Below are 57,671 nucleotides of genomic sequence, written 5' to 3' on the forward strand. Positions count from 1 at the left end.
AATCTATTATTATTTTCTAAAATTTTTATATAAAATTTATGTTTTTCAAGTAATTTATGCTATAAATTTTACGCTCTGCCTAATTAATCTTATAACTTATTTTAGTATCTATGTGATGTATTATGCTTTTTAACTCCAATTTAATCTTTAAAAAGGTTATAACTTTTTCAATTGTTGGTATATGTTCAAATCAGATTTTTGCTGCTTCTGAAACAGCTGAAAATACCCAAGACTTTGAACTCAGTGGTAATATTACTCTTACCAGCGATTACCGTTTCCGCGGGATTACCCAGACCCAAACTGATCCAGCTATTCAGGGAACCGCAACTCTGACACATAAAAGTGGATTATATTTTAGTGCTTTTGCCTCGAATGTAGATTATGGTACTGCAGACCCTCATATGGAACTTGATCCATCAATTGGCTATAGCACGCCTCTCAAATTATCAAGTTCAGTACCTGTAACTTTAGATATAGGTGCAAGTTACTATAATTATATTAGTGGTAATGAGGGTGATTATGCAGAGTTATATGCCAGACTTATTCTTGAACGTATATTAATAAATGATGACAGTCTATTAACAAGTCTGAGCTATACCAATGACTATGCAGGTCAAGACAAGAATAGCTGGAATGCTACGCTGGGGTATGCTGTACCGCTTGCCCAGACTAATTTCGGTGCGGTGGCCAGTATTGGCTATACTACTGTAGATGACTATGATTTTAATCAGCAAGGTGAAAATAGTTATTTCGACTATAAAGCTGGTCTGACTTATAATTTCGCTTCTTTCCCTGATGCAAGCGCAGAACTTGCTGTAGTGGGTACTAATCTGGATAAAGATGCGTTAGATCATGCTGGCAAGCGCGGTGTAGATACTGGCGCAGTATTTACCCTTACCAAAGCTTTTTAAAATGCGATAAGCTCAAAAGTATGACTGCGTACTTTTGAGCTTTATTTTTAGTAATCTGGCTATAAATATATTAATAAAAACAGTTTATATCAGTTAGATTATTCTCCAGGATATTCACTTTGATAAATATGAAATAGTTTTATGTCATTGTTTTTATTTTTTTAAAAAGTTTATATAGAAATTAGAATTTACGCAAAATTTACGCCCTTTAGTGCTTTGTCAATAGAAAATTTACGGTGCCCTTTTTCATACTTGATAGTGGAATTTTCCAATGATCAAGGTTCGAAAAATGTTTACCCAATTTGCAGATGATGCGTACATGAGAATAAGTCATCATGGGGACGCGTTATTAAATAAGAAAAAATACCAGATGCTCCTTCTGTCTTCTAATTTATTGAAATAGGGGAAAGAGGCATGTTGGAATTCTTTTTATTGATCGCGCTGGTAGTAATTTTTGCTTTTCCTTTGGGGAAATATCTATCAGACGTGATGCAATATCACAAAATGAGAAGTGACATCCTGTTTAGCTGGATAGAAAAACCTGTTTACGCCGTACTGGGCACTCAGCCTCAACAGGAAATGAGTGCCAGAACCTATATATTGAGCTTTGTCTTAAGTTGTTTTGTAGTAGGCATGCTGGTCTGGATACTCTTTATGGTACAGGCATGGCTACCACTTAATCCAAACCATGCACCTAATATGTCATGGGACCTGGCTTTACACACCATGATTTCTTTCCTGACTAATACTAACCAGCAGCATTATTCTGGTCAGGCACAGCTATCTTATTTGTCACAAATGGTCGGTATTGTGGGCTTGCAGATAATTACGCCTATGATGGGGCTGGCTATGGTAGTTGCTACCTTGCGTGCGTTGTTTAATCTGAAACAGCCAGGACCTATCGAATGTGATAACAGTTCAGCGCTGGCCAGACTAAATGTAGGAAATTACTGGGCAGATGTAATTCGGCCAACATTCCGTTTTTTAATTCCACTTTGTCTACTCTGGTCGCTGCTACTGAACAGTCAGGGTGTACCTTCGACTTTTGAGGGCGGGCCAGAGGTTCAGGTAGTTCAACCTAATGCTGAACTTTCCACTCAGAAAATTCCATTAGGGCCTGTGGCACCGATGGTGGCAATTAAACAGCTTGGTAGTAATGGCGGCGGCTGGTATGGGCCAAACAGTAGTGTGCCCTTAGAAAATCCGACACCACTTTCCAATTTTCTGGAAATGTTGGCAATCTTGCTTATTCCAGTTTCTATTATTGTCATGCTGGGTTTTTTGACCAGACGTCCAAAATTTGCAGGCTTTGTATTTGGTTCAATGCTGCTGATGTCAGTCATCTCGGCGACTGGCGCAATCTGGTCAGAAAGCTTATCTGATACAGCCACAAATATCTCATCAATGGAAGGTAAAGAAGTCCGCTTTGCTGAGAGTTCTTCAGCACTCTGGGCTGCTGTGACAACGCAGGTGAATAATGGTTCTGTCAATATGATGCATGATTCATCCGCACCATTGACTGGACTGGTTGCATTGTCAAACATGTTGATCAATGCCATCTGGGGTGGAATTGGTTGTGGCTTGCAGCAGTTTCTGGTCTATCTGTTCCTGGCGGTATTTATTGCCGGGCTGATGACAGGTCGTACACCAGAGCTATTCGGCCGAAAAGTGGAAGCGCCTGAAATCAGATTACTGGCTGTGGTTATTCTTATTCAGCCAGCAATTATTTTACTGTTCACTGCAATAAGCCTGTTCTTTCCTGAACTTACTGGTAACAGTAATCCCGGGAGTCATGCAATCAGCCAGGTATTTTATGAATATGTTTCGGCCTTTGCCAATAATGGTTCTGGGTTTGAAGGACTGGCTGATAATACTGTCTGGTGGAATATCAGCTGTAGTATTGCACTGCTGGCAGGCCGCTTTCCGGCACTGATTATTCCTTTACTGATTGCTGCGCGTCTGGCAGTTAAACGGCAGGCACCTGAAAGTGCAGGCAGTCTGAAAGTAGAAACGCCAACGTTTGCCTTAACACTGATTGCCATTGTGGTCATGCTAACTCTTTTACAATTCATGCCTGTCTTGGTCTTGGGACCCATTGCTGACTATTTACTACTGGTTCAGGGCTAAGGGGAAAATAATGAAATCTGTGAATCAAACACAAAAAGTTCCTGCTCTATACCAGAGCGCTGCCTGGAAAAATGCCTTTATTAAACTGCTCCCACAGCACATGATTAAAAATCCGGTAATGGCAGTGGTATGGCTGGGAACCTTGATTACATTGTTCAGTACAGTGTTCGGACAGACCCAGCTGTTTTTTGGGATGGCTGTTACTTTTATTCTTTTTATTACGGTCTTATTTGCCAATTATGCAGAAGCTGTAGCAGAGGCCAAAGGACGCGGGCAGGCAGCTTCCCTGCGGCAGGCTCGTCAGAACCTCACGGCCCGACGTTTAAAAACCTTGCAGGATAAGGAGGGCGAACAGGTCGCTGCTACAGTACTGGCTCTAAATGATTTAATAGAAATCCGGGTAGGGGAGCTGATTCCTGCAGACGGTGAAATTGTGCATGGTTTTGCCACGATTAATGAAGCTGCGGTTACTGGCGAATCTGCACCTGTACTGCGTGAAGCAGGGACGGACCGTTCTGGTGTGATCGGAGGAACCAAAGTTCTGACTGACCGCATTATTGTACAGGTCACTGCTGAAACTGGACATAGTTTCCTGGACCGGATGATTGCACTGGTTGAGGGCTCAAACCGCCAGAAAACTCCCAATGAGATTGCTCTGGGGATTTTATTGACAGTTATGACCCTAACCTTTGTGCTGGTGGTAGCAACCCTGCCAGTCATAGCCGGATCTCTGGGTATTACTCTTGATCCAATTGTACTGGTGGCCTTACTGGTCTGTCTGATTCCGACAACGATTGGTGGTTTGTTGCCTGCTATTGGTATTGCTGGCATGAACCGCGCATTAAAAGCCAATCTGATTGCCAAATCTGGCAAGGCGGTTGAAGTAGCGGGAGATGTCGATGTGCTATTACTGGATAAAACCGGAACCATTACTTATGGAGACCGTCAGGCAACTGCATTTTATCCACTAACTGGCGTAACACCATCTGAGCTACGTCAGGCAGCAGTATTAACATCATTTGCTGACCCTACACCAGAAGGTAAATCTGTGGTGTCTCTGGCAAAAGAACTGGGCGAGCATGTGCCCCAGCCAGAACAGGCCGAATTTATTGCTTTCAATGCCGCCAGCCGTATTTCTGGAATTAATCTGGAAACTGGCCAGCAAATCCGCAAAGGAGCCATAGATGCAATCTTGAAATTTACCTCTCAGTCTCTTGAAAATAATCCTGAACTGAAAACACGGGTAGAGCAGGTAGCCTCCAAAGGTGCAACGCCACTGGTAGTCAGTTTAAACCAGAATATTCTTGGAGTGATTGAACTATCTGATGTGGTCAAACCCAGCATTAAAGAAAAATTTGCACGCCTGAGAGAGATGGGAATCAGGACCGTTATGATTACCGGTGATAATCCTCTGACTGCGGCTGCAATTGCAGCTGAAGCTGGCGTAGATGACTATATCGCCGAGGCTAAACCAGAAGACAAACTGGCCTGTATTCGCCGCGAGCAGCAAAATGGTCATCTTGTGGCAATGGTAGGGGATGGTACTAATGATGCACCGGCATTAGCACAAGCCGACATTGGTCTGGCTATGAATTCTGGAACTCAGGCTGCTAAAGAGGCCGGTAATATGGTAGATCTGGACTCAGATCCGACCAAACTGCTGGCAGTGGTTGAGATTGGGAAACAGCAGCTAATTACCCGCGGTGCATTGACAACTTTCTCGCTGGCAAATGACATCTCTAAATACTTTGCAATATTACCGGCTTTATTTGTATTGGCTATTCCACAAATGCAGGTACTCAATGTCATGCAACTCGCCAGTCCGGAAAGTGCCATTCTTTCTGCACTGATCTTTAATGCCATTATTATTTCATTACTGATTCCACTAGCATTGCGCGGTGTCAAATTTACGCCTTCCACTTCAACTCAGCTATTACGCCGAAATATGCTGATTTATGGCGTGGGGGGAGTCATATTGCCTTTTGTTGCTATTAAGGGCATTGACCTGATTGTCAGCCTGATTATGGGTGTTTAAGGAGAATCATATGCAAATATTAACTCAGCCTGTTACACAGCCAGCCATTAGTACTTTAATCAGGCCAGCAATCGGTTTAAGCCTGTTCGCCTTAGTAGTATGCGGGTTTGGTTATAGTGCGATTGCAACAAAGATCGGACAAGCAATTTTTCCAGAGCAGGCTCATGGCAGCCTGATTAAATATGAAGGCAAGGTTGTTGGTTCCAAACTGGTGGCGCAGCCTTTTACTGCTCCTTCTTATTTCCATTCACGGCCATCAGTGGCCAATTATGACCCAATGGCGCTGGCGGGAAGTAATCTGGCCAGAACCAATCCTGAACTTCAGAAAGTGATCGCTGAACGTATTGTTCAGGTTGCCAGCCTTGAAGCAATTCAGCCAGATCAGATCCCTAAAGATCTGGTCACTGCCTCAGGAAGCGGGATTGACCCTGAAATTAGCGTACAGGCAGCTCTCATACAGGTAAAGCGTATTGCTGAACAGCGTAGTATGCCTGAACAGCAGGTAAGGGAACTTGTCCTTAAATACGCCCAGCAGCCAACATTTGGAGTATTAGGTTCAAACCGGGTAAATGTACTGGAGTTGAATCTTGCACTTGATCAGCTAAAACGAAAATAAGTTTTCAAGATTTCATTTATACTGAAATATGCACGTTCAGGATCATTAATACCTTGCTCAAGAGATTGATGATCCTCTGTTTTAAGAATGAAAAATGACAAATATACAAACAAATAAGGCCGATATACTGTTACAGCAGGTCAAGCGTCATCAGACGGGGCACATGACAATTTTTCTGGGTGCAGCACCAGGAGTGGGAAAAACTTTTGCCATGCTGTCACGTGCGCATGAGCTATATGGACAGGGCCAGAATGTAGCAATTGGTTATATTGAAACTCATGGGCGTCTGGAAACTGAGGAGCTGGTTGCCGGCCTGCCTGTGATTCCAAGAAAGATAGTTGAATACAAAAACCATAATCTTGAAGAGATGGATCTGGACAGTATTTTACAGATCCATCCAGACATTGTACTGGTAGATGAATTGGCGCACCAGAATATACCCGGGAGCCGCCATAAAAAACGCTGGCAGAATATTAATGAGCTTCTTGATGCCGGTATCGATGTTTTTACCACCATGAATATTCAGCATCTGGAAAGCTTGAACGATGTCATATTCCAGATTACGGGAATACGGGTAAAAGAAACCGTACCAGATCAGATTCTTGAACGTATCCGTGATATACGCCTCATCGACTTACCGGTAAATGAGCTGCTGGAGCGTTTAAATCAGGGTAAAGTTTATGTACCTGATCAGGCGGCGCATGCCTTAAAAAGCTTTTTTAATATTGCCAACCTGACAGCATTACGTGAACTGGCCATACAGACGGTGGCCCATCATATTGATATAGATGCACGGGAGCAGTTTGATGTAAAGGGTCTTTCGCTAACGCCCCTGAATAATCATGTGCTAATCATGATTCAGGGTAACCAGAACTCTGAAGCATTGGTACGGATAGGAAGCCGTATTGCCGAACGTCGTAATGCAAAATGGACTGTAGCTGCATTTTTAACTACAGCATCCGGTCATAACCCGATCTCATTTGAAACTCACAGTACAGGCAGGGAAATTGAGCGGGCGCTTCATCTGGCACGGCAGCTAGGGGGAATGACCGATATTTTATATGGAAAAAATTACGCAGGGACACTGTACAATTTTGCCTGTGAACGGGGAATTTCAATACTGGTACTAGAACAGGAAAGTCGGCCGCTATTTTACAGCTGGTTAAGGCCGCCCTTAGCCCATCAGCTGTTAAAATATCAACCCGCATTTGAACTGAGTATTGTTCCGGTTCAGCAAGGTAAGCCGCAAGCCTACCGTTTTAACAGGCAAAATTATGTCTTAAATTTAAAAGAACTGATTTTTGTACTGATCACAACGATAACTAGTATTCTGATTGCAAAACTAAGTGTGCAATACTTAAAAGTTGAAGAGCTATCACTGATTTTTATTACTGCGGTTATTTTTGTTGCAGCCAATACCCGAATGACTGCTGCCATGCTTGCAGCTATTCTTTTTTTCTTTGCCTATAACTTTTTCTTTATTCCACCGACATTAACTTTCCAGATTTCGGCTCATAAAAGTGTGATCACTGTAGTGGCGTTTCTGGCAGCAGCACTTATTGCGGGCCGTTTGGCATCACGCTTGCGTGAACAGGTGGTCGCCCTAAGATCGGCAAACAGCTATAACAGTATTATGCAGGATTTGGGGCAGAAACTCTCTGTTGCGGTTGACCTGCAGCAGGTCATTGAAATCGGACAGAACAGTCTGGAAAAAAGTTTAAATGTTCAGGTCTGGTTTAAGCTGAGTGATGAAACAGCACTAAGCTCAGATGAAAATATGCTGACTGAAAAAGAAAAAATTTCGGCAAACTGGACATTGAAGAATCACCAGCCTTCCGGGCGTTTTACCCAGACTTTGAGTGAAAGTGCTTGGTGGTTTCTGCCTTTATTGGCTTCGAAAGAATGTATAGGTGTTATCGGGCTCAATATTTCAGAAAATCAGAGGGAAATGAATATTGAACAAAGACGTCTGGCTGAAGCTATGGTGGAATATATTACCCAAGCTATTACCAGGACGCAGCTCAGCAAGGAACTGGAATATGCCAATATCAGCTCTGAAACTGAAAAACTTCGTTCAGCTTTACTTTCTTCGGTGTCTCACGACCTGCGCTCACCTTTGGCTGCCATGATAGGAGCAGCAGATACTATTGCTACTTACAAGTCTACTATGACCGAAGAAGACCAGCTTACTTTACTCGAGACCATAGGGCTGGAAGGAGAACGTCTAGACCGTTATATACAGAATTTGCTGGACATGACTCGACTGGGCTATCAGGGGTTGAAACTGACGCGTGACTGGATTGAGGTCCATGAACTGGTGGATACAGCAACCAGACGCTTAAAACGTTATAAACCTGTAGTTGAGTTTAATATTCAACGCCTGCCGCAAGAGCTAAAAATTTACGTACATCCTGCGCTGATTGAACAGGCATTATTTAATGTGCTGGAAAATGCTGCCAAATTTAATCCTGAAGATCAGCCAATTGATATTATTCTTTCACAACCTGATACTGCACATATCCAGTTTGATATTAGTGACCAAGGTAAAGGTATCGATATTGCTGACCGAGAAAAAATTTTTGATATGTTCTATACCATGCATGGCGACCGTAATCCTACTGGGACAGGCTTGGGACTGGCGATTGTTAAAGCCATTATCTCCGCACATATAGGAAGTATTAAGGCGCAGATTGGTCTCAAAAATAAAGGGACCAATATTCAGATTGTTTTACCTGTCCATATTTCACAAGATTAAAAGGCAATAACTGTGAATATACACCCAGCAGAAACCAGAATCGTAGTGATTGATGATGAACCGCAAATCCGGAAATTTTTAGGAATCGCATTAAGGTCCGAGGGCTACCAGACTCAGCTATTTGGCACGGCTATGCAGGGACTGGAATATCTCTCTTCCCAAAGTGCGCAACTGGTTATTCTGGATTTGGGCCTGCCTGATCTGGATGGTCAGGACGTATTGAAAGAACTCAGGTCCTGGAGTGAAATTCCAGTTATTGTGCTGTCGGTACGCTCAGATGAACAAGAAAAGGTGACCTTGCTGGATGCCGGAGCCAATGACTATGTAACCAAACCGTTTAGCGTTCAAGAGCTCATGGCCAGGATTCGTGTGGTCTTGAGGAGCAGGCTAAACCAGACTGAAACCCATGACTATGACGATGGTTATCTAAAGATCAATTTTGTACAGAGACAGACCTATATCAACAGCCAGGCGGTTGCTCTTACCCGAAAAGAATTTCATCTGCTCTCATTGCTGGCCAGAAATCGGGGGCAGTTACTGACTCAACCACAAATTTTAAAGGAGCTATGGGGACCTACCCATCAGGAAGATACACATTATCTTAGAATACTGGTGGCTAAGCTTAGAAATAAACTGGGCGAAGATGCAATTCATCCTCAATATATTATCACTGAACCTGGAGTTGGGCTGCGCTTTCTGGGCAAATAAAATTTCTCAGCACTTATTTTTTAATTAGCTGAATTTTATTTATATAAATAAAAAGCTAATAGGTATATTAGCTTTTTAAACTTGATATTTGGAGTATTAACTATAATTAAAATTAAATATCCCAGTTTTGTTCGGTTTCAGTAATCTGGTTATAAACATTATAATATTCAGCAGATTTTACTGTACACCATACCTCTATAAATTCTTTACCTAAATATTTTTTTAATACCGGATTGTTCTTAAGAAGATTTAATGCCTCGAGCTGATACTTGGGTAAATTAATATGCTCATGTTTTGATTTCGCAAGATGGACTGGCTGCGGAGTATCTAACTGGTGTTCTAAACCATGTAAGGTAGCAATCAGTATGACAGCAATAGCCAGATAAGGATTACAGTCTGCGCCAGCTACACGGTATTCTAGACGCTGATTTTCCTGATCGGAGCAAGGTATACGGATGGCAACATTGCGGTTATTAATTCCCCAGTTTGCTTCCAGTGAAACATGATGACCAAGTGTAAATCTGCGGTAGGAATTAATGTTGGGGGCTAATATAGCCATTGATGCAGGCATTAGCTGAATCATGCCACTAATCGTTTTTAACAACATTTTTGATGGTGTGGACAGATCATTTGAGCTAAACAGATTTTGCATGGAAGCATTGCACAAGCTCATATGAAAGTGCATACCGCTACCCGCTTTTAGCAGGGTGGGCTTGGCAAGAAAGCTGGCATGCAGCTGATGTTTTCTGGCCACCTGCTTGATAATACGTTTTAGCGCCATGATCTGATCGCATAACCGTAAAATATTCGAAGTATGCTGAATATTGATTTCATACTGACCAGAGGCCGCTTCTGCAACAATACCGATCATTTCAATAGATTGTAAACGTGCAATCTGCTCTACTTCTTCAAGTACATACTGATAGTCGTCAGGCGTATTCAGGTCAAAACACTGACTTGATAAAACCTCATCTTCCCCATCTGCATTTTGCTTGTAGAGATAGAACTCAAGCTCAGCCGACATCACCGGATAATAGTCCTGCTGATGAAGCTGAGCGATAATATGGCTTAAAAGATTGCGGGGTTCATATTTACAGGCCTCACCATTTTCATCTTGCATGGTCAGATAAAGCTGTGCATGCGTCTCAGGCTGAATAGCGCAAGGTTGTAATGTGCCAGAAATTGGTGTGCAGAGCATATCAGGCTCACCAATTGACTTTCCGAGACCTGTTTCCTCAACCACTTTGCCATCTAGATCCATAGCATAGACAGACAAGGGAAAATAGCAGCCTTTATAAATCTTCTTCAAACTTTGAACATCAATCTGTTTGCCACGGACATGTCCGTTCAGATCATGCAGGCAGATATCAATATGTCGGGTAAGGGGATATTGGCTTAAATATTCATTGACTTCGCTGGAAAATAAATCTTCTGGATGATCAATATTTAAATATTCTGGTCTCTTGTTGAGTAAATTCTCTTTAATTTTAATAAAAGGATTTAGATCTTTTTCTTGGGTTGGAACGCTAATACTACTCATGCTTAGAACCTTTTTTATAAGGATAAGAAAATAGTAGATGAGTACAAAAAATTATTACGTAAAGAGTTCGTAATTTTTTAGATTGTAAGCGTTTAAAAATAATAAATTCATTTTTTTATATAATTCTATTGATGTAATTAAATAATTTATTTATATAAGGAATTAAAGCGTAGATATCATTTTTACTATAAAAAAGTATATGTTTTAATTAAATCAAATATAAAAATAATTACCTTAAAATACATTTAAGATCTGAAAATCTCTATTGGGATAGCTAGAAGTTCTATCCTCACTACTGCTTAATAAAAAAACAGGATGGATTGTGATCCAGCTCATCTCGGTTGATAATAATATTTTAATGCCCGGATGACTGAAGATGAAGATCGTAGCAGATGAGAATCTTGCTTTTACAGACTACTTTTTTTCAGATTTTGCTGAAATTGACCATCGTGCTGGCCGTAGCCTCATGCATGAGGATGTGAAGGATGCGGATGCTTTACTAGTACGTTCTGTAACACGTGTCAATCAGCAGCTTATTGAAAATACAAAATTAAAATTTGTTGGTAGTGCTACAATCGGAACAGATCATCTGGATATTCCTGCTTTAGAAAAGCAGCAGATTAGCTGGTCAAATGCAGCGGGCTGTAATGCACAGGCCGTTGCTGAATATGTAATTACGGCATTGCTGTATTTAAAACCAGAGTTACTGGATGCTGGAAAACAGTTTACCTTGGGGATTATTGGTCTGGGTAATGTCGGTTCACGGCTGGCTTATATGGCAGAACTGCTAGACTGGCAAGTAATCGGTTATGATCCTCTGGTTAATCACTTGGCGGTTACACAGGTTCCATTGCACGAGTTGCTGGTTTCAGCGGACGCAGTTTCTCTCCATGTACCATTGACTAAAACAGGGCATTATCCTACTCATCATTTAATTAATGCCGAAACTTTGGCTCTTATGAAAACTCAGGCAATTCTGGTGAACTCGGCAAGAGGACCAGTTATTGAAGAGCAGTCTTTAATCCATGATATACAAACCACACATCGTCTGGTAGTACTGGATGTATTTGAACATGAACCCGTGATCTCTGAAGAGCTCCTAAAATGGGTAAGACTGGTTACACCACATATTGCTGGTTATAGTCTGGAAGGAAAGGCCAGAGGGACACAAATGATTTATGAAGCTTTCTGTGAAAAATTTGGTTTTATGGCCAGCAAGACTTTTATAAGCCAGTTACCCGTATGCGAACAATATTTTACTGAACAGACAGATACTAAAACTGTTCTCAAAACTTGTCTCGGCAAAATTTATGATATAGCCCGAGATGACCAGAATTTACGTGCTTGTCAAAAGGACGGCAGGATTGATCAGCAGGCTTTTGACCACTTGCGTAAGACTTACCCACTGCGCCGTGAATGGTCTGCGCATGGGGGGCCTCAGGCATGAAACATAGTTATCAGCCCACCTGTACATTAGAAGTAATGCGGGCACGTGCTACCATGTACACCCAGATTCGTCAGTTCTTCGCTGAACGGAATGTGCTGGAAGTTGAAACACCTGTACTTTCACAGGCTGGAGTCACTGATGTACATCTTGCGTCTGTATCAGCGCAGCGCCATGTAGAAGGGAAGTTGCAGATACATTATTTGCAGACATCGCCCGAGTTTGCCATGAAGCGGCTATTGGCGAGTGGCAGCGGTCCGATTTACCAGATCTGCAAGGTGTTTCGTGATGATGAGCATGGCCGCAAACATAATAGTGAATTTACCATGCTGGAATGGTACCTGCCAGGTTTTAGTCTTCTTGATTTGATGCATGAAACCACAGCGCTTTTAAATATATGTCTGGCGCAACGTTTTGGTGAAATGCGCCCGGTGGTAATAAGTTATAAACATGCATTTCAAGATCGTCTGGATATTAATCCATTACAAGCTTCTGTAAAACTCCTGAAAGATACTGCCAACCGTTTAGGCATAAACCTGGATCTGGGTGATGACCGGCTTGCCTATATTGATCTGCTATTCTCACATTTCGTCGAGCCAAGTTTAGGCTTTGATGCACCCGTATTTCTTACCGATTTTCCACCAGAGCTAGCTTCTCTAGCCAAAGTGAAAACTGATGAGGATGGGGAACAGGTAGCGGCCCGTTTTGAGCTTTATATTGAAGGACTGGAATTGGCTAATGCCTATGATGAGCTAATTGATAGCAAAGTGTTGCGGGAACGCTTTGAAGCTGACAATACAGAACGAGGTACACTTGGCCTACCTATCATGCCAATAGATGAAAATTTATTGACCGCTCTACAGTATATGCCGGAATGTTCAGGAATTGCCTTGGGAATTGATCGTTTATTAATGATAGCAACCCGACAGATGCGGCTGGAAAATGTCATTACATTTCCTGCACAGATTGCTTGAGTTTAAAATAAAAAAACCGCTCGAAAGAGCGGTTTTTTTATGAGCAAAGACAATTAGTCTTGCTGAATGCCTGCAACTACCCAGTCTTGCTGAGAACCAGCAGGTTTAACAAAATGCCAGGTTTCAGAGAAAGGTTGTGGCAGACTGTTTAAGTCTTCACTCACTGTACCTGTAAACCGTACACTGACCACATACTGACCATTCTCAGTTGCACTGTCAACTACCATAGCATTTAGGTTACTGAATTCGGCAACATCTTGGTCCTGATTGGCCATAATGTCACTACGCATTGCATTATAAAGTTCCGGAGTTAAATAACGACGGATCTCTTCAATATTACTCGCCGTATTCATTGACTGAATATGGTTGAAACGTTGACGCGCAATACGCAAGAATGCTGCCGGTTCAGTGCCATCTGGTAACTGTTGGCCACTATTCGTGTAGGCCGTACCAAATGGCGCATTATTTGCCGTGTTCGCTGCAGTTGAACTGCCGCCAACTGACTGACCGAAAATATTGGTATTGTCTTGAGTACGCGGTGCTGCATTATGCTGGCCAAATGGTGATGAATTTGGTCCAGCTGAGTTTGGTGCATACGGATTGTTAGTAGCTAGTTTTTTTTTTGCTCCGAATTTACGGAATACAAAAAATGCAACTGCGGCTGCAAGCAAAACCCAGAGCCAGCCAGGAATGCCACCTTTCTCTTGTTCAGCCTGTTGCTGTGCAGCCAGCTCCTGATCATTTGCCGCTGTCTGTGCATTTGGGTTGGTATTATTGTCATCTGCTAAAGCATTCGCTGCTACTGCACCTACTGCAGCACCTGCTACACCTGCAGCAACCATTGAACCTACACCCGGACCAGAACGCTGGGGCGCAGTTGCAGGCTGTTGAACCGGAGCTGCCTGACGAGGCTGTTGATAAGACTGGGTAGGTGCCGCAGAACGTGACATACCCATACTCTTACCACCGCCGGCACGTTTTGCTTCAGCCAAAGGTGACATAACCAAGGCCGCCATTAAAATACCGGCCATCAAGCCACGCTGGTGTACTTCCATCAAAATTTCCTATATCTAAACGATTTCGATATGTTATTTATGCCGGCTTTTATATAGAAATTCAATGCTAGATCGGTATTTTTTCAAATTAAATGATTACCATATATTAAGACAGTTCATCACTCAGCTGTAGCGCTTCGCTTAAAGCCTCATGTAACCGGGCCACCGCAATCACCTGAACACCAGGTACCGGTTTCTGTGGTGCATTGGCTCGAGGTAAAATTACGTACTTGAACCCATGTTTGGCCGCTTCTTTAAGACGTTCCTGCCCATTGGGAACTGGACGGATTTCCCCAGACAAGCCGACTTCGCCAAATACAGCCAGTTGTTGGGGGAGAGCTTTACCACGCAAACTCGATGCACATGCCAGAAGTACTGCCAGGTCAGAACCTGTTTCAGTAATTTTTAAACCGCCCACTACATTCACATAAACATCCTGTCCCGAGGTTTGTACACCGCCGTGCCTGTGCATTACTGCCAGCAGCATATTTAAACGGTTTTGCTCGAGACCCAGAGCACCCCGCCGTGGCTGCCCATGAGCGTCATCGACCAAAGCCTGTACCTCGACCAATAAAGGTCGGGTGCCCTCACGGCTAATCATAACAATTGATCCAGGAATAGCTTCATCGTAACGACTCAAGAAAATTGCAGAGGGGTTGGCTACTTCCCGCAGACCTTTATCTGTCATCCCGAATACGCCCAGCTCATTGACAGCACCGAAACGGTTTTTGACTGCACGAATCATGCGGTAACGTGAATCTGACTGACCTTCAAAATACAGTACGCAGTCGACCATATGTTCAAGTACACGAGGCCCGGCCAATGCGCCTTCTTTAGTCACATGACCAACCAAAAATAATGCTGTTCCACTATTTTTAGCAAAACGGGTCAATAAGGCAGCTGATTCACGGATTTGCGAGACACCGCCTGGGGCAGACTGCAAGGTCTCAGTGTATAAAGTTTGGATAGAATCAAGAATGGCAACCGCCGGGCGCTCATGGGCAAGAACTTCGCAAATTCTTTCAACACATGTTTCAGCCATAACCTTTAGCCGGTCAGTCGGCAGGTCTAGACGCTGAGCGCGTAACACAACCTGCGAAAGTGATTCTTCACCTGTAACATAGAGCGCAGCGCTGTTTGCACTTGCCATATGTGTCGCAGTCTGTAGCAAAATAGCGGATTTTCCAATACCCGGATCACCACCGATCAGGACGACAGAGCCTGTAACCAGACCCCCACCGAGGACTCGGTCGAACTCACCAATACCAGTCGGCAGGCGCGTTTCATGAGAGACCGAGACTTTGTTTAAAGTCGTGATATTGGCAGCTTGTCCGGCATAACCGCCTCCTAAATTCGGTTTGGCACGGTGACTCACGGCAGGTTCTACCACAACTTCTATCAGGCTGTTCCATTCGCCACATTCTGAGCATTGACCTGCCCATTTTGAATGGTCTGCTCCACACTGTTCGCAGCGATAAACCGTTTTTGCTTTAGCCATAATCGAAATATATAACCTTTGGAAAAGGGTTCTATTGTAGAGATAAAGCTGCTGAAACGGAAAGCTTCGTACATATAGAACGTTAGATCATGTCGTCAGAAAGCAATTTATATATTCTCCAGAACTATAAGGATTCTACCTAAGTGGAGCATAAAGAAGTTGTTTTATAGGATGTCTGGCAATAGGAATGTTTGATATACGAAATAGCAGTAAATTTTTCCCATTATTGTGTTAGGAAAAACACAATAATTAGTCGAAGTGATTTAAAGTTATTTTTTAATGAAAATATAAGGATAATTTATATATAACTATTTAATTAATATATTAAATTTAAAAAAATACTATTAAATATTATATGAAAATTAAACTATATGAAAAAATAAAATTAATTCTTTGGTTAATTAATGTTCAAAAGAATGTTACCGAGTGAAAAATAATTTTTGTTTTAGATGAGTTTTGAGCTAAGTTTGTTGCAAAATGTTTTAAGAAGAAATTAAAAATGTCTAACCAAATGCATAGCTCTATTCCAGAAGAGGATGGAGAGCTAAAACGGAGTTTATCGAACCGTCACCTGCAGCTGATCGCAATTGGCGGTGCTATTGGTACCGGTTTATTCATGGGATCAGGGAAAACGATCAGTTTGGCAGGACCATCCATTTTATTCATTTATATGATCATCGGGGTAATGGTCTTTTTAGTGATGCGTGCATTAGGAGAACTGCTACTTTCTAATCTGCACTATAAATCATTTATTGATTTTTCTGCTGATCTGATCGGTCCTTGGGCAGGTTATTTTGTTGGCTGGACTTACTGGCTATGCTGGATCACTATAGGGATTGCTGATTTATCCGCAATTATTTACTACCTGCAATTCTTTAATAATGGCTTACCTTTTACACCATTAGAAGGAGTATTGATCAGTATTGCGTCAATTGTCTTTATTATGGGGCTGAATCTGGTTACCGTAAAACTGTTTGGCGAGATGGAATTCTGGTTTGCCCTGATCAAGATTATTGCCATTGTAGTACTGATTGCCGTAGGTCTGTGGATGATCTTTACTGGCTTTACTTCAACAGCAGGTGAAGTAGCTTCCTTTACTAACTTGTGGTCACATGATGGTCTATTCCCCACAGGGATGAGCGGTTTCTTGGCAGGCTTCCAGATTGCAATTTTTGCCTTTGTTGGCGTAGAGCTGGTCGGTACAACAGCTGCTGAAACTAAAGACCCGGAGCGTAATTTACCTAAAGCGGTTAATTCAATTCCAATACGGATTATTATTTTCTATGTGCTGGCGCTATTGATTGTCATGTCAGTTACCCCTTGGAATAAGATTGATCCTAATATCAGCCCGTTTGTAAACCTGTTCAGTCAAGCAGGCGTAGCAGCAGCTGCAATTATTATGAACCTCGTAGTGCTGTCTTCGGTCATGTCATCAATGAACAGTGGTGTTTTTTCAACCAGCCGGATGCTATTTGGCCTGTCCCGTGAAGCTCAGGCACCACGCTGGTTTGGTAAACTGACATCACGCGCTATTCCGGCAAATGCCTTGTATTTCTCAGCTGTCTGTCTGTTGTTGGGAGCTGCTCTACAGTATTTTGTTCCAAACGCAGTTCAGGCATTTACATTGGCAACAACCTTGTCAACTATTCTGTTCATCTGTGTCTGGATCATCATTATGTGGAGTTATATTAACTACCGCAAACAGCGTCCGGAATTGCATGCTAAGTCAATTTTCAAATTGCCAGGTGGAGTATTTACCTGCTGGGTGGTCATTATTTTCTTTATTGGGATGGTTTATGTATTGTCCTTGGAAGCAGATACATTCCAGGCGCTCAAGGTTAGCCCGTTGTGGCTGATTATTCTGGCCATTGGCTACTTCTTTACTAAAAGTAAGAAATCATAATTTGCAGTAACTGTTAAAAAACGTCAGTTTAGAACTGGCGTTTTTTTTCATCTCGCTTTAATCTCTATAGCCTGAAACACTATGGTCAAAAGATTGATCACAGTATACTTTATGGAAATTATCGAATAGGTGGCCAGATGCGTCTTGTCGTTTGCTACATCAGTGTATTGGTTACGGCGACTCTACTTGCCGGTTGCGGTCAGTCAGGGGTTCTACAGCTACCCAATGATCCCAATTATGATAAACGTGCAAGATATCTGCTTTATCCAAATACCGCGCCCGAGCAAAGCAAGCCCAGCGATACCCATCAAGCTCAGCAATCTGACGAGCCAGTAACCGAGACTTTTGCAGCACCTGATGCTGAACCAGCTACTCAACCTACACCATAAGCAGAACAGATAAGGATACATTCATGAGTTTTACCCGCATCAATGGGGTGTTGCATGCAGAGCAATGTTCACTGAAGCAGCTTGCACAGCAGTTTGGTACACCTTTGTATGTTTATTCAAAACAGGCTTTTGAAAAACACTATACAGATATGGACCGTGCATTTGACTTCATTGATCATCAGATCTGTTTTGCCGTGAAATCTAACTCCAATCTTGCGGTTCTGGGTGTGTTGGCCAAACTGGGTGCCGGTTTTGACATTGTCACTGGTGGTGAGCTGGCTCGTGTTCTGGCTGCTGGCGGTGATCCGGCTAAAGTAGTATTTTCAGGTCTTGGAAAAACGGAAGCAGATATTGAAAAAGCCTTAAATGTTGGAATTGCCTGTTTTAATGTTGAATCTCATGCCGAGCTTGACCGTATTCAGAAAGTTGCTGAAAAATTGGGTCAGAAGGCGCCTGTTTCCCTACGGGTAAATCCGGATGTCGATGCAAAAACTCATCCTTATATCTCAACGGGCTTAAAAGAAAATAAGTTTGGTATACCTTCAGATAGCGTATTTGAAACCTATCAGTATGCAGCTTCACTGCCTAATTTGGATATCGTGGGGATTGACTGTCATATTGGCTCACAGCTGACTGAAACCAAACCGTTTGTAGACGCCTTGGAGCGCGTCATGTTGATGATTGAACAGCTTAATGGGTTGGGGATACAGCTCAAGCACATCGATATTGGAGGTGGATTGGGCGTAACTTATAAAGATGAAGTGCCACCGACTGTACAGGAATATGCAGATGCCCTGAAACCGGCTTTGCAAAAGCTGGGGCTGAAAGTTTATATGGAGCCGGGCCGCAGTATTTCAGCCAATGCAGGTATACTGCTTACCAGAGTAGATCTACTCAAGCCAACCAATCACCGTAATTTTGCTATCATTGATGCTGCAATGAATGATTTGATTCGACCTGCACTCTATGAAGCATGGATGGATATACAACCAGTGGAACCACATCAGGATATGCAAGAACAAGAATGGGATATCGTGGGTGCTATTTGTGAAACAGGCGATTTTCTAGGAAAAGAGCGTAAACTGGCGCTGGCAGAGGATGACCTTCTGGCCGTTCTGGGTGCTGGTGCTTACGGTTTTGTGATGAGTTCTAATTACAATACACGAGCACGGGCAGCAGAAGTTATGGTGAATAATCATCAGGCATATCTGGTGCGCGAACGTGAGACTATTGAGTCGCTGTGGGAACGTGAACATCTGTTACCAGAAGTGTGAGTAAAAAAACATGCTGGAATTTACTAAAATGCATGGGCTGGGTAATGATTTTATGGTCGTGGACCTGATTACCCAGCGTGCCTATTTCGATACGCTTACTATTCAGCGCCTGGCAGATCGTCACTTTGGTATCGGTTTTGACCAGCTCCTGATTGTTGAGCCACCAGACCTACCTACTGCTGATTTCAAATACCGTATTTTTAATGCAGATGGGTCAGAAGTAGAGCAGTGTGGTAATGGAGTGCGCTGCTTTGCACGTTTTGTGCATGAGCGCCAGTTAACCACGAAAACCAAAATTAAAGTACAGACCAAATCCGGTATTGTCGAGCCGGAACTGGGGCCAAACGGCTGGGTTCGGGTTAATATGGGCTATCCGAAATTTGCTCCAGAGCTCATTCCGTTTGTAACAGAAGAAACTGATCCTTTATATGCACTAGAGCTGAACAACAACCAACTGCTTAAAATTGATGTGGTGAATATGGGGAATCCCCATGCAGTAACTATTGTGCCAGATGTACTGACTGCTGAGGTCGCATCTATTGGTCCACAAGTAGAATCACATGTACGCTTCCCTGAACGTGTGAATGTCGGCTTCATGCAGATCCTGAATGAAAAACAGGTGCGCTTACGTGTTTTTGAACGTGGTTCTGGAGAAACACTGGCCTGTGGTACAGGTGCTTGTGCTGCTGCGGTAAGTGGCATGCGCCGTGGTCTGCTTGCCCCAGAAGTGGAAGTCGAGCTCGCAGGCGGCAAGTTACAGATTGGCTGGCGTGAGGGTGATGTGGTATGGATGACAGGTCCTACAGCAAATGTTTATGAAGGCCGTTTGGATTTGCGTTATTTTCACAGTAATTAAAACCGAATTAAATAGTATTAAAAGTTCTATTCAATCCCAGAGAGGGCAGGATGCAGCCTGAAGCATTACACTTGCTTTCTATGTGGCTCAAAGAGCGAGAGATCCAGAATCAATCTGCCCATACCTTAAGTGCCTATGCACGTGATGTAAAAGATTTTCTGGATTTCTGTGCTGTTAAGAAGTTACCGCTGAACAGTATTGAAGCTTCAGATTTGCGTGAATACTTGGCTTTAAAGGTAGAACGAGAGCAGTTAAGCTCCAGCAGCCTGCAACGCCATTTATCTGCCATACGGCAGTTCATGAAATGGGCTGAGCAGGGTCAATATCTCGGTTTTAATCCTGCAGATGACTTTCAGCTTAAACGGCAGCCACGGCCATTGCCCGGCATGATAGATATTGAAACGGTGCAGCAGATTCTGGACCAGCCGGCACCTGAAAAACTTCAGGACCAACATTTATGGCTGCGTGACAAAGCCATGCTGGAGCTACTTTACTCTAGCGGATTACGCCTAACAGAATTACAAAGTCTGTGTATGAAAGATATCGATTTTAATCGACGACTATTGCGTATTACAGGTAAAGGTAACAAGACCCGGATTGTACCATTTGGTACTCAAGCTTATGAGAGTCTGCTGAGGTGGCTCGAAGTCTATCGGCTCTGGCAAGGCCAATTTAATGCAGATTCGGCAGTTTTTATCAGTCAAAAAGGCGGCCAGCTGGGCCCCCGGCAAATTGAGAACCGGGTCAAGTTACAAGCACTGCGGGCCGGAGTAAATATTGATCTGCATCCACACTTACTCCGGCATTGTTTTGCAAGTCATATGCTCTCTAATAGTGGTGACCTTCGAGCAGTTCAGGAAATGTTGGGCCATAGTAATTTGAGTACCACACAGATTTATACCCATATTGACTTTGACCATCTGGCTAAAATTTATGATCAGGCCCATCCCAGAGCTGTTAAAATTAAATAAATAGTTTCTAAAAAGAATAGCTAAAATCCATCTGACCTAAAACTAGAACTATTGTAGAATAATCAAAACTTAATTTTTCAAGTATAAAAACAGCTTAATTTTATAGTGATCGAGATAGGAAAATGAACCGGTTTCTCTTCTCATCACTGGAATATTTTAATAGAAATGGGGACCTAAAATGATTGTCAATATTCAACAGAAATATGATGAGCTAAGTCCGGCACAGAAAGATATATTTGCTGGGTATGGCTTACGTCAGGTCAAACATTTTGTAGAAATCAGTTTACCTACTATTGAAGCGGCGCTGCCTGCTCATACCCTGGTTCAGGGAATCAATGCCGAGGGTAAAATTCAGGCTATGCATTCTGATACCTTGCAAACTTATCTCTGGATTTCAGATCAAAAGTGGCAAGAAACTGCTCATGTTCCAATGCCTATAGACTTAAAAGAAGACTTTATAGAAGTATGGAGAATATTTGGGCTGTCTCAATATGAATTGATTGCTTTGAGTCATATACATCGGGATTTTTTAGAAAATCATATTGCTTGAAATTATAGATATTGGATTTGAACAGTAAGCTATAAAGGAAAAAAGTAGTTAAGCTTATTAATGAAACTTTCAACTGAGCATCGGGCAAGGATGCTACTTAAGGATACCCCTATACAAAACATGCCCCATATTTTGACTAAAATAATTATTTAAAAGAGCAGTTTCTGATTGCCTCTTAAGAGAAAGAGTGGCTGATTTATATACTCACAAAACAGAATTCCTTCAATAATGTAAGAGGAAAATATTGCTTCAAGGAACAGTCATTAGATGAAGCAAAATAAATACTGCCATATGCCAGCATTTTGTAATCTAAGTCGAGCTAAAATCAAAGGTCATCAAGAGGCAACTGAAAACTTTGTTTAATAATTTGACTAGGTAAATCTGTTTTTACGCTTGTAATACCATTCTTTTTAGTCAGATGTGTAGATTGAAATTTTCGGTAACTCTCTAGATCAGGTACTACAACTTTAAGCATTGCATCACATTCACCCAAAATAATATAGCACTCCATTACTTGGGGCAGTTCCTTCATTGCACAAATAAAAGTATCGATAGTTTCAGCATCCTGCCCAACCAGCCAGATTCGTGAAAATAAAATCAGTTGAAAACCGATTTTCTGCATATCTACGACAGTAGTGTAATGCTGAATAATGCCAGCTTCTTCAAGCAGTTTGACTCGTCGTAAACACGAAGAGGGGGATAGTCCAATGACTGTGGCCAGATCATTATTTTGGATACGGGCATTCTTTTGTAATGCCTGAATGATATTTCTGTCGATGCGATCTAGCTTTATTCGAATTAATTTAGAATCTTGTTTCATAAATTAGAATTTTATTCGAAAATTAATTCTTATTATAAAATATTTGAAATCCTATTTTACAGCTTTTCGTAGATACTTATTTTCCTGATTCAGGACATTCAACAGGAAAAAGAAAATGTCTGTATTTGTACTCTTTGCATTGACCGTGCTTCCCCTGATTTTCACACCTGGACCAGATATGCTGTTTATCTTGTCACAAGTTATGGGTAAAGATGCAAAAGCAGGCATGATGGCAACTTTTGGTATATGTTTTGGCTATCTGATTCATTCAGTTCTGGTTGCTTTAGGAATCGCAGCAATTATTGTATCTTCACCCTTGCTGTTTGATACGATCCGCTATATAGGAATTGCCTATCTGTTGTATCTGGCTTTTAATTTGCTAAAGTCTGTGTTTAATCAGAAAAAAGTGACAGTTGAAGAGATACCTCATACAAATCCGGTCAGGAAGGGGTTCTTTACGGCTCTACTGAACCCAAAAGGAATGCTGATCTATTTTGCTATTCTTCCCCAGTTCATTGATAAAACACAAAATACAGTAAATCAGGGCTTAATTTTATCCTTTATCTTTATTGGGCTCATTTTTATTGTATATTGCAGTTTAAGTATAGTCTTTGCCAAAATTACAAAAAAAACCTCTATTGATGCAAAAAAACAGAAATGGATTGATGGAACCTCGGGTGGATTGCTTGCAATGGCGGCCACTTGGCTTCTAGTGAACTGATGAATATAAAAAGCATGCTATCTGGGCATGCTTTTTATATTTAAAGTACATTAGAAAATTTGATTGTGTTAAAGCGTCTTAAGGCCATAAGACTGGTTTCTTATAAGCTAAAAGCTGAATAAACTGTTCTGGTTGTGTCTTAAATGACATATTTGATCTGTACAGTCATACTTTAAAACTTAAGCTACCAGTCTTTAAATCACTTCAGTACCGGTTCAGGTTTTCTGTCTCTGATACCTGAATTTGAATCATAAAATTTTAATAAAAATAAATATATAAATATCAGTCAACTAGTAGAGTAATTGCCCTAAGATCTCTGTTACATTTTTTTATGAACTCTGCATTTCACGGTTTTTACGCTTTTTTACGTCTCCAAAGGTAATTGTGACTTGACCCAAATGCCATACCCATTGCAAGATAAGGCACCTAAAAAATTTTAATTGAAGAGTTATCATAGCTTTTCTCAACATTTACTTTTGCTAAAACAGCCGAGGATTACATGAAGGCTCTTGTTGCTGTAAAACGTGTGGTTGATGCCAACGTTAAAGTTCGCGTTAAGCCGGACCATAGTGGGGTAGACCTTACTAACGTTAAAATGTCAATTAACCCATTTTGTGAAATCGCAGTGGAAGAAGCGGTTCGCTTAAAAGAAAAAGGAACAGTATCAGAAATCGTAGTGGTTTCTATCGGTCCTAAAGAAGCACAGGAACAAATTCGTTCTGCTATGGCTCTAGGCGCTGATCGCGGAATTTTAGTAGAAACTGCGACTGATGAAATTGGGGCACTCGAAGTTGCCAAAATTTTAAAAGGGATCGTGGAGCAGGAACAACCAGAAATTATCCTTTTGGGTAAACAGGCTATTGATGACGACAGTAATCAGGTCGGTCAGATGCTGGGTGCACTGCTTGGTGCGGGCCAAGGTACTTTTGCTTCAGAAGTTAAGGTTGAAGGTGGCAAGGTTCAGGTAACCCGTGAAATTGATGGCGGTCTGCAAACTGTTGAGCTATCACTTCCTGCAATTATTACCACTGACTTGCGTTTGAATGAACCTCGTTATGCGGCTTTGCCAAACATTATGAAAGCACGTAAAAAACCGCTTGAAACCAAGTCTCCAGCAGATTATGGCGTAACAGCAGCTTCTAAGCTGAAAACTGTTAAGGTTGAATCTCCGGCTGAACGTCAGGCAGGGGTGCAAGTGAAGTCTGTTGATGAACTGGTCAACAAACTTAAAAATGAAGCGAAAGTGATCTAATACAGAAGGATAAAAATCATGAGTATTTTAGTTATCGCTGAGCACGACAATAACACCCTGAATGCTGCGACTCTAAATGTTGTTGCTGCGGCTCAAGAAATCGGTGGTGATATCACTGTATTGGTTGCGGGTTCTGGTGCTCAGGCAGTTGCTGATGCTGCTGCTAAAGTTGCTGGTGTAAGTAAAGTCTTACTTGCTGACAATGCAGCTTATGCCAACCAGCTGGCTGAAAATGTTGCTTCTTTGATTGCAGAAATTGGCAAGAACTATTCGCATATTCTTGCTGCTGCTACAACTTCCGGTAAAAATATTTTACCACGTGCGGCAGCTCTGCTTGATGTCAGCATGGTAACTGATATCGTGGCTGTGGTAGGTCCTAAAACCTTCCGTCGCCCGATTTATGCAGGAAACGCGATTGCGACTGTTGAATCTTCAGAAGATATTATTGTAGGTACAGTTCGTGGTACAGCATTTGATGCAGTAGCTGCTGAAGGCGGTTCTGCAACAGTTGAAACGATTGGTGAAGTGAAAGATGCTGGTGTTTCGTCATTCGTAAATGAAGAGATCGTCAAATCTGAACGTCCTGAACTGGCTGGTGCACGTATTGTGGTATCCGGTGGTCGTGGTGTGGGTTCAGGCGAGAATTATCATAAAATCCTTGATCCGCTCGCTGACAAGCTTGGTGCTGCACAAGGTGCTTCACGTGCCGCAGTTGATGCAGGCTTTGTACCAAATGATATGCAGGTGGGTCAAACTGGCAAGATCGTTGCACCTGAGCTTTATATCGCTGTAGGTATCTCTGGAGCGATTCAGCATTTGGCTGGTATGAAAGATTCTAAAGTGATCGTAGCGATCAATAAAGATGAAGAAGCTCCAATCAATGCTATTGCTGACTATTGGCTGGTAGGTGACTTGAACCAGGTCATTCCTGAGTTGGTTTCTAAGCTTTAAGCATTTATGTATCAAAAAACGTCCGTTTTCGGGCGTTTTTTATTTTTAAGTCAGGGCACTCTGAATTAAATAAAAGAATTGCTAAACCTAATAAAAAAATGAAAAATAAAGTAAATTTAACTTGGAAATTTTGAGCCAACCATAAAAAATAAAATAGTGTCAAGCCATCTTGCAAAACGCTCCTTATTTGAACAGTAAATAGCTGAAATAACTCAATAGAACTCGATGTTCAAACAAACAAAACCAAGCAGTTTTATGCTATACTCATTCGCTAATTTTTAATTTTGGCCTGAAGTTTTTTTAGGCTAATTTTTCGCAAGATTAATATATAAATATCTGTGGTTTTTAGGCCGCCGGTATGAAGAGGAGTATGCATGAGCGTATCGGAAATCCGCCCGATTGCCATTGAGGATGAACTCAAGCACTCGTATCTAGATTATGCAATGAGCGTGATTGTATCGCGTGCCTTGCCAGATGTGAGAGATGGTCTGAAACCTGTTCATCGTCGTGTGCTATATGCTATGCACGAGCTGGGTAACGACTACAATAAAGCTTATAAAAAGTCTGCCCGTGTGGTCGGTGATGTTATCGGTAAATATCACCCGCATGGTGATTCTGCCGTTTATGAAACTATCATACGTATGGCACAGGATTTCAGTCTGCGCTATCAACTGGTTGATGGCCAGGGTAACTTCGGTTCTGTCGATGGCGATAGTGCCGCCGCAATGCGTTATACCGAAGTACGTATGCGCAAACTCACCCATGAGATTCTGGCTGATCTTGAAAAAGATACCGTTGACTGGGAAGACAACTACGATGGTTCTGAGCGTATTCCTCAGGTCATGCCAACCCGTATTCCTAACCTGTTGATTAATGGTGCAGCCGGTATTGCAGTCGGTATGGCGACCAATATGGCGCCACACAACATGACTGAGGTGGTAAATGCCTGTCTGGCCTATGCAGACAATACCAATATCAGTGTTGAAGGGTTAATGGAGTATATCTCTGGTCCAGACTTCCCTACAGGTGGCATTATCTATGGTAAGTCAGGGATTGTAGACGCTTACCGTACAGGTAAGGGACGCTTGCATATACGTGGTAAATATCATTTTGAAGAAGATGAAAAAACTGGCCGTACCACCATTGTATTTACCGAGATTCCTTATCAGGTTAACAAGGCAAGAGTAATCGAACGTATTGCTGAGCTGGTTAAAGAGAAAAAGCTGGAAGGTATTTCTGAACTGCGTGATGAATCCGATAAAGACGGTATGCGTATCGCGATTGATTTAAAACGTGGCGAAAATGCTGAAGTTGTCGTAAATAACCTGTTTTTAAATACTCAGCTTGAAAATTCTTTTAGCATTAACATGGTTTGTCTGGACAATGGCCAGCCAAAACTGATGAATCTGAAAGATATTATTGCAGCGTTTATTCGCCACCGTCAGGAAGTGGTCACGCGTCGTACCATGTATGAGCTACGTAAGGCACGTGAACGTGGCCACATCTTGGAAGGCCTGACTGTCGCATTGGCGAATATCGACGATATTATCGATGCGATTAAAACTTCTGCGAATCCGGCAGAAGCACGTGAGCGTCTGCTTGCCGCAGATTGGGCCGCAGGTGGGGTCGGGGCAATGCTTGAAAGAGCAGGCTCGGTTTCAATTCGTCCAGATGAAATTGAAGGTGAAGATCCGAGTCGTCCATTCGGGCTAGATCGCGACATTTATCGCCTGTCGCCAACACAGGTTGCAGCTATTCTTGAACTTCGCCTGAACCGTTTAACCGGCTTGGAACAAGATAAATTACATGCTGAATATTCAGAAATTCTGGGGCAGATTACTGAACTGACTGCGATTCTAAATGATTTCAACCTGTTAATGGCTGTAATTAAAGAAGAGCTGGCTTTAGTATTGCAACAGTATGGTGATGCGCGGCGCACAGAAATTGTAGAATCACGGATCGATTTTTCACGTGAAGACCTGATACCTGAGGAACAGGTTGTATTGACAGTCTCCCAGTCTGGCTATGCCAAGACTCAGCCATTGTCTGATTATGCAGCTCAGCGTCGTGGTGGACGGGGTAAGTCAGCTACCTCAATGAAAGAAGATGATTTTATTCAGCATCTGATCGTGACTTCAAATCATGCCACCGTACTGTGCTTTACCAATGTTGGTAAGGTTTATCGTCTGAGAGTTTTTGAAGTACCGCAGGCATCACGTGGTTCGCGTGGTCGTCCAATGATTAACTTGTTGCCGCTCGATGCAAATGAGACCATTACTGCCATTTTACCTGTCATTGATGCGCCGAAGAAATTTACTGAACGCTTGGCAGCCTTTAAAAACTTTGTAAAAACGAATACTGTAAAACTTCAGGATAATCCGGTCATTTCCGTGCATTTGCCAGAACTTGAAACAGCATTGGCAACGCTTGATGATAATGCTGACGAGCTCTCAGCTGAACTGCGTACCCAGCTAAAACAGTTATGTGTAGAGCTGGCTGTAACAGATTTGGATGATGAGATCATTATCGAGTTTGCCCAGCAGGCCGAAAGTGTCCGTAAAAACTATTATGTATTTATGGCCACAGCTTCCGGTACAGTAAAACGTGTTGAGCTTGAGCAGTTCAGTAATGTGCGCTCGAATGGTTTACGAGCAATTGAACTCAATGAAGAAGATACCCTGATTGGTGTGACTATTACTGATGGTGAACAGCAAATTATGCTGTTCTCTAACGAAGGTAAGGCTATCCGTTTTGCAGAAACTGATGTACGTGCCATGGGCCGTTCAGCTAAAGGTGTGCGTGGCATGCGTGTCGCACTGGCTGCCCAGGCAGAGGATACGGAAGATACTGATACTGACTCGGAAGATGAAGACTCTTCAGATTCAAATGTAGTCAGCCGTATAGTTTCACTGGTGGTTGTACCAGAAACTGGAGAAGTACTGTGCGCATCTGCAAATGGTTATGGCAAACGTACCCCTGTAGATGATTTCCCAACCAAAAAACGTGGCGGTAAAGGGGTTATTGCAATTAAGACCTCTGAACGTAATGGTGAACTGGTGGGTGCGGTTGCAATTGACGAAACCAAAGAGCTGATGCTGATTTCTGATGGGGGGACGCTGGTCCGTACGCGTGCAGCAGAAGTAGCCCAAACTGGGCGTAATGCTCAGGGCGTGCGTCTGATTCGTCTAGGCGAAGGAGAAACACTGGTTGGTGTGGTTTCTATTGAAGCCGTTGAAGAAGATGAAGTAGAAGCTTTCGAAACAGTTGAAAGTACTGAGCAACTGGAAGTTGAGAAAACTGAAACAGAACATCAGGAACCTCAAGAAGATTAAAGCCTGATAGTTAAAAAGGACGCTTCGGCGTCCTTTTTATTAGGTGATTATTTATAACTTAAACGATAATTTCCCCAAACCAGACAGACGGCTGCAAAGGCAGCCAGATAAATCATTTTGGGAAGCACCAAGCTGGTCGGCACACCCATCTGGTTAAGCTGAATAAACATCTGAATGCCTTGTGTAGAGGGTAAAGCGACTCCTAGCCATTGCATCCATTCCGGCATAGCCGCGTGCGGCCATGCGGTACCAGAGAGTAAAAATAATGGGATTGAAGTGAAAACAATAACATGGCCAGCACGTTCTGGCATGTCTAAATAAGAAGCCACCAATATAGCTAGGCCAATAACACTACTAATAAAAATAGGAACGCCGAGCAGTATTCCCCAAAAATTACCACCACGCGGATAGTCATAAAACCAGAATGTAAAACCGAACAGATATAAACAGCCTAGACAACCAATCGTTAAAATGGCAAAAAATAGACCAGATACTTCGGATTTTACTGGGCGCCACAGTTTTTCCCGATAGCCTGCAATTAACATGCTTAAACCCAGAACAATAGTTTGATGGATAATTAATGGCGCAATCGCTGGAAAAATATAGCTTCCATAGCCAGAGAGAGTGTTAAATAAAGGAATCTGATGTATAGGTACAGCAGGAGAAAAATGTGCAATTTCACCAAATTTTTCAGCCTGTTGAGCAATAGCATTTTCGACAGAAGTTGCAAGGCCTAAACCAATCTGCTTGGTTTTTAGAAAATAAGCTGCACTTAAATATAGTCCGATACCTCCTACCTCGCCGCGGCGTATACTATTGGAGAGCTGATCCGGCAGCAATAATATTCCATCTGCCTGCTGTTTCTGGATCATTAATTTCGCTTCAGCGAAATTTCCGGTTATTGCCTGGATTTTGACGTTTGGACTTTTTGCAACTTCAGTAATAATACTGGAAGTAACCAGACTTTGTTCTTCATCTACGATAATAATGGGTAAAGCTTCTGCTGTCTGAGCTTTATAAGCAGTTGGATAGAAAAAACTATAGAAAAACACAGAAAGAATGAGGGTAGTTAAAATTGAGCTATTACTGGCAATATCCTTAAATGTTTTTAAATAAAAATACAGGAACTGCTTCATAGGGCCGCTCCTTTTAAATATTTTTTCAAAAGCAGATAGCTGATTACTGCATAGAAGGCACAATAGACCGCAAGTATCAGTGCAGGAAGCCATGACACAGTAAGCGGGCTACCGACTACCCATTGTTCTGTCTGTAGTTTGGCATAAGGGGTATAAGGAATAATATTTGCCCAGAATTTTGTAAAAAGTGGGGCATTATTTAAAGGCAAGGTAACGCCAGCAAAGCTTAAGGAAGACCCGCCATAAACTGCAATAAAACCAAATGACTTTGCTAGATTTTGCGTAGCAAGTACCACAGTACTGCTAATCAAAGCGTAAGCACTATATAACAGGATTTGGCCAAGTAAAATTAACCATAAATGTCCAGCTATAAACCAGCCACGGATACCAGCAAGCCAAAACATCCACAACCAAGTCCAAGCTGTAAAAATAATTACATAGGTTATGTTTTTAGAAATAAGTGCACTAAAAATCGTTTGATGATGTACCCAGCTTTTAACACTCCGGTTTTTGAGTTCTTGGCCGACTGCAAATGCAACACAGCAACACAGCAACAAGTGTAAAATGGCCGGCACCATAAAAGGTTCCAGATAAAATTCGTAGCTCAGTCCCGGATTATATAAAGGTGAAATCTTTACATGGGGAGTAGGAGCCTCAAGATAGGGCAGTTGATTGGCCAGATAGCTTCTGCCCATAAAATCTGCGATTGCTTCTAATGTACCAATCAGCATGGCAGAAGAAATAGTATTTCCAATACTGAAATAACTCTGGTTGAATGCTATTGCAATCCCGCTATCCTGTGCCTGAACCAGGCGCTGCTCTGCGCCTTCCGGAATAATCACATATCCCCAAATTTTTGTCTGGTTCAGCAGGCGTTCAACTTCATCTTGATTAGGTGAAACAATTGCAATTTCTAGCGCACTATTATGAGACAGATATTTATCAATATTTTGGCTGAGCTGGCTCTGATCCTGATCAATAATTGCAATAGGCAAATGCTCAGGCTTACCCTGATAGAACATGCTGCTGAATAAAATGATAATAAATAGTGGCGCCACTGTGACCAGACATAAATCCCAGCGGTGGGTGAGTAGATATTTCAGTTCACGACAGATTCCATACAACACTAGTGGTCCTCTTTAATCTTAAAAAGAACACTCATGCCAACTTTTAAATCAGGAATCTGCTGGGCAGGTGTCAGGTGTACTTTAAAACTGCGAATATCATAACCACCAGTTTGCCGGGTAGTCTTAATAGTGGCAAACTCACCTTCTGCATCAATATTCTCAATATTGAAAGTTGCCCGCCGGTTAAGTGCCGGAATAAAACCTTCCAGTTTTTGGGCTTTATAAATCTGTGTATACTGATCTTCACGGATGTTCAGGCTTACCCATAAACTGCCATCCTGAATCAGGCTGACTACAGGCACGCCAATCGCAACGAGTTCACTTGGCTTACCATAAGTTTTAGACACTGTACCACTAACAGGTGCGTATAATTTGGTCTCTGCCTCTAAAGCTTCTGCTTCACTTACCGCTGCTTTGGCTATATCGACCTGTGCATCTGCTGAAGAGCGCTGCTGTTCAGTACTGCCGCGTTTGGCACGCGCATATTGCTGATAGGCTGCTTCAGTCAGCTCCTGTGCAGAAACTTGAGCAGCATACAACTCGTCACGACGCTGCCTTGAAATTACTCCTTCCTTATACAGGTTTTCACCACGCTTATAGGTCGTTCGAGCCAGCTGCTCCTGAGCTTTAACACTTTGCCAGTTAGCATATAAGGTTGCGATATTTTCTTCTTGAGAGCCACGTTCAGCAGTTGACTGTAAAGCAAGAGCAGACTGCAGTGCTGCTAAGGCCTGCTGCTTTTTTGCATCTACTTCGGGACTAAACAGACGAACCAGTGGCTGGTTTTTATTTACTTTCTGGCCCTCCCATACATAAATTTCTTCAATACGGCTAGGGACCTTGGTGCTGACATAGATTGTTTCTGCTTCAACCCGGCCTTGAATTTCAATATCTTGTGGCTGATAACTTTTCCATAATCCAAACGCAATAGTAGCCAGTAAAATAATAACCAATATAATAATTGCAGGTTTAAGCCAGGCTCTTTTATGCTGAGGCTGCCGTTGTCTTGTTGCAAGCTTCTGTTCGGTATCAGCAGAATCTGGCTCAGTTTGACTCGGCTCGGCTGGCTCATGAATATTATCTTGAGAAGATGCAGTATTTTGTGCAGGTAGTTTTTTTTCTTCATTCATACTCATATCCTGTCGACCTTAGCGAATATAGACTGTATCAGGTTGATGAATATAGCTTTTAAACTGTTCAATCGAGCCATGACCCTGTAACAGACTTGCCAGTGAAATAACATATTTATAAGCATTTAAAGCCATTTCACCTTTTAAAATATTTAAACTGTTTTGGGCATCAATGACTTGGGTGGCTGTTCCCATATCTTCTTTAAATGATAATTCCTGTATACGAAGATTTTCTTGAGCAGCACGCATGTTTTGCTGTAACAGTCGATGACTGTTTTGCGCAGAGGTTAATTCACTATAAGATTTGAACAGAATATTCTCGATTTCCTGTTTGGTGCGTTCGGTAGCAAGACCAGCGGCGTAACGTTGTAGTTCCGCTGCTTGCACTTTTTTCTGTTTATCTATACCCGAAAACAGATTATAACGGGCAGCCATACCTATGATCCAATTTTGCTGTTCGTCTAAACTGTATTCACCAAAAGCAAAAATACTGGGTTTCTTTGCAGCATTTTGAGCACGCACATTTTCTTCAGCTAATAGTGTATCAGTCTGCATTTTGCGAATGAGAGTGGATTGTTCAGGATAAGTCGCCATAAGTTGAGCCAGAACCGGTGACTGCTGTGAATTTATAAACAAAGGCGTACTAAGACTGTCTACAGTTTGCTGCTTAAGTAAATTCTGTAATTGAAAACGGCTGGCCTCAAGATTGGCTTGACTATTTTGCAGGGCACGTTCGGCATTATTGCGGGCAACTTCAAATTGCATGCGCTGCCCTTTACTGATAAACCCGGCACGTTCCAGCTTGAGGGCATTATTATAATGATTTTGCATTGCATCACGATTAGTACGGCTAATGCCATTCAATTCTTGCTGTAACTGAGTATTAAAATATGCCTGAATGATTTCAAAGCGTTGTATATCCTGTTGTTGCCGGGTATCAAGCTGACTACGCTGTGCCTGAATATTAGCAATTTGTTTGGCGCTTTGGGTAAGCCCGCCCGTATATAAAGGCACCATCAATGATATAGTTGGGCGTACCACTTCATCTTCAAGCACAACATTTGCGGTATCCGGTACAAGGCCAATGCCCCCATGAATAACTTGTCCGATACCGTTACGTAATGGGTCGGTAATATCTGTAGGTAAACCATTTTCTCCTTGCCATTGGTCGATACGCTCATTCACACCCTGTGAAAGGGTTTGTTCAAGGTTATTTTTTACAGATTTGAGGGGAAGATCAATTTCATTATGAAAGGCATAGGCCCGTACATTTAAATCAATGCGGGGTAAGCCTAAACCTTTAGTGGCTTCAGCTTCTAACTGTGAAGCCTGCTGCAAAGCCATGCTTGCCTGTGAACTATAAGAGTTTTGAAGGATATATTGTTCAGCTTGTTCATAACTAAACGTCTGTGCAAAGCCAGTTCCTGTATATAATAGGAAAGTTGTAATAAAACCTATTTTATAAAAATAGTGAGGAACTAGTTTTAAATCAGAAGATCTGAATATTAATTTTCTTAAAATCTGCATATATTAAACAGCTTTTCAAAATTTCTAGGTAGTTTAATCTTTTATATCAATATTTCTATTACTACATTGTTTCTGTTGAAGTTGTCTTTTAAGACTAGAGTTTGGCTTTATCCTTTATATTATAGTTTAAAATAAAATTTATCAGGTAAATCTGATTTTAATATTATATAAAATTGCAGAGAATTTGGCTAAAAGCAAATAATCTTTTTAGTATTTAATCTACAAATGTATTGATAAATAGTTCTCTATGATTTTTTAAATAAACTTTAGAAAGGTTGAATTATTATATGAGTTCCTAATTAAACTAACATCCTATTTTTATTGAATAAACTGTTCTATCTTTAAGTAAGTATTGAAATATCGGTTCGAGAATTTACTGCATCATTTGCCAATATATGATTAAATGCCTTGATTTTATTTTTTTTAATTTTTGAAGGGAAAAATCATGCGCGCGTACAATTTCTGTGCTGGTCCTGCTGCATTACCTACTGCTGTTTTAGAAAAAGCTCAACAGGAACTGTTGAATTGGCAGGGTAAAGGCGTTTCCATCATGGAGATGAGCCATCGAAGTAAAGATTATGTCGCTGTTGCCGAAAAGGCGGAAGCAGACCTGCGTAAACTCATGAACATTCCTCAAAACTATAAAGTTTTATTTTTACAAGGTGGTGCCTCCCTACAGTTTTCTGCTATACCGCTAAATCTACTGGGTAAAAATAATAAGGCCGACTATATTTCTACAGGTATCTGGTCTGAAAAAGCCTATAAAGAAGCACAGCGTTATGGCGATATTAATGTAATACAAGCTGGCACAACGGTGAATGGCAAACTGGCGATTAGTGAACAGGCTCACTGGAACCTATCTAAAGATGCAGCTTATGTGCATTATGCAGATAATGAAACCATTGGTGGATTACAGTTTGCAAGTGTTCCTGAGGTAGATACGCCACTGGTTTCTGATTTTTCTTCAAGTATTTTATCTGCGCCGCTGGACGTTTCCAAATTTGGACTGATCTATGCGGGTGCACAGAAGAATATTGGTCCTGCTGGTCTGACTCTGGTTATTATACGTGATGACCTGCTCGATCAGGCTAAACCTGAAATTCCAAGTCTTTTGAAGTATTCAGCGCAAGCTAAAGATGGCTCTATGGTAAATACACCTTCAACCTATGCCTGGTATTTATCTGGATTGGTATTTGAGTGGCTGCTGGAGCAGGGTGGTGTAGAAGCAATTCATAAAATTAATCTGGAAAAAGCTAAACTGCTGTATGGTTATATTGATGTCAGTGATTTTTATGCGAATCCGATTGCAGAAGCAAACCGTTCACTCATGAATGTTCCGTTTACTCTGGCAAATCCGGAACTGGAAAAACTTTTCTTGAAAGAAGCTGAAGAAAACCATCTATTAAATCTGGCCGGTCACCGTTCAGTAGGTGGTATGCGTGCAAGCATTTATAATGCTGTACCATTAGAGGGTGTTCAGGCATTAGTTGATTTTATGGATGACTTTGCCAAACGCAATGCTTAAACTGATACATATAATTAATAAAAAACCCTCTATAAACTAGAGGGTTTTTCATTAATGAATAAAAATTTTAGAATTGGATTATGCCCAGTTGATGAATAATAATGGCAGAAATAAACATACCGAGAAGAAAAAAACATAAGGCTCCCGTATCAACTTTAATACGTAGACCGCTATATTCAACAATTCGTGTAGTCGTCTGTTCTGGAATGATTTTCATCAAGGAGCCTAAATAATGCTATTATTTTTTAAATCCTATCAATTGCTGCTAGTTTTAGCATAAATATTCGCCTGAATCCAGATATTGCCTCGAATATATTGGCCAATTTCAAAGTTTTCGTACTGTTTATTGCGAGTCGCGATCCGGATAAGAGTAGCTGGTGTGTTTTCTTCTAAAATAAGCGTTACATCATAAACAGTATAATCCTGGTCCATAAACTGCATACTGGTCTTGCCTACAATATTCCCTTGAAACCAGGCTTCATCTTCTTGACCGATTGTCTCTCCATACAGATAGGCCACCATTTTAGAAAAATCAACTGTTACAGGCGCAGTATCTTCTTCAGACTTTGGTTCCCATGCATCAATCAATTCCTGAAGATTGGCTGGGGCAACACCATTATGTTGCTGTAAAATATCATTTAATGCCCGGTGCTGACGAATCGATGCCGGGTCATCGACTACCAGTTCTTCATGAGCAGAAACAGCTTCAAGTTCATATGCCCAAGCATTAAGCTGAACCTGATAGCTTTGACCTTTTTCATAACACTGATGATTAACACTGTATAAACTGTCAAATGCATACACTACAGTATTCGGATTATTACCAAGTTGCAGACGCAGAACTGCCTGAGTACCTGATTTACAACTAATAATACGCTCTATTTTTGCATTATAGCGATAAGGACTATCAAATACAGGAAATGCAGTCTTGAGTGCTTTTGGCTTATTATTTTCTACTGCAATAATTTGTGCTAGACGAACAGGTGATTTATCCGGACCTTGAATCAGCCAGACAGAGGCATCCATTTCCTGCTCATTCTGACATAAACCCATAGGCATCATCGGTGAGTCAAGTGACACACCTAACCATTTAGGGACTTCAGTTTCAGGCTGGTCAGTTAATAAATTCCAGTGTTCAACGTGACTACCAAAATTCTGATCATCGATCAGGATAATTTCCTGGCTGTTCTGATTATTCATATGCACTATTAGGGATCGCGTGAGTATATCTATTAAATCGAGGGTAACTTGTATTTTTCAAGCCCATCATTACGCTCTTTTACTTCTAAATTCAGCATTTGGAGCAAAACTAATTTATCTGAAACTAAACTGTAAATAAAGACCAGAGATCTGGTACGTTTTAATGCCTGTTAAAGACTTGCAATCAGTAGGGTGAAGAATATGGCAATAAAGGATAATTTATAAAGATTGTTCCTAAAAAATAACTGAACTTTGTTAAACTGAGAATCTTATACTTACGGAGTTTTCAGGTGCTGCCCTTTAAATTATGGATTGATGCGGATGCTCTACCGCGTATTTTACGTGATGTGATTATGCGGGCTTCAGATCGTTATCAGCTTGAAGTAACTTTTGTGGCAAACCAGAATGTCGGGATTACTCCATCAGTACGTATTAATTCGATTCAGGTCATGGGTGGGGCTGACCAAGCCGATCAGGAAATTGTCAATCGGATGCAAAGTAATGACATTGTGGTAACACAAGATATTCCATTGGCCGCACAGGTCATCGAAAAGGGGGGTATCGCTATTCACCCGCGTGGAGAGATTTTCACTACAGCTAATATTAAAGCGCGGTTGCATTTACGGGACTTTATGGATACCTTGCGCGGAGCTGGGGTTCAGACAGGTGGCCCACCACCTATTTCAGACCGAGATAAACGTGAGTTTGCCAGTAGCCTGGATCAGACCATATTAAAGCAGAAGCGTAAGACAGCCTCATGAATCAGAAGGTGCCGGTCTCTCGCGGCAATATTGTGTTTACCTACACTATTCTGGTATTCATCTGGGCTACAACTCTACTGGCAATCGTCTGGAGCGTCCATGATCTGCATGTCATGTGGGCAATGGTCATTCGTTTTTTTATAGCTTTACCACTAGCAGCTCTTTTGCTGCTCTTGCTCAGAGTAAAGCTTCCCATTCATAAAGTAGCGCTGCACAGTTATATCGCGGGTTCCTTTAGCTTGATTGGTTCGCAAATTTTTACCTATGCAGCGACAGGTTATCTCAGTTCAGGCATTATTGCATTGATGTTTGGGCTAGCACCAATTATGGCAGGGTTAATTGGCCGTTTTTTATTTAAGCAGCATTTATATAGTATGCAATGGCTTGGAATGGGGATCGCAGTAGCAGGGCTCTCGATTATTTGTCTGGGAGGAAATACAGGCCAGCAGGTTCATCCTGTAGGCATTCTCCTGATGTTGCTGAGTGTTTTTAATTATGCTTTATCTATTTTCTGGGTAAAGAAAGTAAATGCGCAGGTTGAACCAATGGCACAGGCGACTGGTTCGATTATCGTGTCCGTGCTCGGTTGTATGCTGCTGCTTCCTTTCATCTGGCAGTATGCACCGAGCCATATTCCAGATACCAAATCGTTAATGGCTTTATTCTATACGGTGATTATGGCATCTCTGGTTGCAATGTTCTGTTATTTCAAACTGGTCCAGAACATTCAGGCAACTACTCTGTCTTTAACCAACGTCATGACACCGATGCTGGCTATTCTCATTGGTTCAGTATTAAATCATGAAAAACTTACAGTCATGATTTTTGTGGGCGCTACTGTACTGTTATCAGGACTTTTTCTTTACTTTTATCGTGATATTAAGGCAAGTCGTGAACTTGCCAAGAAAATTAAAAGTAATTAGAACTTTAGTCTAGCTTGCTACACCTTGAGTAGAGTTAATACATTCAGCAAGCTTGGCACGATCTTGAGGATGCAGTGTCACAAAATAAGCTCCTGTCCGGAAGCCTGTTTCATCCTTGGGCTTGCTATAAACCACCTGGGCAATTGTTGCTACATGAAAGAAATTATCAGGATGACTTAATGTTAAATGAATATAGCTTCCATCTTTAAGCTGTTGATTTGTATAAAAACTAATTCCACTTTCTGAAATATTAACCTGTTCAGGCACAGGTAGCATGGTCTGGACGATAGCGTCATAAAGAGACCCTGTAATCAGATTCATTTTCTGGTTAAATAAGGATAGTATTCTAGCAATTTGTTGATCTTTTTGATTTAATTGTTCTAATTCGTAGTTAATAGCATGATCAAATTGATCTAATTCTGCAAGTAGTAGAAAATAACGCGGCAATACAAAATTAGGGTCGTAAGGATCGTTAAGAGCAACATCATCAGAGATAATCTGATAATTAATCCTTAAAGCAGCATCAATGCGGGACATCACGCGACGTTCGTTCGAAGCACCCTGATGCTGTAATGTTTCCATAATGAATTACCTCGGACTAGATGGTATGTTTAAACCAATCTCGCTGTATATAGGGTTGAGATACACTCGCGCACGGCGTAGTAATCACTTTATTTCTTTTATTGCTTTAGTTTCCATGATCGGCCTGACCTTGGGTGTAGCAGTTCTTATTACAGTTCTGTCTGTCATGAATGGTTTTGACCGAGAGTTAAAAAACCGTGTTTTGGGCATGATACCTCAGGCCACAGTTTCTTCAACCCAGATTTTAACAGATTGGCCCGAACTTGCAAAAAAAGTCGAGAGCCACGAACATGTTACTGGTGCAGCACCATTTACCCAGTTACAGGGTATGCTAACTGCACAAGGTCAAGTTGCAGGTCTGATGGTAACCGGAATAGAACCTCAATATGAAAAAAAGGTTTCTATTATTCAGGACCATATGGTTGAGGGAAGCATTGATAGCCTGAAAAAAGGTGAATTTGGTATTGTGCTGGGGAAACAGATGACAGATGCACTCGGCCTCGGGCTGAATGACAGTGTCACTTTAGTATTGCCTGAAGCCACACCTTCACCGGCAGGGGTTGTGCCTCGCTTTAAACGTTTCAAAATTGTGGGCATTTTCAGTATTGGAGCTGAAGTAGATTCCATGATGGGCTATATTGCCTTAAATGATGCTTCGACTTTGTTACGTTTGCCGGATGGTGCTCAGGGTGTACGTCTGAAGCTGGATGATATCTTCAGTGCACCTCAGGTAGCTAGCTCGATTGCCCGTGAATTACCAGGGAATTTCTATGCTTCGGACTGGACCTATACTCATGGGAACCTGTTTAGTGCCATCCAGATGGAAAAAGCGATGGTAAGCCTGCTCCTGTTTCTAATCGTTCTGGTTGCTGCATTTAATATTGTTTCTTCTCTGGTCATGGTAGTGACCGATAAAAAATCTGATATCGCTATTTTAAGAACACTAGGTGCGTCACCCGCTACCATTACCCGTATATTCATGGTACAGGGAACAGTAATTGGAGTCATCGGGACAGTATCAGGCGCAATTTTAGGAATTATTTTTGCCTCAAGTATCAGCAGCTTTATTTCATGGCTAAATAATGCTTTTGGCCTGCACCTGTTTGATGCCTACTTTATTAATTATTTGCCTTCTTATCTCAGATGGCAGGATGTTGTAGTCATCGTCAGTCTGTCTCTGATTTTAAGCTTTCTGGCAACTATTTATCCGGCACTGCGTGCAGCTAAAATTCAACCTGCCGAGGCTTTACGTTATGAATAATACAGTACTTGAAGCCCGTAATATCTATAAGCATTTCACGGATGGGAAATCAACCGTAGAGGTGATTAAAGGCTTATCTTTAGAGATCAAGGCGGGTGAGTTTACATCGATTGTTGGAGCCAGTGGCTCTGGTAAAAGTACCTTACTACATGTTTTAGGGGGGCTAGACCGGCCAACTGAGGGTGAGGTGTTTCTAAATGGACAGCGCTTTGACAATTTAGGTGAAGCTGAACGTGGTTTTATGCGTAACCAGTATCTTGGGTTTGTCTACCAATTTCATCATTTACTGCCAGAGTTTACTGCTTTTGAAAATGTAGCAATGCCCCTGATGCTGCGCAAAAATACACAGTTTAAAGAAGCCAAACAGCAAGCAAAATACTTGCTGGAACGGGTCGGCCTGTCACACCGGATAACGCATAAACCAGGCGAATTATCTGGTGGTGAGCGTCAGCGTGTAGCTTTGGCGCGGGCATTGGTAACCAAACCTGCTTTAATGCTGGCTGATGAGCCGACAGGTAACCTGGACCGTAAAACTGCTGTAGGTATCTTTGAGTTATTAAGCGAACTGCGTCAGGAATTGAACATGGCAATGCTGATTGTGACTCATGATGAGCAGCTGGCCCAAGCTGCCGATTCAATTCTGCATATGCAGGATGGCTTATGGGTGAACGCATAAGTCGGAGATAATCTGATCATTAACCTTGTTAAAGCCCATCAGTATGGGCTTTAATTATTTTAATAAGTTATAAATATAAAAATCATGTGGAAAATTATTTTATTGGCCTGGATTGCTGGAATCTCGGTCATGGGGAAAACTTTTAACTTACCTGTTTTTCTGTTACCTGTACTGATGATCTTCAGCGTAGGTTCAGGGCTATTATATTGGTATCAATATAGTAAGCTAGAGTCGCACCATCCGATTCCATGGTTATCTAGAGCAGTTTTTATTCTAGCCTTGGGCATCCTGACAGGCACATTGGGTTATCGCTACGCTGACCATGCGCTAGAACAACGTCTAGATAACAGGGAAACAGAAACAAGAAATATTGAGGCAATTGTTTATATCCGACATATTGATGAGCGTTCTGAGAAGCAGATCAGGCAAAAAGTGGAAGTACTTGACCAGAAAAAACAGCCTGTTCAATGGTGGCTCACATTTAAAAATATACCTGAGCAACCTATAAAATTTGAGTTAGGAGAATATTACCGGATTTATGGGGAAGTCATACCTGCTCATGGATATGCCATGCCGGGAGTATTTGATCAGGAAAAATGGTTTATTCAGCAGAATATCATGGCCAGTGTAAAAATCTGGAAAATAGAGAAATTGGACCATGAGGCAGTTTACCGGCTTGGTTTTAATCAATATCTGAATAATCAACAGGGTTGGATCAATGGTCTTCTATTACTGATGGAGCGGCAGCGCTATCATTTTCGTACTTTTATTCAAAATAGCACACTGAAAAATAAAGGCCTGATTTTAGCACTTCTTACAGGTGATAAAAGCTTACTTTCCTCTGAAACAGAAGAACAATTTCAGCGGCTGGGAATCAGTCACCTGCTGGCAATTTCTGGCCCACACGTATTAATTTTCGCAGCTCTGGTCAGCTGGGTATTGCAAACCCTGATACGGCTGTATGGTCCAAAACTCTATTTAAGCTTGCCTCGCCCTTATCTGCTGGTTTTTCCTTTCTGTTTTTGTGTATTACTTTACAGCGCTTTTGTCGGTTTCGAGATTCCGGCACTACGAACACTGCTCATTACTCTGCTAGGGAGTAGCCTGCTTTTATTAAGACAAAAAATCCAGGCATTAAGCTTATTGCTGGCAAGTGCCAGTTTACTATTATGGATAGATCCTTTTAGTGTTCTCTCGGCAGCTTTCTGGCTTTCTTTCGGGGCCTGTTTTATTCTGTTGCGCATTTATGAAAGTATAGATCGGCAGCCTGCCCAACCGGCTTTTAACTGGAAGCAAAGAGTTTTAACTGCTGGAAAGTTACTGATTGAATCACAAGGGAAAATTTTTATTGCTCTCTTTCCGTTAGTACTGATTTTTTTCAAACAGGTAAGCTGGATTGCGCCATTGACCAATATTCTTGTCATTCCATTATTAGGTGCTGTCGTAGTGCCGCTAGATATACTGGCTGCATGTCTTTCCTATATCATTTCTCCTTTGGGCCTGCTTTTATTTCATTGTAGCGATTTAGGCTTGAATTTAGGCTTGTGGATATTAGAAATACTGGACCATCTGTTTAATCCCCAATTACAGGGAATTGCATTTACACCGTTGCTTATTGTGAGCCTCAGTATCGGCCTGATTATTTTATATCTGCCTCGATCTGTTATTCCTAAAGCTTGGGCGCTGTTATGTTTTGTACCAGTTTTTACGAGTAGGGCACCAGACTCGGATTTTAAGTTAACCGTTTTAGATGTAGGGCAGGGCCAAGCCATTCTACTTCAGAGTAGTCAGCAAAAAATAATGTTAGATACAGGCGGTTACTATGATGAAACCAAATTCAGTATAGGCCAGCAAATTCTTGCACCATTTTTATTTTCCCAAGGGATAGCTCGCTTAGATCGGGTGCTATTAACTCATCTGGATCAGGATCATAGCGGGGCACTCTTACCATTAAGCCAAAAAATTAAAATCGATGAAGTAATAGCCAATACCCAGTTACCTGAAACATGGAATATAAAACAGTCATCACCATGCCGGGAAGGACAAAGCTGGTCTTATCAGAATTTTAAGGTCCAGGTACTATCACCTGGCTTAAATACTTACCCATCAATGGTAGAAGCCAATCCGAATGAATATTCATGTGTGTTATATGTGCAATTAAACCAGGCCCAGCCTTACCGGAATTTCTTGATTATGGGAGATGCTGGCTGGCCAACTGAATATGAACTCATGAAAAAGTATCCCGAACTTCAAGTCGACGTAGTAGTATTGGGTCACCATGGCAGTAAGCACAGTTCTGCTTACAGTTTTCTAAAATATTTGCATCCTAAGCTGGCAATTGCCTCAGCAGGACAGAATAACCGTTATGGTCACCCGACCAAAGAAGTTAAGGTATGTCTAAAGGCACTTGATATTCCACTTCTTTTAACTGCCCAAACCGGTAATATTGAATTTTATCAAGAAGCTGATGAACAAATAAATTACTCTCTCTATAGAGAGCAGTGGAAATGGTTAAAGATTAAGTAAGATTTTTGTTGTGCTGCCGCAGCTGATCCACTTTTTGTAGTGCTTCAGCTTTATCAAGCGTATAAATGGAGCGTAATTCTGGGTGAGCCTTAAAACGTTTATAGCTCCAGTGGTAATGTTCGGGATAGCGTGTAATCAAATCTTCGATCACATGATGAATAACTTGGGTACCTTCTACAGCGCTGCCTTCATAAATTTTCTCATCAATTGGTTCAATAAACATATTAAAGCCATCCTGTTCATTACGGATGGCGTAAAGAAGCAAAGTACTGGCCTTAGTTTTTTGAATCAGCTTGGCGCTCAGGCTGCTTGAGGCTAAGGGTACACCAAAGTATTCTACCAGATCACCACCCACATTTGGTGTATGGTCAGGCAAGATAACAGTTGTGCCTCCCTGTTTAAGCGCCTTAAAAATCTGGCGAACACCAGTTTCATCTGTAGGAACCAGATTGGCCTGCTCACGGCTGCGCGCTTCGCGGACGAACTGATCTGCATACGGGTCTTTGACCGGTTTATAGAGAATGGTCATTGATGTATATTGCGAACACCAGGAGTTCATAATCTCCCATGTGCCAAAGTGCGGAACGATCAGGACTAATCCTTTTTTGGCTGCCACCGCCTGATGAAAATAATGCTCGCCTACAATTTTATGAATTCTTGAAATATTCTTCTCTGTACTTGAGCCCCAAATACTAAAAAATTCAAAGTATGACTGTATTTCATTACGTATAGCCTGACGAATAATCTGATTACGCTTTTCGGTCAGCAGATATGGAAAAGCAATCTCCAGATTCAGATTTATTGTTTTTGAGGTATTCGACAGTTTTAAAGTATTCACCAGACCTGCAAGTATACGAGCAATAAAGCGTGATACTCGTATAGGCTGGCGACTAATGATTTTCAAAAGACGATAAGATAAAGGCTGGGAATTTGAGCTAGTCATTATTTAAATGTAGGATTCTGCTTAACAAACGTAAAAGAAAAAATATTATAAGTTAAAAAGCTTTATTTAGACAGTTTTTCATTTTCCAGTGTATATAATGAAGATATTTTACTTTTCGGATAAATATATATGTCGGATTGGCCGCCAAAACCTAATAATGAAGTTCCAAGTTCAGACAGCAGAAGCGGTAAAGAGTGGCAGATACTAGAAAAAGCTGTACTGGCTTCTGTTGAAGAACAGCGCCGTAGCCGTCGCTGGGGAATATTTTTTAAGTGTTTGACTTTTGCCTATATTCTATTGCTTTTGCTCATGATGGGTAGGGGCTGTACTACAGCAACTACCAGTGGGGCAGGTTCAAGTTCAAATGCTCATCTGGCTGTGATCGATATTATTGGTACGATTGACTCTAGTGACCGTTCCGTAAATAGTGAAGATACCAATAAAGCCTTGAAACGTGCATTTGAAGCAAAAAACAGTCAGGCAATTGTGCTCAATATCAATTCACCTGGGGGGTCACCTGTCCAGTCAGATGAGATCTGGCAGGAAATTCGCTATTACAAACAGCAGTATCCTGAGAAGAAAGTATATGCACTAATTGGTGATATGGGAGCCTCAGGCGCTTATTATATTGCTTCGGCTGCTGATGAAATCTGGGTTAATCCATCCAGTTTGGTCGGCTCAATTGGTGTGATTATGCCAAACTATGGGGTGATGGGCCTTGCGCAGAAACTGGGTGTTGAAGACCGGACATTAACTTCAGGCGACAATAAAGATATTCTGAGCATGACTAAACCAGTCAATCCTGCACAGAGGGAGCATGTACAGGCGGTCTTGGACAATGTGCATAGTCACTTTATTGCTGCTGTAAAAGAAGGTCGTGGCAAGCGCCTGAAGAGTAATGACCCTGCAATTTTTTCAGGATTATTCTGGAGCGGTGAGCAGGCAGTTAAACTGGGCGTTGCAGATCGTACCGGAAGCATGAACAGTCTTAAACGTGAGCTTAAACTGGATAATGTTCTGGATTATACAGTTCAGCGTAGCCCATTTGAATCGGTACTTGGCCGGGTAGGTTCTGAAATAGGCCAGGGCTTTAGTGAATCAGTTACCCAGCAACTTAAAATTCAGCAGGATACCAAGCTGCAATAATGAACATAAAGGGATATATGACGAAGCCATTAATACACTTTGCACATGCCAATGGCGTGCCTTCAAAAGTTTATGAAAAGTTGTTTGAACAGTTGCGTAATGAATACGATATTATTTATGTGCCTTTGATTGGCCCAGATAAACGTTATCCAATTACCAATCACTGGCCTCATCTGGTAGAGCAGATCATCGACAGCATCGTTCGGCAGGCTCATGGTCGCAAAGTTATCGGGCTTGGACATTCGCTAGGTTCAGTTCTCACGATGATGGCTTCTTATCAACGTCCCGAGTTATTTTTACAGGTCATTATGCTAGACCCGCCGTTGATTGTGGGAAAAGCATCTTTTGTTTTCCATATGGCTAAATGCTTTAAACCCCAACTGGTAGATCAAATGACTCCAGCAGGGTTATCGGTGCGGCGACGTGATCATTGGGAGTCGCGCGAGCAGGCAGGCAAGTTACTTCGCACTAAAGGTTTCTATAAAGATTTTGATGCAGACTGTTTTCAGGCCTATCTGAAATATGCATTAACTGAAGATCCGGTAAGGGGTGGCGTAACTCTGACTATCCCTAAAAATGATGAAGTAGAAATCTTTAGGAAGAATCCTTCGCTCTGGTGGTTACCGATGGCAAAACCGAAAATACCAGTACATCTTGTGGTCGGAGATCAAAGTGTTTTTCTTAAGCGGCGTTTTCCACACGTAGTCAAGAAAAAAATCGGTATTTCTTTTAGCATAGCCGAGGGCGGCCATATGTTCCCGTTAGAACATCCTGTTGAGGTGGGCCGACTGGTAAAACAGCTGATCCATGCATAAATGATGAGCCAATAAAAAAGCGCCTATATGTGGGCGCTTTTTTTATTGGCATAAATTGTATTATAACTTGCAGAACTGCACTGGTTCAGTTAGTAGAGAGTTTCTATAAAGTACAGAGCCATCTTCTAAATGCTGAACGGCGCCAGTACAGATCCATTCAACCACCTGAGGGTAAACCAGGTGTTCTAACTCATGTACACGGTTTGCCAAAGTCTCAACTGTATCAGTTCTTTTAACCGAAAGTATTCCCTGCGCTAGTGCCTGACCCGCATCTAATTCAGCTGTCACATAATGAACTGTACAGCCATGATATACATCACCTGTATTAATTACACGCTGATGAGTATGCATACCTTTATAATAAGGCAACAGGGAAGGGTGAATATTCAGCATTTTCCCTTCCCAGGCTTTGACAAATTTTTCACTTAAAATCCGCATAAAGCCTGCTAGCACGACCAGATTAACTCCCCAGTCAAGCAGCTGCTGATGCATAACATCATCAAATGCTTCCCGGCTTGGATACTGTTTATGTTCAACAAGAGCAGTCTTAATTCCTGCCTGTTTAGCACGTTCTAGAGCATAAGCATCAGGCCGGTTGGACAGTACACCAACAATTTGGCCTGATAGTTTGGCATCGATCAGGGCCTGTAAATTAGAGCCACTGCCCGAAACGAGTACAGCAATTTTAATCATATGAAATTACGCGAAGATCACACGAATTTTTTCATCTGCACCCTCAACAGATTCAGCATTGTCAACAATGTGACCCATTATCCATGCTTTTTCGCCGAGGTTATTCAGCGTGTTAACCGTTCTCTCAGCATCTGCCGCATCAACAGCCAATACCATACCTACGCCACAGTTAAATGTGCGGTACATTTCAAATTGTTCAACACCACCTTCCTTTTGAAGAAGTTTAAACAATTCTGGCCATTCCCAAGAAGATTCATTAATGACTGCTTGAGCACCATTTGGAAGTACGCGCGGTAAGTTACCCGGTAAACCGCCACCTGTGATGTGTGCCATTGCGTGCACATCAACCTGTTTGAGTAATTCAAGGATTGGCTTGACGTAAATGCGGGTAGGTTCCATTGCAGTATCTGCAAGTGGGCGACCATCAACGATTTGAGTTAAGTCAACATTTTTTACATCTAAAATTTTACGAAGCAGAGAGTAGCCATTAGAGTGCGCACCTGAAGATGCAATTCCAATCAGTACATCACCAGCTTTAACTTTAGAACCATCAATAATTTTGCTTTGCTCAACTACACCTACGCAGAAACCTGCCAAATCATAATCTTCACCTTCATACATGCCTGGCATTTCAGCAGTTTCACCACCTACTAACGCACAGCCAGCAAGTTCGCAACCTGCACCAATTCCTGTAACAACATTTGCAGCAACCTCTACGTTTAAATGGCCTGTTGCATAATAGTCAAGGAAGAACAATGGCTCTGCACCACATACAAGAAGGTCATTTACGCACATTGCCACCAGGTCCTGACCAATCGTATCATGACGGTTTAAATTCAGTGCTAAACGTAATTTGGTACCCACACCATCCGTGCCAGATACGAGAACAGGTTCTTCATAACCTTTAGGAATTTTACAAAGTGCACCAAAACCACCAAGTCCGCCCATCACTTCAGGACGTGAGGTGCGCTTGGCGACAGATTTGATTCGATCGACTAATGCGTCTCCCGCTTCAATGTCGACACCTGCATCTTTGTAGCTTAAACCAGTATTTGGGGTAGAAGTTGAGTTGCTCATAATGAAGTCTCCGCGTTCGCGCGGGGGATTATAACCTGAATATACGAAACTCTTATGTTATTTATGCTCTAAAATGCTATTTTACTAAAATATTTCTTTTTTCATAATGATTAGATACTTATAAAAGGCGTGTTTCCATGGTCGACCGTACCTTACGTCGTATTTTTATTCTTGCGGCGATTGCATTATTACTTTGGGTGCTTTACCTGCTAAAACCGGTAGTCATACCATTTTTAATGGCCTTTCTGATTGCTTATCTGTTTAGTCCGCTAGTGGCATGGCTCCACAAATATCATTTACCGCGCTGGCTCTCGATCAGTATTGTCTTTATTGGAATTGGTATTCTCCTGGTACTGGCAATCTGGTATGTGGTGCCTTTGGTCTGGCAGCAACTGGTTTATGCGCGTGACAGTATTCCAGCAGGTATACATTGGTTAAACGCGACCTTTTTGCCTTGGGTTTCTAACACATTTAATGTCGAGCAGATGGAAATTGATACTGAACAGATTTCTACTGTAGTCATGGATTATATTCAGACCAATTATAGTGCAGATAGCATTCAGACCATGTTGCTACGTCTGGCGCAATCCGGATTAAATTTCATCCAGATTGGCGGTACAATTGTTCTGATACCAATCATTGCTTTTTACTTTCTGCTGGACTGGGACCGGATGCTGAACAGTATGCGTCGCCTGATTCCACGGCCTTATGAAAAAAATACTATTCAGGTAGTTCATGAATGCCATAATGTATTAGGTGCCTTCGTTAAAGGGCAATTCTTGGTCATGATCCTGCTGGGAATTGTTTATGCAGTAGGTTTACAGCTGATTGGTCTTGAAGTCGGGCTGATCATTGGGATGGTTGCCGGGCTTGCCAGTATTATTCCTTATCTGGGTTTTGCTGTAGGGATTATTGCCGCAGTCATTGCGACATTGTTCCAGTTCGGTTTGGACTGGACCCAGCTAATTCTGGTTGGTGTCGTCTTTATGGTGGGTCAGGCGGTAGAAGGCTATATCCTGCAGCCTTTTCTGCTCGGTGATAAGATAGGTTTATCACCTGTTGCTGTTGTATTTGCTGTGTTGGCCGGTGCACAGCTAGCTGGTTTCTTCGGTATGCTCATTGCTTTGCCAATGGCTGCAGTGATTGTAGTACTGCTTAGACATTTACGTGAATGCTATGAACACAGTACATTCTATGGTCCACCTAATCTGATGGGAGATAAAGGTACGGACAGTCTCATTATAGATGCCGAACAGGTAAGTCTTGATATTGAGCTTGAAAAGTCGCAAGATACTGAAAAGACAGTTCATATTGATACTAAATAACGATAGGATATGGCCAAATATATGCGTCAGCTGCAACTGGATATAGAACTTCAACTTGATGCCCGGATCAGTGATTTTTCCGGGCCAAGCTGGGGGCCTGTAGTAGATGCAGTCCGGCAGTTGCATGCTGGTCTTATGAACCGGTTTTATATTTATGGTGCAGCAGGCTCAGGTAAAAGCCATCTTCTATCTGCGATTTGCGATTCCTATATGGAGGTAGGTAAATCTGCCATTAAAGTTTCACTCCTTGAACTCTTGGATGCGCCTATTGAAGCAATTACATCACTGGAAAAATATGATCTGGTTGCACTGGATGATATCGAAGCTATAAGTGGTGTTCCACATTGGCAGCGTGCCGTTTTCCATCTTATTAATTATAATAATGAAGAGGGAGGGCAGCTGATTTTTTCCTCACGGTTTGCACCAATGGAATTGAAACTTGAACTACCTGATTTACAGTCACGGCTGACTCAGGCGGTCAGTGTAAAAGTGCCCAACGGTAGTCTCTATGCAGATCGTCAAGCACTAGTTCATTCAGTACTAGCACGCAGGGGCGTACAGCTAGACCAACAGATTATTGATTATCTTTTATTACATGGGCCACATCAGGCAGCACGTCTTTTACAAACTTTAGAACAATTGGAAACCTTGCTCAAGGGAGAGCGAACACGGCTTTCAAATATGACTTTACGCCAGATATTTGCCTTAATTGATGAGTATGGCCAGTAAACGGAAAAATCTTGAGTAATTACTCAAGCTGTGACACAGTACAGAAAAATAATTCGATGTTGCACGGAACTGCAGCTTAAGAATAAAAAATAGAAATAAAGTATAAGGAGATGGATATGCTCAAACAGAGCATAGGCATAGCTATGTTATGCATTGCGGGGCAGGCCTATAGTGCTGACATTGTGGTAACAACAACTGAAGATATATCCTCTGCAAATGATAAACAATGCTCGCTTCGGGAAGCCATTGAATATATCAATCTGGGTTTACCTGAAGCTGGCTATAATGGATGTGGTGGGAAATCATCTACTTCTACGATTTTGCTTGAAAAAAAAGCAGTCTATAAACTCAGCAATCATATTAACATCAAGGCTGACCTGTCGATCAGAACCAGTTATACCACCGATGTTAATGATAAGGATGTACCCGGTTTAAATAACGCCACAATTCAAATGCTGGGTACTGATAATATTTTCCGCATTGATGACAGTAAAAAAACTTTAGCGACAGTCAGTCTAAGTGAAATTACTTTGCAGGGATGTGGGGCCAGTCAATGTGCCGAACAGGGAGGGCTAATTTATAATAATGAATATCTGACTTTGGAATACACCCGTTTATATAATGGATCAGCAGCCCAAGGCGGAGCAATATATAATATGGGCCAGCCAGAGGCTGAAACTGCTGCCAGTATAGTTGAAATAAAATCAAGCCTTATTGAAAATAATAAAGCTCTGGCAGGTGCTATTTTATATACCCATGCTCCTGAGTTCCGGATTTTAAATTCAGTATTTCGTGAAAATAATACAACTCAAACAGGTTCCAGCAATATTTATTCGGCCAGCCGTCTAGAAGAAAATAAGATTACTGATTTTCCTCAAGCTAGGGCTTGGGTAAATAGTAGTACTTTTTTAAAAAATCAGGGCCATATTATTAACTTGCGTGACGGGATCGGGTTAAACAATCTGACCATTGTCGGTAATCAGGCTGGTATTTTATTCGATGCACCTTTAGGTAAAGGATACTTGGCCAACAGTATCATTTTAGGAAATCCTTATCCTGGTGGTCAGCAGACTAACTGTGCTTTTGTCGAAAATGATCAAAGCATTCTACAGAACAATCTGGTTAGTCAGGAATGTGGATTAGGTGCTACCCATTATCCTAATGAATACTGGTCCGGTACACAGCTGATTGCGGGAGAGACCTTACAAGGCGCATGCAAGAGTATGTCGCAGGACCCTAATAGCCTGTTATGTCCCTATAGTCAGCCTAAAGATACATTCTTAGGATATTTTCGTCCCCGTATCCTACTAAGTTATAACAGTCTGGCGGATTCACCTATAGTCAATAAAGGTAAAAATTCATTTAATCCTGACATCAAAATAGTGGGCTGCGAAGCTGCTGACCAGCGCAAACAGGTGCGAGATTCAAATAATATATTTTGCGATCGTGGGGCAATTGAAATTATTGTCCCAACGACAGTAAGTCTGGTGGGTGAAGATATACGGACTGGTGGTCAGGCCAAAATGTCGGTTGCCGATTTACTTGGAGATAGCGACCTGATTCCTAAAGAACAATGTAACGCAATTTTAGGCCCTCATCCATCTGGAGAAGCATGGCAGGCTGGCTGTATACAAGTTGTACAAACAGTGACTCAATCTAAGGGGACATTAAAGATTGATGAGGAAGGTAATCTGGTCTATACCCCGAATGGTGGCTGGCATGGAACTGATATTTTTAAGATCCGTCTGGTGACTACTTCTACGCGCTTTAACCAGAATATTCCTTATATGGAAATTAATGTACAGGTCAGACAAGAACCTGAAAACCACATGGAAAGTGACAAAATTAAAACTTCCGGTGGGGCACTCGGAATGTTCAGTTTATTTACGCTTTTAGCATTAGTCGGGCTACGTCGGTATACAAAATAATTAGGGCCAAATAATGAAAATTTATAAAAAGGGGCTATTGAGCCTGATGATACTGACGACCATGACTTTGATGGCTGCAGAAGACAAGACTATTTATGTCAATACGTTTGAAGATGAAGATGGCGAAAACCTGAATAAGTGTTCGCTACGTGAAGCCCTGGTTGCAGCCCGTAAAAATATTGCATATGGCGGATGTACAGCAGGAAATACTGGAACTGGTCAGCTAGACAGAATTCAATTGCAAGCCGGAGAATATATACTTAAGAGAGAGTTGCGGCCAGAAAGTACGGTCAAGATTTATGGAGAAACACCGTTCGATTACAAGACAAAAGATCCTTTAACACACCAGTATCCGGCACGTGGCCCTATAAGAACAGTTATCAACGGAAATCATACTTCTCGAATTTTCAATACTTCAGAAACCCAAGCCAGTATCTTTCTTGAAAATATTGAACTGAAAAATGGTTATTCCTCTGCTGAAGGAGGAGCATTACTCATAGCTGGCCCACTAAATATGACAAATACGGCTATTAAAGATTCTAAGTCGGATAAAGCAGGTGGTGCTGTTTATATCATTGCACAAAACCTAGAAAAACAGATGACTTTAGTAAACACCCTAATTCAAGGAAATCAGGCAAAAATTGGAAGTGCTTTTGCCATGGACTGTTCAGCAAATCTGTTGGGTACCCAGCCTGCTATCAGTGTAGAGCGTAGTAGCTTGGTTCAAAATGGTACAATAAATGACCGCAGTACGATTGAGTTATGCGGCTTAACACGTGTTTCCTTAAGTGCCAATACTATTGCCCGGAATAAAGCAAATCTGGTAGATGGACATATTATTCGTGCGGTATCTGAGCTAGGCCGTCCATTATACTCCGCCTCATCTCTCGCTTTAATCAGTAATACCATTGTAGAAAATCAGGCCAATAGTACGTTTTATTTTGATGAAAACAGTACCAAGACTTTAGCCTTTAATGTTTTAGCTTTCAATACAGGCAAATCCTGTGACTTTGTCCGTAAAGACAGTAATAGCCAGAATAAGACATTGGGGCTAACTCTGGCATACAATGCACTACAACTTGGCAATGTGGAAGGCCAATGTGTATTGCCTGAAGAACTATTAAAAACACAGACAACGGTAGACCTGAGCAATATCTCACGTCAAAGCGTTCTATCTGATTATCAGCAACCCTCAAAATACAATCTCTATCTACCGCTCTATTACCCTAAGGACAATCAGAATGCTTCAGATCTGGTGAACACAGGCGCAACACAGGATTGCAGTACACTTGACCAGCGCGGACTGGCCCGGATTACAAATGGTACTTTAACTTTAAATCCTGAGATGAAAAATACTTGTGAAATCGGTTCTGTAGAGCGCATGCGTCTAACAGCAGCTGATATTACAGATTTAAAGAATCTGTCTATTGTACAAGTTCTAGATACCTATCAAAAAGAAGCTGATAACTTGAAAGAGGGCATAAAAGAAATAGAAGATACTGAAGAGCAGGCTATTTATCAAAAAGAGTTGAGCGAATTAGAACGTCTAATTGCCAATATCAAGTTGAAACAGAAGTATCGTACCATTTACATTGATCCTTTTACACTGGCTTTACCAAGTGAAGAAGAATTTCTCAACGAAAATGGCAAGCTTGAATTGCGTCCAAAAGAACTCAGTACAGATCAGTATAGTATCGAAACGCATAAATACGGTGTAGGTTCAGTTTCTGGTAGTGGTGCAGATTTTAAGTTTAATGGACAGCAAGATGAACATCTGTTTTGTGAATGGGTGCCTGAGTTAAAGCGTATTATGATTTATCGGACAGATGACCAGTTATCTGCTAATACCGGTAGCGCTTATTGTGCTTACACCATCAAGGCAAAAACGGGTGAGTCTTCAACAGGACTTGTTAAAGCAGATTTTATTAATATTGCTCCAATTGCAAAAGATGATACCTATACATTACAGTATGGCTCAGACTTAAAAGTCAGTATTAATCCGCTAGAAAATGACAGTGATGATGGTGATGGTCCTACATCACAATTAAAGCTCAATACAAATAAACCAGTCTTCTTTCATGATGCAGACGGACAGGAATTACCTATACGTTTTAGCGTTATTCCTCCAGGTGTAACGGTCAGTGCAGACCGTACCGGTCCATGTCCGGGTAATTATATTCGAGAGACCTGCTATGGTGGACAGATCCATATCCAGGCCAAAAATAATTTCAGCCAGTTTAACTATCGATTTGAATATAATATTTTTGATGCTGAAGGTGAGGAATCTAATACGGCAACTATCTTGCTAGAAAATACAGCTAAGAATACTAATACCGCCGGTGGAGGAGGAAGCTTTGGAATATGGGGAATATTAAGCCTATTAGCTTTAAGCATGTATCGGTTTCGCCCTAACGTTTAAAAAAAAGCCTCGTAAGAGGCTTTTTTATTGAATTGATTGATTTTTATCTAGTTTGCCTTAAGTGCAGCAGGCATGTATTTATTCATATATTCTTGGCGGATTGATGCACGTTGCTCTGCGGTAGTTGCTTTTTGCATTCTTTGTCTCAGATCATGCCGTTCGTGACTGCTCATCTGTTGCCAAGTTTCACGCATTTTCTGTTTTTCCTGCTCTGGCAGCTGGGTAAACCAGTCCATGCGTTGTTGTAGAGCGACACTTTGTTCTTCAGGTAATTCTTTTAAAGTCTGATAACGTTTAATCAGGGCGCGCTGTTCTTCATCGGACAAGGTGTCCCAAGTTTCATTAATCTGGGTCCCGGCATCTTTAGAAAAAATCCAGAAACGTTCGAACCCTGCAAAGCTGGTTTGTAAAAAGCTTAAGGTACATAAAGCTAAAGCCAGTTTCTTAGCTGCCATGACCGACTCTATCCTCACCTAAAACCAGTAACATTTCCAAATCTTCCACCATTTGGGGTGAAAGTTTTGGAGTAACAGCAACCTGATTTTGTGGCTGCTCTGTCATTTCCATAGAGTTGGGTAATATGACAAAACCAGTAATGGCTGCAGCAAGAGCAAAACCTGTCATCCGCCACATGCTGTAATGTGGTGATGGACGATCCTGTATGGTTTCGAGTACATGATTCATCACTACAGGTTTAGCCTTATGATGAGTAGCCAGTGTATCAAGCTTGGAAGTCACTTTTTTTGTGAAATCATCTTTATTCATCTGATGATCCTCCCATATGTGGATTTAAATGCGCTAAAGCTGTTCTTAATCCCTGAATTGCCCGATGGTAATGAGTTTTTACACTGCCCTCGGTACAATCCATAATTTCCGCAGTAGTTTGGGTATCAAAACCCTCCCATGCCCGCAACATAAAAGCCTGTTGCTGTCGAACTGGAAGTTTTGAAACAGCGGCCTGTATTTCTTCTGCAGTAACCGCTTGATCCAGAAAATCAGAAGGGTTTGGACTCGATTCATCCACGATATCCATCATTTCTTCTTCATCTGAATCCAGACTGACTTTTCTAAAAAATGAAAAAGGTTGGGCACGGCGTGCTTCCTTACGACGCCAGTCCTGTAATTTGTTATTTAAAATTGTATAGAACAGGGGGTACCATTCTTCAGTACTTTTATCACGATAGGATTTATGTAGGGAAATAAATGCTTCCTGTACCAGATCCATAGCTATGCCTTGTTGCCCCTGTGTTGCACTTTCCATCATGACCAGAGCACGACCCGTCACATCCTGCATAAAAAACTTCAGACGCTGCTCAGCCGTACTGGCATGCGTACTGCTGAGATGTTCTGCATCAGGCTGTTTCGGTACTAAATCCATAGAGATGGAAAATCCCGTCATTGGACACCCACTCATTATTTTGTTGGTCATCACTTAAATAACGTCAAAAATAATGTTTGGGTTGACATAGTAGATAATTATTTTTTAAGAGTTTAAAGGATTTTTAACCACAATTAGCCCTTTATTAAAATAATTTAACCTTTTAGAGCCGCTGGCGAACCATTTCAAAAAAACAGATAGAGCCTGCAACTGCAACGTTCAATGATTCTTGACCACCTGGTTGGGGAATCACGACAGCTTTTGCATGCTGTAACGCATATGCTGACGCACCCTGTCCCTCATTTCCTAAAATCCATGCACAAGGTTGTGTGAGGTCCTGCTGATAGATACTTTCAGACTGATGTGAACTGGTTACGAATACAGGAATTTCAAACTTCTCCAGTATGTCTTCAAGCTGGACATTTTCATAAATATTTAAAGAAAAATGAGCTCCCATACCAGCACGCAGTACTCGTGGTGACCAGAGTGAAGCTGAGCCTTGGGTACATACAACCTGCTGAATATTAGCGGCGGCAGCAGAACGCAATAATGTGCCTACATTTCCTGGGTCCTGTACATTCTCTAAAATAAGTGTATCAAGATGATATTGCAGGGGTTGGGTATTTGTCGGCAGATCAATAATTGCGAGACAAGCCAAACTTGTACCCAAGGTACTTAAATCACGATAAAGTGCTTCACTCAAGACAAATACATGACCCTGATAATATTCAAGGATCTGTTCAAAGTCTGGGTGATTTAATGCCTGTTCAGTACTGAACAATGAATGGATTTTCTTATTTTCCTGGAGCCAGCTCAGGCAGAGATGGGTTCCTTCAAGAATAGTTTGCCGCTGTTTTTTACGGTAACTGTTCTGTTCAATGAGTCCCCGTAAATGTTTGATTTTAGGGTTGTCTTTAGATTCAAGAAAAATAATTGACATAAGTAAAGAATCCACAGAGATGAGTAGTTAAACCCATCTCTGTATAAATAAATTATTGGTGATAGCCTGTAACCAGCTCAACTTCATTTTTGGAACCAATAATCACTGGCACGCGCTGATGCAGATCGGTCGGCTCAATTTCTAAAATGCGTACGCGACCTGTAGTTGAAGCACCACCAGCCTGCTCAATAAGCATACTCATTGGATTTGCTTCATACATCAGACGTAAACGGCCTGCTTTTTTAGGATCTTTTAAATCATATGGATAAAGGAAAATCCCGCTACGGCAGAGAATACGGTGAATATCGCCAACCATACAGGCAACCCAGCGCATATTAAAGTCTTTAGCACGTGTAGAAGTTTTTCCAGCCAGCAGTTCATCGATATAACGCTTAACCGGTTCTTCCCAGTGGCGCTGATTTGAGGCATTGATAGCAAATTCCTGGGTATCGGCTGCGACCTGAATATTCTCTGCGGTTAAAACAAATTCCTGGCTGTCTGGATTAAAGGTGAAGAATACAACGCCTGCACCCACAGTCAGTACCAGCATTGTGGAAGGGCCATATAGAACATAACCGGCAGCAACCTGCTGAGTCCCTGCCTGCATGAAGTCAGCAGCCTGAGTTATATGGTTTTTTGCAGGTAAAATTGAAAAAATAGTTCCTACACACATATTGATATCAATATTGCTTGAACCATCTAACGGGTCAAATAATACCAGATATTGACCATTTTCCTGAGCAGGCGTAAATTCATCAAGCTCTTCTGAAGCCAGCCCGCCTACTTGGGGATGTACTTTTAATGCATCAATCAAATAATCATTAGAAATAACATCAAGTTTTTTCTGGGTTTCACCTTGTACATTTTCATGCTCTGCGCTGCCCAAAACACCTGCAAGTGCACCCTTTTGTAAAGTCTGATCTATTACTTTACAGGTATCGGCAATAGTGCTGATAACTTGAGCCAGCTCAGGCGTTAAATTCCCAGTTTGTTGTTGTAAATATTGGGACAAGGTGTAATTGGTCATACCAAAAAGCTCCAGCAAAGAGAAAATAGATGTATAAAAAGAACTGGGCTATTTTAGAGGAGAACCAATGTAATTAACAATTTTATTGCGTGATGAGATGTGTTGTTTTTGCGCTTGCAACTCTACACGAACATGCTATGTTGAATTATGTTCATAAAAAAGGAAGTAGATCTATGACGACCAAACATTTTGATG

At 41.7% G+C, this 57,671-nt stretch carries 50 protein-coding genes (1 of these 50 running past the window's edge); 31 read left to right on the forward strand and 19 right to left on the reverse strand.

What is annotated here, in order from left to right; translation table 11 throughout:
• Positions 1-122 precede the first annotated feature (122 nt).
• The 6 genes from J502_RS04025 to J502_RS04050 all read left to right on the forward strand — a co-directional run bounded on the left by J502_RS04025 (position 123) and on the right by J502_RS04050 (position 9,152).
• A complete protein-coding gene (locus tag J502_RS04025) occupies positions 123-911 on the forward strand; it encodes a TorF family putative porin (protein ID WP_005406628.1) in 789 nt (262 codons plus the stop codon).
• Positions 912-1,325: 414 nt separating this feature from the next.
• Entirely contained in the window at positions 1,326-3,038 is a 1,713-nt protein-coding gene (gene kdpA / locus J502_RS04030; protein WP_005406635.1) for a potassium-transporting ATPase subunit KdpA, read from the forward strand.
• 10 nt (positions 3,039-3,048) lie between these two features.
• On the forward strand, positions 3,049-5,073 hold the full coding sequence (kdpB, locus tag J502_RS04035) for a potassium-transporting ATPase subunit KdpB (protein WP_034683195.1): 2,025 nt from the start codon (positions 3,049-3,051) through the stop codon (positions 5,071-5,073).
• A gap of 10 nt (positions 5,074-5,083) precedes the next feature.
• Positions 5,084-5,689, forward strand: coding sequence for a potassium-transporting ATPase subunit KdpC (gene kdpC / locus J502_RS04040; RefSeq protein ID WP_005019222.1), 606 nt, complete (start codon positions 5,084-5,086; stop codon positions 5,687-5,689).
• Positions 5,690-5,783: 94 nt separating this feature from the next.
• Positions 5,784-8,444, forward strand: a complete 2,661-nt coding sequence (locus J502_RS04045; protein ID WP_005406865.1) for an ATP-binding protein — start codon at positions 5,784-5,786, stop codon at positions 8,442-8,444.
• A 12-nt stretch (positions 8,445-8,456) separates the two neighbouring features.
• A complete protein-coding gene (locus J502_RS04050) occupies positions 8,457-9,152 on the forward strand; it encodes a response regulator (protein WP_005027129.1) in 696 nt (231 codons plus the stop codon).
• Between the two features lie 112 nt (positions 9,153-9,264).
• Here the strand turns inward: J502_RS04050 and J502_RS04055 are convergent, their stop codons facing one another.
• Positions 9,265-10,692 carry a glutamine synthetase family protein gene (locus J502_RS04055; protein ID WP_034683197.1) on the reverse strand — a complete coding sequence of 476 codons (1,428 nt, stop codon included), beginning with the start codon at positions 10,690-10,692 and terminating at the stop codon, positions 9,265-9,267.
• Positions 10,693-11,068: 376 nt separating this feature from the next.
• Here J502_RS04055 and J502_RS04060 point away from each other — a divergent pair, with 376 nt between their 5' ends.
• Together J502_RS04060 and epmA are read left to right on the forward strand one after the other, a co-directional pair.
• The gene (locus J502_RS04060) at positions 11,069-12,139 is read left to right on the forward strand and encodes a 4-phosphoerythronate dehydrogenase (protein ID WP_005406787.1); all 1,071 of its coding nucleotides are present in this window, start codon (positions 11,069-11,071) and stop codon (positions 12,137-12,139) included.
• Entirely contained in the window at positions 12,136-13,110 is a 975-nt protein-coding gene (gene epmA, locus J502_RS04065; RefSeq protein ID WP_005406750.1) for an EF-P lysine aminoacylase EpmA, read from the forward strand. The genes J502_RS04060 and epmA overlap by 4 nt, the downstream gene beginning before the upstream one ends.
• Before the next feature lie 53 nt (positions 13,111-13,163).
• Here the strand turns inward: epmA and J502_RS04070 are convergent, their stop codons facing one another.
• Both J502_RS04070 and radA read right to left on the reverse strand, forming a co-directional pair.
• Positions 13,164-14,165, reverse strand: coding sequence for a Tim44 domain-containing protein (locus J502_RS04070; protein WP_005027122.1), 1,002 nt, complete (start codon positions 14,163-14,165; stop codon positions 13,164-13,166).
• A 106-nt stretch (positions 14,166-14,271) separates the two neighbouring features.
• Positions 14,272-15,663 (reverse strand): DNA repair protein RadA, encoded by a 1,392-nt coding sequence (gene radA, locus J502_RS04075; RefSeq protein ID WP_034683200.1) that lies wholly within the window; start codon positions 15,661-15,663, stop codon positions 14,272-14,274.
• Between the two features lie 499 nt (positions 15,664-16,162).
• Between radA and J502_RS04080 the strand changes: the two genes are divergently transcribed.
• The 6 genes from J502_RS04080 to J502_RS04105 all read left to right on the forward strand — a co-directional run bounded on the left by J502_RS04080 (position 16,163) and on the right by J502_RS04105 (position 21,606).
• The gene (locus J502_RS04080; protein ID WP_005406632.1) at positions 16,163-17,566 is read left to right on the forward strand and encodes an amino acid permease; all 1,404 of its coding nucleotides are present in this window, start codon (positions 16,163-16,165) and stop codon (positions 17,564-17,566) included.
• A gap of 137 nt (positions 17,567-17,703) precedes the next feature.
• Positions 17,704-17,955 carry an LPS translocon maturation chaperone LptM gene (gene lptM, locus J502_RS04085; RefSeq protein ID WP_005406654.1) on the forward strand — a complete coding sequence of 84 codons (252 nt, stop codon included), beginning with the start codon at positions 17,704-17,706 and terminating at the stop codon, positions 17,953-17,955.
• Positions 17,956-17,978: 23 nt separating this feature from the next.
• Complete coding sequence (gene lysA / locus J502_RS04090) at positions 17,979-19,229, forward strand: diaminopimelate decarboxylase (RefSeq protein ID WP_005406770.1); 1,251 nt, start codon at positions 17,979-17,981, stop codon at positions 19,227-19,229.
• A gap of 10 nt (positions 19,230-19,239) precedes the next feature.
• Positions 19,240-20,085, forward strand: coding sequence for a diaminopimelate epimerase (dapF, locus tag J502_RS04095; RefSeq protein WP_034428980.1), 846 nt, complete (start codon positions 19,240-19,242; stop codon positions 20,083-20,085).
• Between the two features lie 80 nt (positions 20,086-20,165).
• Positions 20,166-21,056 carry a site-specific tyrosine recombinase/integron integrase gene (gene xerA / locus J502_RS04100; protein ID WP_161794089.1) on the forward strand — a complete coding sequence of 297 codons (891 nt, stop codon included), beginning with the start codon at positions 20,166-20,168 and terminating at the stop codon, positions 21,054-21,056.
• Positions 21,057-21,234: 178 nt separating this feature from the next.
• A complete protein-coding gene (locus tag J502_RS04105; protein ID WP_005019240.1) occupies positions 21,235-21,606 on the forward strand; it encodes a hypothetical protein in 372 nt (123 codons plus the stop codon).
• 325 nt (positions 21,607-21,931) lie between these two features.
• Here J502_RS04105 and J502_RS04110 read toward each other — a convergent pair whose 3' ends face one another.
• Complete coding sequence (locus tag J502_RS04110) at positions 21,932-22,426, reverse strand: Lrp/AsnC family transcriptional regulator (RefSeq protein ID WP_005019243.1); 495 nt, start codon at positions 22,424-22,426, stop codon at positions 21,932-21,934.
• Positions 22,427-22,541: 115 nt separating this feature from the next.
• Between J502_RS04110 and J502_RS04115 the strand changes: the two genes are divergently transcribed.
• From J502_RS04115 to gyrA, 4 genes are all read left to right on the forward strand, one after another.
• Positions 22,542-23,147 carry a LysE family translocator gene (locus tag J502_RS04115; protein WP_005406741.1) on the forward strand — a complete coding sequence of 202 codons (606 nt, stop codon included), beginning with the start codon at positions 22,542-22,544 and terminating at the stop codon, positions 23,145-23,147.
• 499 nt (positions 23,148-23,646) lie between these two features.
• Positions 23,647-24,399, forward strand: a complete 753-nt coding sequence (locus J502_RS04120; RefSeq protein WP_005019247.1) for an electron transfer flavoprotein subunit beta/FixA family protein — start codon at positions 23,647-23,649, stop codon at positions 24,397-24,399.
• 18 nt (positions 24,400-24,417) lie between these two features.
• On the forward strand, positions 24,418-25,350 hold the full coding sequence (locus tag J502_RS04125) for an FAD-binding protein (protein WP_005406554.1): 933 nt from the start codon (positions 24,418-24,420) through the stop codon (positions 25,348-25,350).
• A gap of 374 nt (positions 25,351-25,724) precedes the next feature.
• Complete coding sequence (gene gyrA, locus J502_RS04130; protein WP_034683202.1) at positions 25,725-28,682, forward strand: DNA gyrase subunit A; 2,958 nt, start codon at positions 25,725-25,727, stop codon at positions 28,680-28,682.
• A gap of 47 nt (positions 28,683-28,729) precedes the next feature.
• Here the strand turns inward: gyrA and J502_RS04135 are convergent, their stop codons facing one another.
• From J502_RS04135 to J502_RS04150, 4 genes are read right to left on the reverse strand one after another with little or no spacing between them, the layout of a single operon-like run.
• Positions 28,730-29,818 carry an ABC transporter permease gene (locus tag J502_RS04135; RefSeq protein WP_005406653.1) on the reverse strand — a complete coding sequence of 363 codons (1,089 nt, stop codon included), beginning with the start codon at positions 29,816-29,818 and terminating at the stop codon, positions 28,730-28,732.
• Positions 29,815-30,945, reverse strand: a complete 1,131-nt coding sequence (locus tag J502_RS04140) for an ABC transporter permease (protein WP_034428982.1) — start codon at positions 30,943-30,945, stop codon at positions 29,815-29,817. The genes J502_RS04135 and J502_RS04140 overlap by 4 nt, the downstream gene beginning before the upstream one ends.
• On the reverse strand, positions 30,945-32,075 hold the full coding sequence (locus J502_RS04145; protein ID WP_005406526.1) for an HlyD family secretion protein: 1,131 nt from the start codon (positions 32,073-32,075) through the stop codon (positions 30,945-30,947). The genes J502_RS04140 and J502_RS04145 overlap by 1 nt, the downstream gene beginning before the upstream one ends.
• Positions 32,076-32,093: 18 nt before the next feature.
• On the reverse strand, positions 32,094-33,602 hold the full coding sequence (locus J502_RS04150; RefSeq protein ID WP_034683203.1) for a TolC family protein: 1,509 nt from the start codon (positions 33,600-33,602) through the stop codon (positions 32,094-32,096).
• Positions 33,603-34,047: 445 nt separating this feature from the next.
• Here J502_RS04150 and serC point away from each other — a divergent pair, with 445 nt between their 5' ends.
• Positions 34,048-35,127 (forward strand): 3-phosphoserine/phosphohydroxythreonine transaminase, encoded by a 1,080-nt coding sequence (serC, locus tag J502_RS04155; protein ID WP_005406869.1) that lies wholly within the window; start codon positions 34,048-34,050, stop codon positions 35,125-35,127.
• A gap of 67 nt (positions 35,128-35,194) precedes the next feature.
• Here the strand turns inward: serC and J502_RS16915 are convergent, their stop codons facing one another.
• Positions 35,195-35,344: a hypothetical protein gene (locus tag J502_RS16915; RefSeq protein WP_005406714.1), complete on the reverse strand. Its 150-nt coding sequence runs from the start codon at positions 35,342-35,344 to the stop codon at positions 35,195-35,197.
• Between the two features lie 38 nt (positions 35,345-35,382).
• A complete protein-coding gene (locus J502_RS04160) occupies positions 35,383-36,327 on the reverse strand; it encodes a hypothetical protein (RefSeq protein WP_034683204.1) in 945 nt (314 codons plus the stop codon).
• A 290-nt stretch (positions 36,328-36,617) separates the two neighbouring features.
• Here J502_RS04160 and J502_RS04165 point away from each other — a divergent pair, with 290 nt between their 5' ends.
• Positions 36,618-37,088, forward strand: coding sequence for a YaiI/YqxD family protein (locus tag J502_RS04165; RefSeq protein WP_005406784.1), 471 nt, complete (start codon positions 36,618-36,620; stop codon positions 37,086-37,088).
• Positions 37,085-38,011 (forward strand): DMT family transporter, encoded by a 927-nt coding sequence (locus tag J502_RS04170; RefSeq protein ID WP_081403943.1) that lies wholly within the window; start codon positions 37,085-37,087, stop codon positions 38,009-38,011. The genes J502_RS04165 and J502_RS04170 overlap by 4 nt, the downstream gene beginning before the upstream one ends.
• Positions 38,012-38,020: 9 nt before the next feature.
• Here J502_RS04170 and J502_RS04175 read toward each other — a convergent pair whose 3' ends face one another.
• Positions 38,021-38,593, reverse strand: coding sequence for a PilZ domain-containing protein (locus tag J502_RS04175; protein ID WP_005019270.1), 573 nt, complete (start codon positions 38,591-38,593; stop codon positions 38,021-38,023).
• A 25-nt stretch (positions 38,594-38,618) separates the two neighbouring features.
• Between J502_RS04175 and J502_RS04180 the strand changes: the two genes are divergently transcribed.
• The 3 genes from J502_RS04180 to J502_RS04190 all read left to right on the forward strand — a co-directional run bounded on the left by J502_RS04180 (position 38,619) and on the right by J502_RS04190 (position 43,056).
• Positions 38,619-39,854 (forward strand): lipoprotein-releasing ABC transporter permease subunit, encoded by a 1,236-nt coding sequence (locus J502_RS04180; protein WP_005019271.1) that lies wholly within the window; start codon positions 38,619-38,621, stop codon positions 39,852-39,854.
• Positions 39,847-40,530, forward strand: a complete 684-nt coding sequence (gene lolD, locus J502_RS04185) for a lipoprotein-releasing ABC transporter ATP-binding protein LolD (protein WP_005406729.1) — start codon at positions 39,847-39,849, stop codon at positions 40,528-40,530. The genes J502_RS04180 and lolD overlap by 8 nt, the downstream gene beginning before the upstream one ends.
• An 84-nt stretch (positions 40,531-40,614) precedes the next feature.
• A complete protein-coding gene (locus J502_RS04190; protein WP_034683205.1) occupies positions 40,615-43,056 on the forward strand; it encodes a DNA internalization-related competence protein ComEC/Rec2 in 2,442 nt (813 codons plus the stop codon).
• Here J502_RS04190 and J502_RS04195 read toward each other — a convergent pair.
• Positions 43,049-43,999 (reverse strand): lysophospholipid acyltransferase family protein, encoded by a 951-nt coding sequence (locus tag J502_RS04195; protein WP_005404401.1) that lies wholly within the window; start codon positions 43,997-43,999, stop codon positions 43,049-43,051. The two genes, J502_RS04190 and J502_RS04195, sit on opposite strands and share 8 nt — an antisense overlap.
• A 129-nt stretch (positions 44,000-44,128) precedes the next feature.
• On the opposite strand from J502_RS04195, the gene sppA reads away from it, so the two are divergent.
• Both sppA and J502_RS04205 read left to right on the forward strand, forming a co-directional pair.
• A complete protein-coding gene (sppA, locus tag J502_RS04200) occupies positions 44,129-45,145 on the forward strand; it encodes a signal peptide peptidase SppA (protein ID WP_005406676.1) in 1,017 nt (338 codons plus the stop codon).
• Between the two features lie 17 nt (positions 45,146-45,162).
• Positions 45,163-45,960 (forward strand): alpha/beta fold hydrolase, encoded by a 798-nt coding sequence (locus J502_RS04205; RefSeq protein WP_005406539.1) that lies wholly within the window; start codon positions 45,163-45,165, stop codon positions 45,958-45,960.
• Between the two features lie 60 nt (positions 45,961-46,020).
• Here the strand turns inward: J502_RS04205 and purN are convergent, their stop codons facing one another.
• Entirely contained in the window at positions 46,021-46,653 is a 633-nt protein-coding gene (gene purN, locus J502_RS04210; protein WP_005404404.1) for a phosphoribosylglycinamide formyltransferase, read from the reverse strand.
• A gap of 6 nt (positions 46,654-46,659) precedes the next feature.
• Positions 46,660-47,730 (reverse strand): phosphoribosylformylglycinamidine cyclo-ligase, encoded by a 1,071-nt coding sequence (gene purM / locus J502_RS04215; RefSeq protein WP_005406685.1) that lies wholly within the window; start codon positions 47,728-47,730, stop codon positions 46,660-46,662.
• Positions 47,731-47,867: 137 nt separating this feature from the next.
• Here purM and cxpE point away from each other — a divergent pair, with 137 nt between their 5' ends.
• The 4 genes from cxpE (at position 47,868) to J502_RS04235 (ending at position 54,131) form a co-directional block, all read left to right on the forward strand.
• Entirely contained in the window at positions 47,868-49,055 is a 1,188-nt protein-coding gene (gene cxpE, locus J502_RS04220) for a chloramphenicol efflux transporter CxpE (protein ID WP_005406648.1), read from the forward strand.
• A gap of 21 nt (positions 49,056-49,076) precedes the next feature.
• Positions 49,077-49,784: a DnaA regulatory inactivator Hda gene (gene hda, locus J502_RS04225; RefSeq protein WP_005019285.1), complete on the forward strand. Its 708-nt coding sequence runs from the start codon at positions 49,077-49,079 to the stop codon at positions 49,782-49,784.
• A gap of 116 nt (positions 49,785-49,900) precedes the next feature.
• Positions 49,901-51,712, forward strand: a complete 1,812-nt coding sequence (gene rbtA / locus J502_RS04230) for a rhombotarget A (RefSeq protein WP_005406564.1) — start codon at positions 49,901-49,903, stop codon at positions 51,710-51,712.
• A 13-nt stretch (positions 51,713-51,725) separates the two neighbouring features.
• The gene (locus tag J502_RS04235; RefSeq protein WP_034683208.1) at positions 51,726-54,131 is read left to right on the forward strand and encodes a CSLREA domain-containing protein; all 2,406 of its coding nucleotides are present in this window, start codon (positions 51,726-51,728) and stop codon (positions 54,129-54,131) included.
• A 47-nt stretch (positions 54,132-54,178) separates the two neighbouring features.
• Here J502_RS04235 and J502_RS04240 read toward each other — a convergent pair whose 3' ends face one another.
• From J502_RS04240 to J502_RS04260, 5 genes are all read right to left on the reverse strand, one after another.
• On the reverse strand, positions 54,179-54,586 hold the full coding sequence (locus tag J502_RS04240) for a DUF3106 domain-containing protein (RefSeq protein WP_005406894.1): 408 nt from the start codon (positions 54,584-54,586) through the stop codon (positions 54,179-54,181).
• Entirely contained in the window at positions 54,576-54,896 is a 321-nt protein-coding gene (locus J502_RS04245; RefSeq protein WP_005027070.1) for a hypothetical protein, read from the reverse strand. The genes J502_RS04240 and J502_RS04245 overlap by 11 nt, the downstream gene beginning before the upstream one ends.
• Positions 54,889-55,509, reverse strand: a complete 621-nt coding sequence (locus J502_RS04250) for an RNA polymerase sigma factor (RefSeq protein ID WP_005406789.1) — start codon at positions 55,507-55,509, stop codon at positions 54,889-54,891. The genes J502_RS04245 and J502_RS04250 overlap by 8 nt, the downstream gene beginning before the upstream one ends.
• A gap of 163 nt (positions 55,510-55,672) precedes the next feature.
• Entirely contained in the window at positions 55,673-56,449 is a 777-nt protein-coding gene (locus J502_RS04255) for a TrmH family RNA methyltransferase (RefSeq protein WP_005019298.1), read from the reverse strand.
• A gap of 52 nt (positions 56,450-56,501) precedes the next feature.
• Positions 56,502-57,476 (reverse strand): class 1 fructose-bisphosphatase, encoded by a 975-nt coding sequence (locus J502_RS04260; protein WP_005406755.1) that lies wholly within the window; start codon positions 57,474-57,476, stop codon positions 56,502-56,504.
• A gap of 173 nt (positions 57,477-57,649) precedes the next feature.
• Between J502_RS04260 and J502_RS04265 the strand changes: the two genes are divergently transcribed.
• Positions 57,650-57,671, forward strand: partial view of an NF038105 family protein gene (locus J502_RS04265; protein ID WP_005406867.1) — the 5' end (the start) only. The gene runs 167 nt beyond the window's last position; the window shows 22 of its 189 coding nt (coding positions 1-22); it begins with the start codon at positions 57,650-57,652; the stop codon falls past the right edge of the window.

The sequence above is a fragment of the Acinetobacter sp. 1294596 genome, assembly GCF_000582925.1.
In the GTDB taxonomy this organism is placed as follows: domain Bacteria; phylum Pseudomonadota; class Gammaproteobacteria; order Pseudomonadales; family Moraxellaceae; genus Acinetobacter; species Acinetobacter radioresistens.

Coding starts and splice junctions, on each gene's coding strand:
- lptM (WP_005406654.1), top strand. CDS start 17,704: ATGCGTCTTGTCGTTTGCTACATCAGTGTATTGGTTACGGCGACTCTA.
- epmA (WP_005406750.1), top strand. CDS start 12,136: ATGAAACATAGTTATCAGCCCACCTGTACATTAGAAGTAATGCGGGCA.
- J502_RS04115 (WP_005406741.1), top strand. CDS start 22,542: ATGTCTGTATTTGTACTCTTTGCATTGACCGTGCTTCCCCTGATTTTC.
- purM (WP_005406685.1), bottom strand. CDS start 47,730: ATGAGCAACTCAACTTCTACCCCAAATACTGGTTTAAGCTACAAAGAT.
- J502_RS16915 (WP_005406714.1), bottom strand. CDS start 35,344: ATGAAAATCATTCCAGAACAGACGACTACACGAATTGTTGAATATAGC.
- kdpC (WP_005019222.1), top strand. CDS start 5,084: ATGCAAATATTAACTCAGCCTGTTACACAGCCAGCCATTAGTACTTTA.
- hda (WP_005019285.1), top strand. CDS start 49,077: ATGCGTCAGCTGCAACTGGATATAGAACTTCAACTTGATGCCCGGATC.
- cxpE (WP_005406648.1), top strand. CDS start 47,868: ATGGTCGACCGTACCTTACGTCGTATTTTTATTCTTGCGGCGATTGCA.
- sppA (WP_005406676.1), top strand. CDS start 44,129: ATGTCGGATTGGCCGCCAAAACCTAATAATGAAGTTCCAAGTTCAGAC.
- radA (WP_034683200.1), bottom strand. CDS start 15,663: ATGGCTAAAGCAAAAACGGTTTATCGCTGCGAACAGTGTGGAGCAGAC.
- lolD (WP_005406729.1), top strand. CDS start 39,847: ATGAATAATACAGTACTTGAAGCCCGTAATATCTATAAGCATTTCACG.
- J502_RS04170 (WP_081403943.1), top strand. CDS start 37,085: ATGAATCAGAAGGTGCCGGTCTCTCGCGGCAATATTGTGTTTACCTAC.
- J502_RS04110 (WP_005019243.1), bottom strand. CDS start 22,426: ATGAAACAAGATTCTAAATTAATTCGAATAAAGCTAGATCGCATCGAC.
- J502_RS04060 (WP_005406787.1), top strand. CDS start 11,069: ATGAAGATCGTAGCAGATGAGAATCTTGCTTTTACAGACTACTTTTTT.
- J502_RS04180 (WP_005019271.1), top strand. CDS start 38,619: ATGTTTAAACCAATCTCGCTGTATATAGGGTTGAGATACACTCGCGCA.
- J502_RS04120 (WP_005019247.1), top strand. CDS start 23,647: ATGAAGGCTCTTGTTGCTGTAAAACGTGTGGTTGATGCCAACGTTAAA.
- J502_RS04070 (WP_005027122.1), bottom strand. CDS start 14,165: ATGGAAGTACACCAGCGTGGCTTGATGGCCGGTATTTTAATGGCGGCC.
- lysA (WP_005406770.1), top strand. CDS start 17,979: ATGAGTTTTACCCGCATCAATGGGGTGTTGCATGCAGAGCAATGTTCA.
- J502_RS04175 (WP_005019270.1), bottom strand. CDS start 38,593: ATGGAAACATTACAGCATCAGGGTGCTTCGAACGAACGTCGCGTGATG.
- dapF (WP_034428980.1), top strand. CDS start 19,240: ATGCTGGAATTTACTAAAATGCATGGGCTGGGTAATGATTTTATGGTC.
- J502_RS04145 (WP_005406526.1), bottom strand. CDS start 32,075: ATGAATGAAGAAAAAAAACTACCTGCACAAAATACTGCATCTTCTCAA.
- J502_RS04105 (WP_005019240.1), top strand. CDS start 21,235: ATGATTGTCAATATTCAACAGAAATATGATGAGCTAAGTCCGGCACAG.
- gyrA (WP_034683202.1), top strand. CDS start 25,725: ATGAGCGTATCGGAAATCCGCCCGATTGCCATTGAGGATGAACTCAAG.
- J502_RS04160 (WP_034683204.1), bottom strand. CDS start 36,327: ATGAATAATCAGAACAGCCAGGAAATTATCCTGATCGATGATCAGAAT.
- J502_RS04245 (WP_005027070.1), bottom strand. CDS start 54,896: ATGAATAAAGATGATTTCACAAAAAAAGTGACTTCCAAGCTTGATACA.
- purN (WP_005404404.1), bottom strand. CDS start 46,653: ATGATTAAAATTGCTGTACTCGTTTCGGGCAGTGGCTCTAATTTACAG.
- J502_RS04125 (WP_005406554.1), top strand. CDS start 24,418: ATGAGTATTTTAGTTATCGCTGAGCACGACAATAACACCCTGAATGCT.
- J502_RS04240 (WP_005406894.1), bottom strand. CDS start 54,586: ATGGCAGCTAAGAAACTGGCTTTAGCTTTATGTACCTTAAGCTTTTTA.
- J502_RS04025 (WP_005406628.1), top strand. CDS start 123: ATGCTTTTTAACTCCAATTTAATCTTTAAAAAGGTTATAACTTTTTCA.
- kdpB (WP_034683195.1), top strand. CDS start 3,049: ATGAAATCTGTGAATCAAACACAAAAAGTTCCTGCTCTATACCAGAGC.
- J502_RS04235 (WP_034683208.1), top strand. CDS start 51,726: ATGAAAATTTATAAAAAGGGGCTATTGAGCCTGATGATACTGACGACC.
- J502_RS04195 (WP_005404401.1), bottom strand. CDS start 43,999: ATGACTAGCTCAAATTCCCAGCCTTTATCTTATCGTCTTTTGAAAATC.
- serC (WP_005406869.1), top strand. CDS start 34,048: ATGCGCGCGTACAATTTCTGTGCTGGTCCTGCTGCATTACCTACTGCT.
- J502_RS04255 (WP_005019298.1), bottom strand. CDS start 56,449: ATGTCAATTATTTTTCTTGAATCTAAAGACAACCCTAAAATCAAACAT.
- kdpA (WP_005406635.1), top strand. CDS start 1,326: ATGTTGGAATTCTTTTTATTGATCGCGCTGGTAGTAATTTTTGCTTTT.
- J502_RS04205 (WP_005406539.1), top strand. CDS start 45,163: ATGACGAAGCCATTAATACACTTTGCACATGCCAATGGCGTGCCTTCA.
- J502_RS04045 (WP_005406865.1), top strand. CDS start 5,784: ATGACAAATATACAAACAAATAAGGCCGATATACTGTTACAGCAGGTC.
- J502_RS04135 (WP_005406653.1), bottom strand. CDS start 29,818: ATGAAGCAGTTCCTGTATTTTTATTTAAAAACATTTAAGGATATTGCC.
- J502_RS04055 (WP_034683197.1), bottom strand. CDS start 10,692: ATGAGTAGTATTAGCGTTCCAACCCAAGAAAAAGATCTAAATCCTTTT.
- J502_RS04190 (WP_034683205.1), top strand. CDS start 40,615: ATGTGGAAAATTATTTTATTGGCCTGGATTGCTGGAATCTCGGTCATG.
- J502_RS04260 (WP_005406755.1), bottom strand. CDS start 57,476: ATGACCAATTACACCTTGTCCCAATATTTACAACAACAAACTGGGAAT.
- J502_RS04150 (WP_034683203.1), bottom strand. CDS start 33,602: ATGCAGATTTTAAGAAAATTAATATTCAGATCTTCTGATTTAAAACTA.
- xerA (WP_161794089.1), top strand. CDS start 20,166: ATGTGGCTCAAAGAGCGAGAGATCCAGAATCAATCTGCCCATACCTTA.
- J502_RS04080 (WP_005406632.1), top strand. CDS start 16,163: ATGTCTAACCAAATGCATAGCTCTATTCCAGAAGAGGATGGAGAGCTA.
- rbtA (WP_005406564.1), top strand. CDS start 49,901: ATGCTCAAACAGAGCATAGGCATAGCTATGTTATGCATTGCGGGGCAG.
- J502_RS04250 (WP_005406789.1), bottom strand. CDS start 55,509: ATGGATTTAGTACCGAAACAGCCTGATGCAGAACATCTCAGCAGTACG.